The 57,671-nt window shown below is 41.7% G+C and carries 55 protein-coding genes and 4 pseudogenes (2 of these 59 cut by a window edge); 25 read left to right on the top strand and 34 right to left on the bottom strand.

Annotated elements, in window-relative coordinates; translation table 11 throughout:
• The 3 genes from H6G92_RS03590 to H6G92_RS03600 all read right to left on the bottom strand — a co-directional run.
• A protein-coding gene (locus tag H6G92_RS03590; RefSeq protein ID WP_190890853.1) for a glutathione S-transferase family protein crosses the window boundary here: on the bottom strand, positions 1–257 show its start. 799 nt of this gene lie to the left of the window's left edge; 257 of the gene's 1,056 nt are visible here — the first part of the coding sequence; its start codon is at positions 255–257; its stop codon lies off the left edge, out of view.
• Positions 258–336: 79 nt separating this feature from the next.
• Positions 337–1,257, bottom strand: a complete 921-nt coding sequence (rbsK, locus tag H6G92_RS03595; protein WP_190890856.1) for a ribokinase — start codon at positions 1,255–1,257, stop codon at positions 337–339.
• Between the two features lie 311 nt (positions 1,258–1,568).
• Positions 1,569–3,251, bottom strand: coding sequence for a SulP family inorganic anion transporter (locus H6G92_RS03600; RefSeq protein ID WP_190890858.1), 1,683 nt, complete (start codon positions 3,249–3,251; stop codon positions 1,569–1,571).
• 162 nt (positions 3,252–3,413) lie between these two features.
• On the opposite strand from H6G92_RS03600, the pseudogene H6G92_RS39175 reads away from it, so the two are divergent.
• From H6G92_RS39175 to H6G92_RS03610, 3 genes and pseudogenes are all read left to right on the top strand, one after another.
• Positions 3,414–3,668 (top strand): annotated as a pseudogene (locus tag H6G92_RS39175) (ABC transporter); the annotation flags it as partial.
• 89 nt (positions 3,669–3,757) lie between these two features.
• Complete coding sequence (gene ccmS / locus H6G92_RS03605; RefSeq protein ID WP_190890860.1) at positions 3,758–4,186, top strand: beta-carboxysome assembly chaperone CcmS; 429 nt, start codon at positions 3,758–3,760, stop codon at positions 4,184–4,186.
• Between the two features lie 133 nt (positions 4,187–4,319).
• Positions 4,320–4,913, top strand: coding sequence for an acyltransferase (locus H6G92_RS03610; protein WP_190890862.1), 594 nt, complete (start codon positions 4,320–4,322; stop codon positions 4,911–4,913).
• A gap of 90 nt (positions 4,914–5,003) precedes the next feature.
• Here the strand turns inward: H6G92_RS03610 and H6G92_RS03615 are convergent, their stop codons facing one another.
• Positions 5,004–6,386 (bottom strand): cytochrome P450, encoded by a 1,383-nt coding sequence (locus tag H6G92_RS03615; protein ID WP_190891460.1) that lies wholly within the window; start codon positions 6,384–6,386, stop codon positions 5,004–5,006.
• 203 nt (positions 6,387–6,589) lie between these two features.
• Between H6G92_RS03615 and H6G92_RS03620 the strand changes: the two genes are divergently transcribed.
• The gene (locus tag H6G92_RS03620) at positions 6,590–7,222 is read left to right on the top strand and encodes a ParA family protein (protein WP_190890864.1); all 633 of its coding nucleotides are present in this window, start codon (positions 6,590–6,592) and stop codon (positions 7,220–7,222) included.
• A gap of 2 nt (positions 7,223–7,224) precedes the next feature.
• Positions 7,225–7,848 (top strand): hypothetical protein, encoded by a 624-nt coding sequence (locus H6G92_RS03625; protein ID WP_190890866.1) that lies wholly within the window; start codon positions 7,225–7,227, stop codon positions 7,846–7,848.
• 362 nt (positions 7,849–8,210) lie between these two features.
• Here H6G92_RS03625 and H6G92_RS03630 read toward each other — a convergent pair whose 3' ends face one another.
• Positions 8,211–9,095, bottom strand: coding sequence for an alpha/beta fold hydrolase (locus H6G92_RS03630; RefSeq protein WP_190890868.1), 885 nt, complete (start codon positions 9,093–9,095; stop codon positions 8,211–8,213).
• A 184-nt stretch (positions 9,096–9,279) separates the two neighbouring features.
• Here H6G92_RS03630 and H6G92_RS03635 point away from each other — a divergent pair, with 184 nt between their 5' ends.
• The 6 genes and pseudogenes from H6G92_RS03635 (at position 9,280) to H6G92_RS03660 (ending at position 16,760) form a co-directional block, all read left to right on the top strand.
• Positions 9,280–9,591, top strand: a complete 312-nt coding sequence (locus tag H6G92_RS03635) for a BMC domain-containing protein (protein WP_100899977.1) — start codon at positions 9,280–9,282, stop codon at positions 9,589–9,591.
• Positions 9,592–9,673: 82 nt separating this feature from the next.
• Positions 9,674–10,024, top strand: a complete 351-nt coding sequence (locus H6G92_RS03640; RefSeq protein ID WP_100899978.1) for a carbon dioxide-concentrating mechanism protein CcmK — start codon at positions 9,674–9,676, stop codon at positions 10,022–10,024.
• Between the two features lie 1,108 nt (positions 10,025–11,132).
• Positions 11,133–12,320, top strand: coding sequence for a HetZ-related protein 2 (locus tag H6G92_RS03645; RefSeq protein ID WP_190890870.1), 1,188 nt, complete (start codon positions 11,133–11,135; stop codon positions 12,318–12,320).
• A gap of 1,007 nt (positions 12,321–13,327) precedes the next feature.
• Positions 13,328–13,876, top strand: a pseudogene (locus H6G92_RS41040) (pilus assembly protein PilB); the annotation flags it as partial.
• Between the two features lie 199 nt (positions 13,877–14,075).
• The gene (locus H6G92_RS03655; protein ID WP_190890875.1) at positions 14,076–14,759 is read left to right on the top strand and encodes a Crp/Fnr family transcriptional regulator; all 684 of its coding nucleotides are present in this window, start codon (positions 14,076–14,078) and stop codon (positions 14,757–14,759) included.
• Between the two features lie 219 nt (positions 14,760–14,978).
• The gene (locus H6G92_RS03660) at positions 14,979–16,760 is read left to right on the top strand and encodes a M61 family metallopeptidase (RefSeq protein WP_190890877.1); all 1,782 of its coding nucleotides are present in this window, start codon (positions 14,979–14,981) and stop codon (positions 16,758–16,760) included.
• 51 nt (positions 16,761–16,811) lie between these two features.
• On the opposite strand, the gene pyk is transcribed toward H6G92_RS03660, so the two are convergent.
• Positions 16,812–18,581: a pyruvate kinase gene (pyk, locus tag H6G92_RS03665; protein WP_190890879.1), complete on the bottom strand. Its 1,770-nt coding sequence runs from the start codon at positions 18,579–18,581 to the stop codon at positions 16,812–16,814.
• Positions 18,582–18,962: 381 nt separating this feature from the next.
• Between pyk and crtR the strand changes: the two genes are divergently transcribed.
• Complete coding sequence (crtR, locus tag H6G92_RS03670; protein ID WP_190891462.1) at positions 18,963–19,853, top strand: beta-carotene hydroxylase; 891 nt, start codon at positions 18,963–18,965, stop codon at positions 19,851–19,853.
• A 156-nt stretch (positions 19,854–20,009) separates the two neighbouring features.
• On the opposite strand, the gene H6G92_RS39180 is transcribed toward crtR, so the two are convergent.
• Positions 20,010–20,201, bottom strand: a complete 192-nt coding sequence (locus H6G92_RS39180) for a DUF5615 family PIN-like protein (RefSeq protein ID WP_242059041.1) — start codon at positions 20,199–20,201, stop codon at positions 20,010–20,012.
• A complete protein-coding gene (locus tag H6G92_RS03680) occupies positions 20,185–20,409 on the bottom strand; it encodes a DUF433 domain-containing protein (protein WP_190890881.1) in 225 nt (74 codons plus the stop codon). The genes H6G92_RS39180 and H6G92_RS03680 overlap by 17 nt, the downstream gene beginning before the upstream one ends.
• Positions 20,410–20,487: 78 nt before the next feature.
• Between H6G92_RS03680 and H6G92_RS39185 the strand changes: the two are divergent.
• Together H6G92_RS39185 and H6G92_RS03685 are read left to right on the top strand one after the other, a co-directional pair.
• A pseudogene (locus H6G92_RS39185) lies at positions 20,488–20,583 on the top strand (beta-carotene hydroxylase); the annotation flags it as partial.
• A gap of 19 nt (positions 20,584–20,602) precedes the next feature.
• The gene (locus H6G92_RS03685; RefSeq protein ID WP_190890883.1) at positions 20,603–21,070 is read left to right on the top strand and encodes a hypothetical protein; all 468 of its coding nucleotides are present in this window, start codon (positions 20,603–20,605) and stop codon (positions 21,068–21,070) included.
• Between the two features lie 167 nt (positions 21,071–21,237).
• Here H6G92_RS03685 and H6G92_RS03690 read toward each other — a convergent pair whose 3' ends face one another.
• The 4 genes from H6G92_RS03690 to H6G92_RS03705 form a co-directional block, all read right to left on the bottom strand.
• Positions 21,238–21,789 (bottom strand): opioid growth factor receptor-related protein, encoded by a 552-nt coding sequence (locus tag H6G92_RS03690; RefSeq protein WP_190890885.1) that lies wholly within the window; start codon positions 21,787–21,789, stop codon positions 21,238–21,240.
• A gap of 174 nt (positions 21,790–21,963) precedes the next feature.
• Entirely contained in the window at positions 21,964–22,377 is a 414-nt protein-coding gene (gene aroH, locus H6G92_RS03695) for a chorismate mutase (protein ID WP_190890887.1), read from the bottom strand.
• 272 nt (positions 22,378–22,649) lie between these two features.
• Positions 22,650–23,471 (bottom strand): signal peptide peptidase SppA, encoded by an 822-nt coding sequence (gene sppA, locus H6G92_RS03700; protein ID WP_190890889.1) that lies wholly within the window; start codon positions 23,469–23,471, stop codon positions 22,650–22,652.
• A gap of 545 nt (positions 23,472–24,016) precedes the next feature.
• The gene (locus tag H6G92_RS03705; RefSeq protein WP_190890891.1) at positions 24,017–24,313 is read right to left on the bottom strand and encodes a hypothetical protein; all 297 of its coding nucleotides are present in this window, start codon (positions 24,311–24,313) and stop codon (positions 24,017–24,019) included.
• Positions 24,314–24,761: 448 nt separating this feature from the next.
• On the opposite strand from H6G92_RS03705, the gene H6G92_RS03710 reads away from it, so the two are divergent.
• The 4 genes from H6G92_RS03710 to plsY all read left to right on the top strand — a co-directional run bounded on the left by H6G92_RS03710 (position 24,762) and on the right by plsY (position 28,253).
• Positions 24,762–25,556 carry an MlaE family lipid ABC transporter permease subunit gene (locus H6G92_RS03710; protein ID WP_190890893.1) on the top strand — a complete coding sequence of 265 codons (795 nt, stop codon included), beginning with the start codon at positions 24,762–24,764 and terminating at the stop codon, positions 25,554–25,556.
• 115 nt (positions 25,557–25,671) lie between these two features.
• A complete protein-coding gene (locus tag H6G92_RS03715; RefSeq protein WP_190890895.1) occupies positions 25,672–26,088 on the top strand; it encodes a DUF3119 family protein in 417 nt (138 codons plus the stop codon).
• A 137-nt stretch (positions 26,089–26,225) separates the two neighbouring features.
• Positions 26,226–27,488 (top strand): DUF3086 domain-containing protein, encoded by a 1,263-nt coding sequence (locus tag H6G92_RS03720; protein ID WP_190890897.1) that lies wholly within the window; start codon positions 26,226–26,228, stop codon positions 27,486–27,488.
• 84 nt (positions 27,489–27,572) lie between these two features.
• Complete coding sequence (gene plsY / locus H6G92_RS03725; RefSeq protein ID WP_190890899.1) at positions 27,573–28,253, top strand: glycerol-3-phosphate 1-O-acyltransferase PlsY; 681 nt, start codon at positions 27,573–27,575, stop codon at positions 28,251–28,253.
• 62 nt (positions 28,254–28,315) lie between these two features.
• Here the strand turns inward: plsY and H6G92_RS03730 are convergent, their stop codons facing one another.
• From H6G92_RS03730 to H6G92_RS03780, 11 genes are all read right to left on the bottom strand, one after another.
• Positions 28,316–28,567: a hypothetical protein gene (locus H6G92_RS03730; RefSeq protein ID WP_190890901.1), complete on the bottom strand. Its 252-nt coding sequence runs from the start codon at positions 28,565–28,567 to the stop codon at positions 28,316–28,318.
• A 63-nt stretch (positions 28,568–28,630) separates the two neighbouring features.
• Positions 28,631–28,870, bottom strand: coding sequence for a hypothetical protein (locus tag H6G92_RS03735; protein WP_190890903.1), 240 nt, complete (start codon positions 28,868–28,870; stop codon positions 28,631–28,633).
• A 452-nt stretch (positions 28,871–29,322) separates the two neighbouring features.
• Complete coding sequence (locus H6G92_RS03740) at positions 29,323–29,895, bottom strand: hypothetical protein (RefSeq protein WP_190890905.1); 573 nt, start codon at positions 29,893–29,895, stop codon at positions 29,323–29,325.
• A 118-nt stretch (positions 29,896–30,013) separates the two neighbouring features.
• Entirely contained in the window at positions 30,014–31,642 is a 1,629-nt protein-coding gene (locus H6G92_RS03745) for a TrbI/VirB10 family protein (protein ID WP_190890907.1), read from the bottom strand.
• Positions 31,639–32,343 (bottom strand): hypothetical protein, encoded by a 705-nt coding sequence (locus H6G92_RS03750; RefSeq protein WP_190890909.1) that lies wholly within the window; start codon positions 32,341–32,343, stop codon positions 31,639–31,641. The genes H6G92_RS03745 and H6G92_RS03750 overlap by 4 nt, the downstream gene beginning before the upstream one ends.
• A gap of 54 nt (positions 32,344–32,397) precedes the next feature.
• On the bottom strand, positions 32,398–33,219 hold the full coding sequence (locus tag H6G92_RS03755) for a hypothetical protein (RefSeq protein WP_190890911.1): 822 nt from the start codon (positions 33,217–33,219) through the stop codon (positions 32,398–32,400).
• Between the two features lie 112 nt (positions 33,220–33,331).
• Positions 33,332–34,393 carry a hypothetical protein gene (locus tag H6G92_RS03760; protein WP_190890913.1) on the bottom strand — a complete coding sequence of 354 codons (1,062 nt, stop codon included), beginning with the start codon at positions 34,391–34,393 and terminating at the stop codon, positions 33,332–33,334.
• A 127-nt stretch (positions 34,394–34,520) separates the two neighbouring features.
• A complete protein-coding gene (locus H6G92_RS03765; RefSeq protein ID WP_190890915.1) occupies positions 34,521–35,336 on the bottom strand; it encodes a hypothetical protein in 816 nt (271 codons plus the stop codon).
• A 111-nt stretch (positions 35,337–35,447) separates the two neighbouring features.
• Positions 35,448–38,195, bottom strand: coding sequence for a hypothetical protein (locus H6G92_RS03770; protein ID WP_190890917.1), 2,748 nt, complete (start codon positions 38,193–38,195; stop codon positions 35,448–35,450).
• Positions 38,149–38,520 (bottom strand): hypothetical protein, encoded by a 372-nt coding sequence (locus H6G92_RS03775; RefSeq protein WP_190890919.1) that lies wholly within the window; start codon positions 38,518–38,520, stop codon positions 38,149–38,151. The genes H6G92_RS03770 and H6G92_RS03775 overlap by 47 nt, the downstream gene beginning before the upstream one ends.
• 14 nt (positions 38,521–38,534) lie before the next feature.
• The gene (locus H6G92_RS03780) at positions 38,535–39,155 is read right to left on the bottom strand and encodes a hypothetical protein (protein ID WP_190890921.1); all 621 of its coding nucleotides are present in this window, start codon (positions 39,153–39,155) and stop codon (positions 38,535–38,537) included.
• 964 nt (positions 39,156–40,119) lie between these two features.
• Between H6G92_RS03780 and H6G92_RS03785 the strand changes: the two genes are divergently transcribed.
• Together H6G92_RS03785 and H6G92_RS03790 are read left to right on the top strand one after the other, a co-directional pair.
• The gene (locus H6G92_RS03785) at positions 40,120–40,548 is read left to right on the top strand and encodes a hypothetical protein (protein WP_190890924.1); all 429 of its coding nucleotides are present in this window, start codon (positions 40,120–40,122) and stop codon (positions 40,546–40,548) included.
• Positions 40,549–40,732: 184 nt separating this feature from the next.
• Complete coding sequence (locus H6G92_RS03790; RefSeq protein ID WP_190890926.1) at positions 40,733–40,966, top strand: DUF3134 domain-containing protein; 234 nt, start codon at positions 40,733–40,735, stop codon at positions 40,964–40,966.
• A gap of 130 nt (positions 40,967–41,096) precedes the next feature.
• On the opposite strand, the gene mltA is transcribed toward H6G92_RS03790, so the two are convergent.
• Both mltA and H6G92_RS03800 read right to left on the bottom strand, forming a co-directional pair.
• Positions 41,097–42,389 (bottom strand): murein transglycosylase A, encoded by a 1,293-nt coding sequence (gene mltA, locus H6G92_RS03795; RefSeq protein ID WP_190890929.1) that lies wholly within the window; start codon positions 42,387–42,389, stop codon positions 41,097–41,099.
• Positions 42,390–42,495: 106 nt separating this feature from the next.
• Positions 42,496–43,842, bottom strand: coding sequence for a proton extrusion protein PcxA (locus H6G92_RS03800; protein WP_390625401.1), 1,347 nt, complete (start codon positions 43,840–43,842; stop codon positions 42,496–42,498).
• Positions 43,843–43,929: 87 nt separating this feature from the next.
• Between H6G92_RS03800 and H6G92_RS03805 the strand changes: the two genes are divergently transcribed.
• Complete coding sequence (locus H6G92_RS03805) at positions 43,930–46,107, top strand: recombinase family protein (RefSeq protein WP_190890934.1); 2,178 nt, start codon at positions 43,930–43,932, stop codon at positions 46,105–46,107.
• 124 nt (positions 46,108–46,231) lie between these two features.
• Here H6G92_RS03805 and H6G92_RS03810 read toward each other — a convergent pair.
• Positions 46,232–46,666, bottom strand: a pseudogene (locus H6G92_RS03810) (YidH family protein); the annotation flags it as partial.
• A gap of 174 nt (positions 46,667–46,840) precedes the next feature.
• On the opposite strand from H6G92_RS03810, the gene msrA reads away from it, so the two are divergent.
• Positions 46,841–47,509: a peptide-methionine (S)-S-oxide reductase MsrA gene (gene msrA / locus H6G92_RS03815; protein ID WP_190890939.1), complete on the top strand. Its 669-nt coding sequence runs from the start codon at positions 46,841–46,843 to the stop codon at positions 47,507–47,509.
• A gap of 35 nt (positions 47,510–47,544) precedes the next feature.
• Here msrA and H6G92_RS03820 read toward each other — a convergent pair whose 3' ends face one another.
• Positions 47,545–48,738, bottom strand: a complete 1,194-nt coding sequence (locus H6G92_RS03820; protein ID WP_190890942.1) for a serine/threonine protein kinase — start codon at positions 48,736–48,738, stop codon at positions 47,545–47,547.
• Positions 48,739–49,015: 277 nt separating this feature from the next.
• Here H6G92_RS03820 and H6G92_RS03825 point away from each other — a divergent pair, with 277 nt between their 5' ends.
• On the top strand, positions 49,016–49,336 hold the full coding sequence (locus H6G92_RS03825) for an addiction module antidote protein (protein ID WP_190890945.1): 321 nt from the start codon (positions 49,016–49,018) through the stop codon (positions 49,334–49,336).
• Between the two features lie 49 nt (positions 49,337–49,385).
• On the opposite strand, the gene rfbB is transcribed toward H6G92_RS03825, so the two are convergent.
• From rfbB to pedR, 4 genes are all read right to left on the bottom strand, one after another.
• Complete coding sequence (gene rfbB, locus H6G92_RS03830; RefSeq protein ID WP_190890948.1) at positions 49,386–50,447, bottom strand: dTDP-glucose 4,6-dehydratase; 1,062 nt, start codon at positions 50,445–50,447, stop codon at positions 49,386–49,388.
• 52 nt (positions 50,448–50,499) lie between these two features.
• A complete protein-coding gene (locus H6G92_RS03835) occupies positions 50,500–51,495 on the bottom strand; it encodes a glycosyltransferase (RefSeq protein ID WP_190890950.1) in 996 nt (331 codons plus the stop codon).
• Positions 51,496–51,673: 178 nt separating this feature from the next.
• Positions 51,674–52,381 carry a DUF6391 domain-containing protein gene (locus H6G92_RS03840; RefSeq protein WP_190890952.1) on the bottom strand — a complete coding sequence of 236 codons (708 nt, stop codon included), beginning with the start codon at positions 52,379–52,381 and terminating at the stop codon, positions 51,674–51,676.
• Positions 52,382–52,773: 392 nt separating this feature from the next.
• A complete protein-coding gene (gene pedR / locus H6G92_RS03845) occupies positions 52,774–53,037 on the bottom strand; it encodes a photosynthetic electron transport-dependent transcriptional regulator PedR (protein WP_012410583.1) in 264 nt (87 codons plus the stop codon).
• A gap of 365 nt (positions 53,038–53,402) precedes the next feature.
• On the opposite strand from pedR, the gene H6G92_RS03850 reads away from it, so the two are divergent.
• Positions 53,403–54,380 carry a carbohydrate kinase family protein gene (locus H6G92_RS03850; protein ID WP_190890954.1) on the top strand — a complete coding sequence of 326 codons (978 nt, stop codon included), beginning with the start codon at positions 53,403–53,405 and terminating at the stop codon, positions 54,378–54,380.
• Here the strand turns inward: H6G92_RS03850 and H6G92_RS03855 are convergent.
• From H6G92_RS03855 to H6G92_RS03865, 3 genes are all read right to left on the bottom strand, one after another.
• Positions 54,377–55,141: an HIRAN domain-containing protein gene (locus H6G92_RS03855; RefSeq protein ID WP_190890957.1), complete on the bottom strand. Its 765-nt coding sequence runs from the start codon at positions 55,139–55,141 to the stop codon at positions 54,377–54,379. The genes H6G92_RS03850 and H6G92_RS03855 overlap by 4 nt on opposite strands.
• Positions 55,138–56,049: a HipA-like protein gene (locus H6G92_RS03860; protein ID WP_190890959.1), complete on the bottom strand. Its 912-nt coding sequence runs from the start codon at positions 56,047–56,049 to the stop codon at positions 55,138–55,140. Before H6G92_RS03860 ends, H6G92_RS03855 begins: the two co-directional genes overlap by 4 nt.
• 64 nt (positions 56,050–56,113) lie before the next feature.
• A complete protein-coding gene (locus H6G92_RS03865; RefSeq protein ID WP_190890961.1) occupies positions 56,114–56,794 on the bottom strand; it encodes a polysaccharide deacetylase family protein in 681 nt (226 codons plus the stop codon).
• A gap of 206 nt (positions 56,795–57,000) precedes the next feature.
• Between H6G92_RS03865 and H6G92_RS03870 the strand changes: the two genes are divergently transcribed.
• On the top strand, positions 57,001–57,671 hold the 5' portion of the coding sequence (locus H6G92_RS03870) for an RnfABCDGE type electron transport complex subunit D (protein WP_190890964.1). 166 nt of this gene lie beyond the right edge of the window; 671 of the gene's 837 nt are visible here — the first part of the coding sequence; it begins with the start codon at positions 57,001–57,003; its stop codon lies off the right edge, out of view.

Genomic DNA, 57,671 nt, shown 5'->3' on the forward strand with positions numbered 1-57,671 from the left:
AGCCCAACATAGAGTTTGTAGCGTCCCGCTGCTGGTGGGTGGGGATTTCCCTCTTCTTTACCGATGAACTTCCGAAACTGGCTATTAGGACGAATATACGCTCCCGACTGATTACTAGGAGCAAGCTTTGACATCATAATCTTCCACATAGTCGTCCAGACAAACTTTCCCAGCCAGATAATCAGCTTGGGAGGTAGTGTTCTGCCCTTTTTCTTGGGAAGATTTTTCTCGTCATCCATTGGAGTTGAGTTGCTCATGGTGACAATCTTGTTTTGGGAGTTCTTTAAGCTAATCGTATCAAATTTGCGTAGGCGTAGCCCGTCGTAAACATCGCAGCTAAAACCTTTCCCTCAGAAAGGCATCAAATGTAAACCTATCTGGTAGCGAAGTTTGTGCCCCTGCTTTTGTTGTCGCCAAAGCACCGGCTGCTGCACCCCAAACAACTGCTTGATGTAAAGAAAGTCCTTCAAAAAGTGCCGCCGTTAAGCCACCATTAAAAGCATCGCCAGCAGCTACAGTGTCAACTGCATGAACTGAAAACGCGGGTACAAAAAACTTCTCCTCAGCAGTGGCACAAAAAACACCTTTAGCACCCAGTTTGACGATCGCACATTTCACACCCCGTTGTAATAAAACTCCAGCTGCTTTGGCTGCAAGTTCTTCTCCATCCACAGGAAAACCCACTAACTGCGAGGCTTCAACTTCATTCGGTGTAATAATGTCCACTAACGGGTAAAGTTCATCTGGAAAATCAGATTGTGCAGGTGCAGGATCGAGAATTACCCTTGTATTGGTTTTTCTGGCGGCTTTAGCGGCTGCAACCACGGCATTAATTGGAATTTCTAATTGTAAAAGCAGTGCTGTCGCTTCTGGTAATAAATGGGACAATCGCTCGACATCTTCTTGATTGACACACCCATTTGCACCAGGAATGACAATAATTTGATTTTCCCCAGCATGATTTACGGCGATGATGGCGACTCCAGAACTAACAGTCTCATCCACGAAAATATTGTCAATCTGCACACCAGATGATTGCAAATTGTTGACAAGTTCTCCCCCAAAACCGTCTGCACCTACACGCCCCACCATGTGAGTAGGAATTCCCAATTTTGCTAATGCTACGGCTTGATTAGCTCCTTTACCTCCCGAAACTTTAAAAAATTTTTCTCCTAGTAACGTTTCTCCTGCGACTGGTAACCTGGGTGCTGTTGCTACCAAGTCTATATTTATGCTGCCGAAGACGATAATACTCATGATAGGTATTTTTGTTGATCTTAAAGTCATTCAGCCTAATACTACAGGAAGCGATCGCAACGGTTCAAACAACTAAATATCTATCATTAACAATACCTTGTCCTTTAGGAAACGCTACGCAAACGCCAATTTCCGGGTATCTATCTTTTGGCGAAATATAGGAATCATATTTGATTTCTGAAAAAATCTAAGTATTTGTAGGGTGTGTTAGGCGTAAGCCGTAACGCACCAAAGCCTTAAGAATGGTGCGTTACGCTGTCGCTAACGCACCCTACGTATCTTTTCAAAAATCAAATACTAGTCCTATATCGTCATTCATTTAATTCCATCAATTCTTTTGTTTTCAAATCAGCCGCTACAGGTAGAGAACATCCTTGAATCTGAGGAGAGATAGAGCAAATCGCATCTGTCGTTGTTTCAAAACAATTTGATAATCCAATTGTTTTTAACAATCCTGTGCGTTCTAGTAGTTGTTGGACTTCGGGTTGTAAACCTGTGAGAATTAAGCGGCAATTGTGCCGTTCCAAATCGTGGTAAATATCCTCTAAAGCTACTAACCCAGTTGTGTCCATATTTGGTACAAACCGCAACCGAAGAATTAAATACTTCACTTCCGGTTCATCGCGGAGAAAAGTAGCAAACCGTTCAGCAGCACCAAAAAACACAGGGCCATCTACCCGATAAACAGCAATTTCTTTACCTAATTCCAGAGGAGTACCAGGGGGAAATACTTCGGTTTCAGGTATTTTGACTAGGCTTAAATCGCTCATCCGTTTGATAAACAATGCTCCGGCTGCAATCAATCCCACTTCGACAGCGAGAACTAAGTCAAACAAGATTGTTACTAGCCAGGTGAGAATCATCACTGCAAAGTCAGAGTAGGTAGCACGCATCAATAAACCAATGGCTTCCCACTCAATCATCCGCACGCTAACTACCATCAGAATGCCAGCAAGTGCTGCTAAAGGAATCTGTGCAGCTAGGGGTGCTAAAGTTAAAACAATAATGGCTAAGGCAACGCCGTGAATTACTCCAGATAGTCGGGTTTTGCCGCCAGAACGGACATTGACAACAGTCCGAGCGATCGCACCTGTTGCGGGTATGCCACCAAAAAATGGGATAATAATATTTGCTAACCCTTGACCAATTAATTCGCGATCGCTATTGTGTTTTTCGCTCACCGTCATCCCATCAGCCACCACCGCCGACAGCAACGATTCAATACTTCCCAGTGCTGCTAAAGCCAAAGCTGGATTAATCAGTTCCCGAATCACGCTAAAATCATTCCAGTGGGGAATACCTTGGGGCATCGGTAAAGATTGTGGAATGCTGCCAATTGTGGGTACATTCAAATGGAAATAAGAAGCGATCGCTGTTGCCAACACCAACCCCATTAAAGAACCCGGTATTGTAGAATTAATCCTGGGCCACAAAACTGTGGTTGCAATCACCACTATTGCCAACCCAACAGCAGCCAAGTTTAAAGCTTCTACATGAGTGAGACTTTGCCAAAGTCCGGGCAGAAAATGTTCACTACGCGGTAGTTGTAAACCGAAGAAATTATTTAATTGACCACAAAATATAATCACGGCAATACCATTGGTAAAGCCTGCCGTCACTGGATAGGGAATAAACTTCACTAGTTGTCCAAGTTTGGCAACCCCCAAGGCAATTTGGATAATCCCAGCCATCACCCCAGCAATCCAAACTTTCTCAATGCCGTACTTGGCGACAATTCCCACCAAAACCACAGCCATTGCACCTGTTGGCCCTGTAATCTGTACTGACGAACCACCAAAAATTGCCGCTACAATTCCCGCCACAATAGCGGTGTAAAGTCCAGCTTTTGGTTCTACTCCACTTGCCACCGCAAAGGCTAAAGCCAAAGGCAAGGCTACCACGGCTGCTGTCAGCCCTCCCGTAAAATCGCCACGCAGTCCACTAAACAAGCGACTCAGACGCTGTGGTTCTTCGAGAATATCAGATATTGCCATATTCAGTTTTAACTCTTATACACAATTTTTTGATGCATACATAGATGTGGTATGCAGGCAATTCACCATAATACCCGGAACCTCGAAGAGCCTGCGGGCAAAAACTCCTTTATTATAGACATCTCCGAAAACAGTCAATATTATATTGTCATTAGCTTGTAGCGTCCAGTCTTGAAAAATCCGCCCTAGGTTTTAGATGAAGCTACCTCGGCGATGGATAATGAGACAGAAGTGGCAATCCAGCGATCGCGTAGCGTACCGTAGGTAATCGATCATCATCCTTCCACCATGTGCAATGCCGATTGCATTTGTGTCATGGAACATGGGAAATTAGTAGAATCGGGAACCCATGAGCAACTGTTGGAGAAAGATGGCATTTATTCAAGTCTCTGGCGTGTACAATCAGGCTTAAGATAACTTTCATGCCTTCTTTGTCTCTCAATTACGAATTACGTTAGCGTAGCGGTAGCGAGTCCTCGAGCGTCCTTACGAATTACGAATTATTTATGTTTTTTGGTAATAGTCAACCAGAATCAGGTGATACCAAGTGGCGTCGCCAGTTGGATAAGTTTGTCAAAGCAAATCAGCAAGAGTTGGCGGCGCTGTTTTGGGGATTGTGGTTAGCAAATGGTGACAGTCAGGGTACTGTTGGTATTGATTTGCAACCAACGCCGCATTTTGTTTATTGTCCGAAAGAGCAGATAGAGAATTTAAATATTAAAGTTGAAAATCGGCTGCAAGAAATTTTGGGAATTGTCGAGAATCACAAGCCAGAAATGGAAGTTGTGATGATTGGTATTGGTAAGGGCGAAATTAAGTTAATTCAGTTTGCACCGGAACCAGCACCACCGATTTGTTTTGAGCAAGTTGGTAAGGATGTGGATGGGTTATTAGATGTGCTGGAACAGCGGATGAGTGAGGAGATTGTTTTTTAACGCAGAGGAACGCTAAGGAAGAGAAAGAACTCTAATCGGGGAAACCTAGTAAATGCGAAGGGTGCTAAAGTACCCGCGTCGTTTTTCCTCACTGCTTGAAAGCCAGAGGGTTCCTAAACTTCCGTGAGGTTTTATGAAAGAGATCAAAAATAAAATTACAAATAAATTAGAGCAATTATTGGAACAATGGTTAGTGCCTCGTCTGGTAAGCTGGGGAGAATACATAGAAACCAAAATCAGGCGCTACAAGCATCAAGAACTGAAGAGTCAATTAAAATTTTGTGGCTCTGGTCTACGATTTAAACGAGATATTAAAATTGACCATCCGCAAAATGTATCTCTGGGAAACAAAGTCTACATTGGCCCTAATGTTGTATTAGATGGTCGTGGTGGAATCACAATTGGCGATAACACAACTCTTGGTTTTAATGTTGTTATTCTCTCCGCTAACCATGACTATCAAAGTAATGATTTACCCTATGAACATAATGTCTATATTCATAAACCTGTTGTCATTGGCCGCAATGTTTGGATTGGCGGAAATGTCCTAATTATTCCGGGAGTTTCCATTGGAGATGGTGCAATTGTAGCGGCTGGTACGGTTGTAAATACTAATATTGAACCTTTAGCAATTGTTGGAAATCAACCGATGAGAACAATTAAATACCGCGATAAAGAACATTATCAAAAACTCGCCGATAAGCAAGAAAGTCAGGATAATTCGTAATGACGCTCCTACGTCGCTACCGCTACGCTAACGTAATTCGTAATTATTGCGCGATAGTAGGGTGGGTATTTTAACCCCCACCCTACTTGCCTAAACTAGGGCTGGTGTATTTGCACGCTTAACTTGAGGTGTTGCAATCATTCGCATTCCGGGCGGTGCGGCTATAGTTAACCCACGGCGTACAGGGCGCACAGGACGTTTATTCACTAGCGATACTTGAAAATCCGACAAAACAGTTGCCAAGACAATTTTCATTTCATACTGGGCAAATGCCATCCCAATACAGCGACGATTACCGCCACCAAAGGGTAAATATTCGTATGGTGAATATTGTCTTTCTAAAAAGCGTTCTGGTTTGAACTGCTTGGATTGTGGGTAAACTTCTTCCCGATGATGCGCTAAATAAATACTGGGGACTATTGCCGTTCCCTCTCGCAGTTCGTAGCCCATAATTTTAATTGGGGTCTTCACAATCCGCACGAAAGCAGTCATGGCAATTGGGTAAATTCGCAATGTTTCTTGGCACACTGCTGTCAAATAGGGCAATTTAGCTACACTACTCAAATCGGAGTTAACTCCAAGGGTGTTGAGTTCTTGTAGCAATTTCTCCCGCACCTCTGGTAAATGGTCAATCCAGTAAAAAGCCCATGTCAATGCTGAAGCAGTAGTTTCATGTCCCGCAACTAACAACGTCATCAACTCGTCGTGTAATTCTTCATCTGACATCCCTTGACCATCATCATAACGAGCAGCCATCATCAAACTCAGGATATCTTGGCGATTTTGCTCAGATTCTGCCCGACGTTCTCGAAGCAAAGCATAAATAAGTTGATCAATTTTTTGCCGTTGTTGCAAAATCCAACCCCACGGACTCCATGCACCGAAATCTTTTTGCATGAATCTGAGAAAGAAGGCGCTAGACATTACAGGTGAACTGATGAAGTCTAGTAAATCACTTAGCGATCGCCTCAGTTCGTCAAACAGCTCTCCTTCATTTAAACCAAATACAATCCGCAGAATAACACGCAAGGTGATTTCTTGCATCGACTCACGGATATTAAAAGGCTTGCCAATTTGCCATTCATTACTGACCTGTCGGGTTATTTTTTGGATATCCTGACCATAAGCCCGCATCCTTTCGCCATGAAACGGAGGAGCTAGTAGTTGCCGTTGGCGTTGGTGGCGATCGCCATCTGATAACATAAAGGAGCGATCGCCAAGCAAAAATTTTAGTCCTATGTTCCCCCTGCCAGCCTCAAAATGGCTGGAATCAGCAGTAAAAATCTGCTCAAGGGCTTGGGGTTGACTAAAATACACAATATGGTTATCAGACCGACTACTCCTGATCGTGAAAGTGTCACCATAGATTTTGGCAAAATCATCCACATATTTTACAGGCTGACCAATAAACTTGATCATCCGCAACCAGCGCGGCATTTGAGGCCCATCAGGCAGATTGTAAGTTGGTGTCATAGGAGTTTGTGGAGTTGATAGCTTCTGAATTTTATTGTTACGAGTTTTCATGTTATTTAGGGGTACACAAAGCGGTATATTCTTGTAATAGCAATTTAAAAAATGATTTCGACAAATGGAGCGCCCAAACCGATAACCACTAGCTCTTTCATAATCCAAAATCCAAAATCTAAAATGGTATAAGGCCGCATCGGAACCAAGCAGTGCCAAAAATCATCGCTATTCTCAACGGTAAAGGAGGAGTCGGTAAAACGACTACCGCAGTCAATCTGGCTGCAAATTTTGCGAAGAAAAAGAAGGTACTGCTGATTGACGCAGATATTCAAGGTTCTGCCAGTTGGTGGTTTGGGCGCAGTCAGCAGGGAATGGGATTTGATTTATCTCAAGAAACAGATCCCGCACTTTTAGGTGATTTAGGAAAGATAACAGGTTACGATTTAGTAGTGGTGGATACGCCTCCCGCGCTGCGCTCTGAAGCATTAGTGGCGGTAGTTGCGATCGCAGATTATCTAGTTTTGCCTACACCCCCAGCCGCAATGGATTTAGCTATCCTCGTGGAAACAGTCAAGGAAGCCGTCATCCCCGTGGGAACCCTCCATCGGGTACTGCTTACCAAAGTCGATACGCGCAGTATTGGGGAAGCAGTAGAAGCAAAAAACACTCTGACTCGATTAGGTATTCCTACTTGTAATACCTTTATCCGTGCCTATAAGGCTCATGAACGAGCAGCACTTGAGGGTGTAGCGATTAGTCAATGGCGAGGAAGTAATGCACGGGAGGCGGAGTTAGACTACCGCCGTGCAGCTGATGAATTACAGCGTGATTGGAGAAAATAATAATGGCTAGGAAACAAAGTCTCTCTGACTTACTACAAGAAGAGGCGCAAAAATTTACACCCCAAGAAGGTGAATCTGCAATTGAAGTTACAGCAGAAAAAATTGTTGAAGAACAGGCTTCATCTGATGAGGAATCCTCAACACAAACACCTGAGCCAAATTCTACTAAGCGCACAAGCCCAACTAAAGCTGATTTAGAAGCAACTGTTAAAGAGTTGACAACTAATCTAGAAACAAGCCACAAAAAAGAAGCATCTCTTGGACAAGAAATTGCTGATTTGCAATCAAAATTAACTAAACAAAAAACATTAACATCGGAACAAAAAACCCTAGCAGAACAGCTAACAAAAGAACTTGACGCAACCAAAAAAACAGCACTGCAACTAGCAGAAGCGAATTCCAAGCTTATAGAAGAAATTAATGCTTTAAAACAAACGGCAGAAGATAATTCTAAACTTGCTGTAGCTGTAAAAGGAACTAGTGCTATAAAACCCGTAAAAGAACACTACAATCCACTTAACTACAAAAAATCACATCGCTCTTCAGAAACACTAGCTCAAAATCAACCACAAAATCAACCAAATGTGTATCCTGAGAGTTCTAATGAGATGTGGTTACTTGACTAGTACAGCTTGGTCAAAATCCAGTTAACTACGATTAACCAGACTTAACAAGGGGATTTTTCCCCTTGTTAAAGGTAGGCGAACTTCCGCCACAGTATACTAGAGTCAGTCAATCAGATAAAGCCTACTTACTAAGTGATAAACTGCGTTCCCTAAAATTCTGTGAAAGTAACAGTATTAAAGAGAAAAATAGTGGCTCTGACAAAAGCCATTAGCAATATGTCAAAAACTTTACAGATAAGCGTTACAGAAAACTTGTTGAGAGTTGCGCTACCTTGATACTCAACTATACTGTTGTAGCGCGTTCCCGTTTACATCCAACAAATTGCAATAGCTACATCAGATTTCTTGGGTTTCAACTACAATTATCGAAAGCCTAAAATATGCTGCGCAGTAATTTGTGGTTGTTCCAGGTGTGGGAGATGACCACAATCTTGAATCCAAACGAGAGTACTGTGTGGAATTCCTCTTTTAAACCTCATGGCATCCTTAGTACCTAAAATTTTATCGGAATCACCCCATAAAATTAGCGTCTGTTGCAAAATTTCTGATAATTTTTTAAATCTAAAAGCACTGTAACCACCACTTTTAGTGAAAGTAATCAAAGCTTGATGCCAACTGGGCATTTGTAGGTGTAATGCGCCACAACATAGCGCATCGACAGAGGCAAGACTTTGATTTTTATATCCAATGCGGGAAACGCGATCGCGCACTTTCAGATTACTCAAAAATTGAGTTGCTAAATAATCCAATGGGGGAAACATTAATTTACTTAATGGTGAACCACCCGCCAACCCCGCACTGTCAATTAACACCAGCTTTTTTACCACTTCCGGGTAAGTCAACGTAAAATCAATTGCAGTCGCACCCCCCATCGAAGCGCCCACCAAAATTACAGGTTGGTTAATCAGGCTTTTCCAGAAATAATAAAGATGGGTTTTAATCGCAGTTGGGCTATAAGCAATTCCTGAGAGTCTATCTGTAAAACCAAAACCCAACAAATCGACTGCCCATGTTTCATTATCTCCAGAGAGTAGTGGCAAAAGCCGCCGAAATTCTAATACAGAACTATCAAAGCCATGAATTAATAAAATAGGAGTTCCACCACTCCCTTGCTTGACATAGGTCGTAGTAACTGGTTGATTAATTAAAGTAGTAGCGATCGCAGTTGTTTGAATACTTTGAGCTAGTGCGATCGAGGCAGATTCTGTCAGTTGCCCAACTGCTTGAGGAAGAAAATTCGGAAACATACATCAATATTTTAGTCCATAGACTACAGACTACCTCTAGAACAGCGAGTTGTGAGTGGTGAATCGGCAAATACCCACTCTTTTAGAATTTTTAGCATCAAAGAAAGTTTTCCAAAATGTCAAAATTGGGACTAAAGCCACGTACAATTAATATCGCCTATCCCTTAATCCAGGAGCTAATGCCATGCCAATGGCCGTTGGCGTAATTGAAACTTTAGGTTTTCCTAGTGTCTTAGCAGCAGCTGATGCAATGGTCAAAGCTGCCGCAGTTACAATTGTGTATTATGGTCAAGCCGAAAGCGCTCGCTTGTTAGTCGCTGTTCGGGGACACGTTTCTGAAGTAAATAGAGCTGTTGAAGCCGGAATCGCCGCTGGAGAGCAAGTAAAAGTTGGTACAGTAATCACCCACTACATAGTTCCCAATCCACCGGAAAATGTGGAAACTATATTACCAATCCATTTCACTGAAAAATCAGAACCTTTCCGCATGTTCTAAGCAATTTTGCTATCAAAATCTGTAGCGAAGCTTCGTACAATTAATTTGTAGCCTCGGTGTTTATTCATACAGGAGATTAATTATGTCATTACAGGCAATTGGAGCACTTGAAACAAAAGGTTTCCCTGCGGTGCTAGCAGCAGCAGATGCTATGGTAAAAGCTGGTCGAGTCACCCTCGTTGGTTATATCAGAGTGGGTAGCGCCCGCTTTACAGTTAATATTCGTGGTGATGTTTCTGAAGTAAAAGCCGCTATGGCTGCTGGTGTTGAAGCCGCAGAAAATGTCTATGGCGGTACACTAGAATCCTGGGTAATTATTGCTCGTCCCCATGAAAACGTTGAAGCTATTCTGCCAATTGCTTACACAGAACAAGTCCAACAGTATCGAGAATCTGTAGAAAATCCCATTGTGAGATCATCGAATGGTCTATAGAGTCAACCCTCTGCGGGAGAATTCAAAATTAAAAACGAAGAATCCCCATAAATGAATTTAAAGAGAAGTCTCTTGTAAGGCTTCTTACATTAAAGCTTTTGAAGGTTGCATTCTTTCTGTTTTTATATTTTGCATAAGTTGAATTTTGAAGCAGAGGGAAAGCAACAGTCAAAGTCAATAGTCAAAATCAATATTGACTGTTGACTATTCATTTTTGGAAAGATAAAACTTTTAAGAATAACTTGCCAATCTTAGAGACACAGTTGTGGATAAAAGCTTCTTTAGAAAGGATAAATTTGCCATCAATCCCTATTATTGAAAATAGTGAACGCCATGTGGAATACTGAGGTTGATTCCACGCCATAGCTATAGTATTTATCCAAAAGTTTCTTTCTTTAATATGTATGCTTAAATTACGTATATACACTTAAATAAAATAATAAAAAATTAAGAAGTTTAACTTAATACAATACAGTTAATGCTTGATCTTACCTAACCCTCCTTAAAAAGTAGGGAATTAAACCCATTTTAAGGGGAGCCAGCGCGGTCTTCTCCCTTTGAGAACAGGGGAAACGCTCTAGCGCATAGTCTTGTCTACAACACGCTACGTAACCGAGTGTCTGGAGGTTTACTCCATAAGTAAGTGGATTGGGTTGGGGGATCTTTCGGGTAAAAAAGATCACTAATACTAAGCGTATTGAGATTTAATTAAGTATCCTACTACGTAAGGGATTGTATAGCGTTGAAACTTATACGGCTGAAATAACGTCTCAATATTGAGTTAAATTAGATTCGTTCCTCGGCTCGGTTACACAATATTAGGTTTCCCCAACCCATCTCCTGCAAAGGTGTATGGTCACCACTCTAGGTAGATTTCTGTTCTCAGTTCAAAAACATAACTTTACAAAAAGATTAAATTAACAGAATTGGCTCAAACGCCTCATAGGTATGGTTTTGGGGAATTTTGAAATTGAAAATAAAACATCAATGTAGAAATTTCTGCATAATTTTAGTGAATTAAGACGTAATAAAAGTGGAATCACTGGGATATTTTCATGATTTTCATGAAATCCGGGGCAGCTGCCAGTTAAACAATTAGGTGGGACAAATGGGGGTTGTGATGCAAACTTCAAAATTGAGTTTCGAGGAGCGCAATCTCGCTATGACAAAGGATGTGGAAAAACTAGCTCTAGATTGGCAGAAACGCTTGGCTGAGGAATGTCCAGATCAAAATGAAGCTGCTAGGCAAAGTATTATTCTCTGGCTGTTGGGATCTGACTCAAAACGATTTGATCTGTTGAACCCTAAAGAACTAGATATCGCCAAGCAAGCGATGGAATATCGCTGGAGGATTTTACGTCAACGCTATTTGGGACTAGGGCGAGAACGTGCTTATCGCAACTTGATAACGCGATTGGGGAGTTTAGTGACATTACGGAATAAAATTCAGACTTGGGTTGCCCTTAGCCGCGATCGCCAGCGTAGTGTCATAGATGTATTGCAAGAAGTACTTCAAGAGTTACTGCAAACTGATGCCTATATGCAACAACAAATGGCTGATATTGCCAAATATACAACCGATAGACGATTAGGGGATGCTCTGCTATTTGCCTGTGTGGAAGAATATTGTTTGCGACCAGTCCGCAATCAACCCCTATTAGCTTATCGGTTTGTAAATTACTTGCGTCGCACTCAGCGCGGTGGCTTAACCCAAGTGCCAGGCCGTGACTTAATTAGGCTAGTGTCAGAAGAAGTTCTCACAGACGACAGTGACAATCGAGTTAACTTAGTAGATAGTCAGGCGATCGCAGAATATCAAGAAGCACAACAGCTAGAAGAACAACAAGCGCTGCGTCAGTCAGTACAAAAAGAATTTGAAAATTATTTACAAGAAAATTTGGGGACAGACGCAGTAGAGTGGCTACGACTGTATTTGCAAGGTAAGTCCCAGGAAGAGATCGCTCACAGATTAAATAAACAGACTAAAGAAGTATACCGTCTGCGAGAAAAAATTAGTTACCACGCCGTGCGTGTCTTTGCCCTCAAAGGGAAACCAGAACTCGTAGACAGCTGGCTCTCAATTTCCTTGCAAGAACATAACTTGGGATTAACACAAAATCAATGGCAGCAACTTTATGAAAAATTGACTCCTCTGGGGCGGCAGATTCTAGATTTGCGGAGAGCGGGTAACTCAATAGAAGTAATAGCCCAACAGTTAAAACTTAAAACTCATCAAGTGCTAGGCGAATGGACAAAAGTCTATCTTGCTGCCCAAGCGTTAAGAACCCAGGAGTAGGCTGTGAGACATATAGTTGATCAATTCAGATGGTGTGCGAAAGTAGGAGATGGGGAGCAGGGGAGAATTCATAACAAGTTTCTCCCCTCTCCCCCTTTGCCTTTTTATCCCCTCATGTCTGAGTTACTAAAGTAGAAGGTAACTCAGTATTATACTTAATCTACATCTGAAATTAATCTTCTACTTACGTCTACTTAGGTATATATAATTTAAATTTTAACAATCCAACAAAGTATCTTTATTAACTACCTACTATATTAAAGGCAAAATATTATATAAGTAAACACCAAGCAATCAAACCTATGTTGTCTTCAGAGGGCGAACTAAATGATACCGCAGCAAATAGACAGCAAATGCTAACTGCCGCTCAAATAAAGTGGGAGGAAGAAAGCGATCGCGAGCAAATATTCCAACTGATTGATAGTCTTTTGTCTTTTGAAGCTTGCCTCTACCACCAGATTTTGCCCTTAGGATTAGAAGACAAAAACCTCTTGCTAGGTATGGTTCATCCACAAGAAGGCGAGGCACTAGATTATGCTGGTCGCATTTTGTCTTATATCAATTGCACAATGGTGATTGAAGCGATCGCAGCCGACGCTCACCGCAGAATACTATCAGCCTACCTCAACCATAAGAATACATCCCAGCTAGATGCCCAACAAGTGCATCAGCCAACAGCGGACTCTCCTCCAAATAGCCCAGCTAGCATTGCTGACAAACCTTTTGCCTCCATAGATGCCGGCTCAGAATCAAATCAGCAACCAATATTGATGGTGTTTCAGACACAAAAACGTCAACATTCTGGGCAGCGGGTAGACTTGCCTCCTATCCCAGAGCTAGATCAGTCATCTCAAAGTACGACATTCTTGACCCCTATTTCCAGAGGTCAAGAGGGAGACACTTCCGAAGCCCCACCACCAAAAAATTTACCTATTTTGCCCACGCAAGTTCCCGAACTATTTAGTCCTATTGAGGTGCTGCCAACGCTACCACCCAAAAAATTACTAGAAGAATTACTAGGGCGAATCCTGGCTGGGGGAATTGGTAGGCTGTACTTAGAAAGACAAGCTTACGAAGGCAGAATATTGTGGAGTGACAATGGAGTTTTACAGTCTGTATTAGACAAACTACCGCTCTCAGTTTTCCAAGGAGTACTGAATGAATTAAAGCGGTTTGCTTCCCTGCCCGTCACCACGATTGCAGAACCAAAACAGGTAGAAAAAGAATACATATATCAAAAAAACCGCTTATTATTACGCTTGCGAGTCATGCCGGGAATCTACGGCGAAGAGGCAACACTCCAAGTCTTGCGGGGAGCAGCATTAAAGTTCTATCAGCAACAACAGTTAGCGCGTCTGGGCCGCGATGCCTTAGGAATTTCTCAGCAACTTAGCTTCAAATTACATGAACTACAAGAACGGCTTTTCCTGAATCCCAGCCTTGACTCTCAGCAATTAGAGGCTTTAGTTACCCTGAATCAACTAGTGAAAAATTTAGACCAACAGGTCAAAATACTGGTACTAGATAGCAATCCACCAACAAACAGCAAATCATAGGTCTGTCAGTGAAACCGCTGATTTCGATCACATACATAATTGTTATGTTGTAATGGAACTCTAGACTGATAAACCTTAGAGCTTCATCTCAAATCAATACAAATTTTGCGATCGTATTCTGAGTAAGATTACGGTTTAAACAAACTTATAGTAGCAAAGTTACTTTCCCGCTCTTGAATCCATTTCTTGCAAATATTTCATGCTAACTGAGGTTTTTAGTGAACTTTTCCCCTTGATGAGTACAGCCAATCCACAGACTTTGGAATGGCTGCTCAACGTTGCAATTGAACATGAATACCCATCTGGGCGAGCTGTTGTGATGGAAGATGCCTGGGGTAACGCCGTTTACTTCGTGGTTTCTGGTTGGGTCAAAGTCCGGCGTACTGTCGGGGAAGATTCAGTAGCTCTGGCAATTTTTGGCCGTGGCGATTTTTTTGGAGAAATGGCAATTTTGGATGAATCTCCCCGCTCAACTGATGTCATCGCCCTTTCACCTGTGAAATTACTTAGTATCTCCAGGGAACGTTTTATTCAAATATTGTTTAAAGACCCGCAGTTACATCACCGCATGTTGCAACTGATGGTGCGGCGATTGCGGCAAATTAACCTGCGTTTACAAATGCGGTCTTCACCACCGGCGGTTAAACTCGCCCATACCTTAGTGACTTTAGGCGAAAGTTATGGGCAGGAATCAGACTTAGGAAGAGAAATTTTTAACATTCCCTTTAAAGATTTAGCAGAGGTGACAGAAATCGGGGTTGAAGAAACCACCAAAATCATGGAAAAGCTGCATGAAAAAGGGTGGATAAACATTGATAGCGCCAACAACATCATTTACCTTGTGAACTTCAAACAGTTGATGAACTTGGCTGGCAAAGTCTGATTGCTTTATCTGATATAAATTTACATCCAAAATTGGTATTACTTCAAAGAGCCTTGCGGGGATAACTCTGAGCCGAGGAACTAAGATGAGAATTTATGGAAGCAAACAGCCATAAACTTGGTTCTTACTACCAGCCGCAGCAAATAAAAGTCAAAAGTTAAAAGGCAAATTTGTCATGATGGGAGAAATTACCTATAGACTATTAACTCAGCACACAAGATGACTGAAGCAACAGCAACTCGTCCCAATACCTACGTCCAGGAAACTGAGCCAACGATTCATTACCTAGTGGCAATGCCCCAACCAGAAACCCATCTGTTTGAGGTGACTTTACGCGTTGTGAATTACCACTCGCCGATTCTCGATTTAAAACTACCGGTGTGGACACCCGGTTCTTACTTAGTTCGGGAATACGCTAAGAATTTACAGGATTTTGGGGCTTTTGCAGAGGATAAGCCTTTACTGTGGCGGAAGAACAGTAAAAATCACTGGCAGGTAGACAAAACGGGTGTTTCAGAATTAACTGTACGTTACCGCATTTTTGCGAATGAGCTATCGGTACGGACAAATCACTTGGATACTACCCACGGTTATTTCAATGGTGCGGCACTATTTTTTAGAATACCGGGCTGGGAGAAGCAACCCATTCGCGTCACTATCGTACCACCACGCCCGGAATGGCAGGTAACTACTGCCCTACCGCCCGTTAATGAGGAAACGAATACTTTCTTGGCTGGCGATTTTGATACTCTGGTGGATACTCCGTTTGAGATTGGTCGCCACCAATTGTATAAATTTGAGGTTTTGGGAAAACCTCATGAACTAGCAATTTGGGGACAGGGAAATTTCCAAGCCCAGCAGATGATTGCTGATATCCAGAAAATTATCCAGGTAGAAGCGCAGATGTTCGGCGGTTTGCCCTACGAACGATACGTATTTCTGCTACATTTATTTAGCCAAGCTTTTGGCGGTTTGGAGCATAAAAACTCTTGCTCCTTAATTTACCAACGTTTTGGATTTCGCGCGCAGGAAAAATACGATCGCTTTCTGCAATTAGTTGCACACGAGTTCTTTCACTTGTGGAATGTCAAGCGAATTCGCCCAAAAGCATTAGAGGTTTTTGATTACGACCAAGAAAATTACACACCATCATTGTGGTTTTGCGAAGGCACTACTAGTTACTATGACTTGTTAATTCCTTTGCGGGCGGGAATTTATGATGTTCAATCGTATTTGAATAATTTGGGCAAAGAAATTACCAGATATGAAATGACACCGGGGCGCAAGGTACAACCCGTTTCTGAGTCAAGTTTTGATGCCTGGATTAAACTATATCGCCCGGATGCCAATAGCGGTAATTCCCAAATTTCCTACTATTTAAAGGGAGAAATGGTATCGTTATTACTGGATTTACTGATTCGCTCTACTCACAACAATCAGCGCTCCCTCGATGACGTGATGCTGAAAATGTGGCAGCAATTTGGGCAAGCTGAAATTGGTTATACCCCAGAACAGTTACAGGAAGTTATAGAATCTGTCGTAGAAATCGATTTGACTGATTTCTTTAAACGCTACATTGATGGCACTGATGATTTGCCCTTGAATCAGTACTTACAACCCTTTGGCTTAAATTTGGTAGCTGAACAGCAGGAAGAACCCTACTTGGGCGTGAGAATAAATACAGAGTATGGGCGGGAGATAATTAAATTTGTGGAGACTGGTTCACCTGCACAAGTAGGGGGAATTGATGCAGGTGATGAGTTGTTAGCAATTGATGGGATTAAGGTAACGGGGAATAGTTTAAGCGATCGCCTTAAAGATTATCAACCAAACGATACAATCAAATTCGTAGTTTTCCACCAAGACGAACTGCGTACCTATTCCATCACCCTCGCGTCACCACGTCCCACTCGGTATCAGGTAAAACCTGTTGAGCATCCTGACTCCACACAGCAGAAAAACTTTGCTGGATGGCTTGGGGTAGCGATCGCAACTGTTTAATAAAGGGATTGGGAGTGGGCATGGGGAAAACTCTTCCCCGTGTCTACAATCCTAAGATGTTCTCACCGCCCCAGAGTAAATCAAACCCCGTTGCAGATCCAGCGTTATAATCGCCCCATCCCGAATCACCTGCGTTGCCTGCTTCACGCCGACAATCACTGGCACACCGAGACGCAAGCCAATCACTGCTGCGTGACTTGTAAGACTTTCTTCTTCCGTAATAATCCCGGCAGATTTGCGAATTGCCTCAACAAAATCGGCACTAGTGCGAGGTGCAACTAATATGTCTCCAGGATTAAAGTTACTAACATCCATGCCAGTATTAGCCACCCTAGCGCGACCACTCACTGAACCTTGTCCCAGTCCAATTCCGTGCCCTAGTATCGCCGTTACCACCTCTACCTTAATCAAATCTGTGGAGCCGGAAATTCCCTGGAGTGTACCAGCGGTCATTACTACTAAATCTCCCTCAGACAGTAATTTCAACTCTTGAGCCACGTTGATCGCAGCTTGAAATGTCTGACCAGTAGAAGGTAATCCTAGCACCAACAGGGGTTTTACTCCCCACACCATTTGTAGCTGCCGCGCCACATTCACATGGGGTGTCACTGCCAAAATTGGTGTCTGGGGACGGAACTTAGAGACATTGCGAGCTGTGGCCCCAGTTTGCGTTAGGGTCATGATTGCCGCTGCGCCTAGTTGTTCGGCAATTTGACCGACAGCTTGACTAATCGCATTGGGAATTGAGCGTCGGGAATCTCTCAAAGAACGTAAATTTAAGTGTTGAGCTTCTTCCTGCTCCATACGCTCGGCAATTCGTGCCATCGTCGCCACTGCTTCTACAGGGTAGCTACCGACAGCGGTTTCATTGGAAAGCATCACCGCGTCTGTGCCGTCTAAAATCGCATTTGCCACATCCGACACTTCAGCGCGAGTGGGACGGGGATTGCTCACCATACTGTCTAACATCTGAGTAGCAGTGATGATGGGAATCCCCAAGCGATTTGCTGTGGCAATTAGCCGCTTTTGGAGTACCGGAACATCTTCTGCTGGCAATTCCACCCCTAAGTCGCCTCTGGCAACCATCACGCCATCACACAAAGCCAGAACTGCCTCCATTTGTTCGATGGCTTCGTGCTTTTCAATTTTGGCAACCACTGGCACTTGCTTGCCTGTACTGGAAATTAGCTCTTTAATTTCGATCAAATCCTGCGGATTGCGAACAAAGGAAAGTGCCACCCAATCGACACCTTGATCTAGACCAAACATCAGATCCTCTCGGTCTTTGTCGGTCATTGCCTTAATTGATAGGTAAACGCCGGGAAAGTTTACGCCTTTGTTGTTAGAAAGTTTACCCGGTACAGTAATGCGACAATGCAAATCACCTTTGTCCCGGTTAATCTCCTCCACAACCATTTCTACTCGTCCATCATCGAGGAGGATTTTTGCACCAACTGGCACTTCTTCGGCTAAATAATCGTAGGTGACACAGCTAATTTCCTGAGTACCGACCACCGGACGATTTGTCAAGGTGAAGCGATCACCTTTTGCCACAACTATAGACCCGTTGTCAAACTTCCCCAAGCGAATTTTTGGGCCCTGCAAGTCTTGGAGAATAGCCACTGGCTGATTTAATTCAAAAGCGGTTTGCCGAATTAAGCGAATACTACGCTGATGGTCGGCATGAGTTCCGTGGGAGAAGTTTAGCCGCAGCGTCGTGGCTCCCGCTTCAATAATCGCCTTGAGCATTTCAGGACTGCTAGTGGCGGGGCCAATAGTAGCGACAATTTTTGTCCGGCGCAGAGAATCTCTTAATTGCATAGGGGCTGAAGTTAGGGAGCTATCTGGGAAGTCATCGTAACTTAAGTGGCATCTCCTTTTCAGTCACTGCTATATCAATCAAAGATATAAGCAGTTAGAGAGGGTTTATGGGAGAGTGGGGGCTGTGGGATAGACTAGATATAGTACATCAATCTTGTATCCATCCTCCCCACGAAGGAGTTTATCCCATCACTTCTTGCCAATTGTCATATCCCACTTATCAGTAAAGACTAGGCTACGTCTGGAATCATAGCGTTATTCATCTACTGATATGCAAAGCTGTGGATAAATCTTGCTATACAAAAGTTTGCAAAACTTTATTCTTCCCTAATCTTTATCGTATATTCGTAATGTTTGATTAAGAAGGAGTCAATGTTAGAGATGATCACATCGGAGGCACAAAAGCCACTGACAATCCCGCCTAAGGAATTTTTAGCGCCTCCTGGTGATTTTAATCCCACGCTGCTGCTATTTTCTGTAGCTGTGGCAATGCTGGTGTTATCCAACTTTGGTTACTGGCTTTGGGAATGGCCGCACTGGCTGTGTTTTTGCGTTAATACTATTGCCTTACATTGTGCTGGGACGGTAATTCATGACGCTTGTCACCAATCAGCCCATCGCAACCGGGTAATGAATGCGATGTTAGGGCATGGTAGTGCGTTGATGCTAGCTTTTGCTTTTCCTGTATTTACGCGGGTGCATTTACAGCATCATGGACATGTCAATCATCCCAAGGACGACCCAGATCATTATGTCTCTACGGGTGGCCCGCTGTGGCTGATTGCGGTACGGTTTTTGTACCATGAGGTGTTTTTCTTTCAACGGCGGTTGTGGCGGAAATATGAGCTATTAGAATGGTTCATTAGCCGCTTAATTGTCGGTGTAATTGTTTATATATCAGTGCAGTACCACTTTTTGGGTTACATTCTGAATTTTTGGTTTATACCTGCTTTTGTGGTGGGGATAGCACTGGGATTATTTTTTGACTATTTGCCCCATCGTCCTTTTGCGGAGCGCGATCGCTGGAAAAATGCTCGCGTTTATCCTAACCCGATTCTCAATATTCTAATTATGGGACAGAATTACCACTTAATTCATCATTTATGGCCTTCTATTCCTTGGTATAATTATCAGCCTGCATACTATGTCATGAAGCCCCTGTTAGATGAAAAAGGCTGTTACCAAACTTCAGGATTATTGCAGAAAAAGGACTTTTTTGAGTTTGTTTATGACATTTTTTTAGGAATTCGCTTTCATCATCAAAAAGAATAGAGTTGTTGTATTAAGCTCGCGTCAAAAATCTCTGATTTCAACAACCACACCCAGAGCGATCGTTGCTAGGACACTACGAACACTGGGTATCAATGGAAGCAAATCAGGTAGGCGATTACTAGATGCTACTAGTACAACGACCGCAACTTCAGTCTGTTACAAGTTTTGCTGATATCGTAAGTTTTGGTCTGTTGTGAGGAGAATCGTGAAACTCTCCTGTGCCATCAATTGCAACAGTTCGCCATTCTTTTTGCCTGACCATCCCATTTCAACAACTGTGCGTACCTCATAATCAGTGAGTTCACGCCTTAAGGGTCGTGGAACACACTCATCAAGCAGAATTCGCATAAGCGGTTAGCATTTCCTTCGCTAATTCGAGAGTGGCGATCGCTTGCTCACGCCTGACACTGGGAAAGTGATCTAAAAACTCATCCAGTGAGTCACCCGCTTCTAGATAATCGAGCAAGGTTTTTATCGGTACACGAGTACCAAAAAAAACAGGAGTTCCCCCTAATATATCAGGGTCGCTATGAACAACACGCGATATGGATGTCATATAGTTAGCATGTGTTCGACAGACTACCTTCCGATCCTAACTCTCGTCGTCTCGGAAATCTCAGCATATATTTTATTCCCCTTTGCAAAGGGCGATCGCTGGAAAAATGCTCGTGTCTACCCAAACCAAGTTTTTAATATTCTGATTATGGGACAGAATTACTACTTAATTCATCAGCCGTCACTATCCAGAGTTGTTTTGGCAATCACAAGTTCCAATTGAAGATACACCCTTGCTATTTGGCAACGGAGTTATTAGCGCTCAAAGTAAAATTCTCACAGGTCTTTCTAGAGGTGGTGTTTACCGCCGCTATTATAAATTTGAAAGCCTATTTGTTACCAAATCAATATCGCTAAAAAACTTAAGTGATACACAGGCAAGAGCAAAAGTTGAGGAAGTAGTCAATGAATTAATGGAAATTAAACCTGAAATAGTTTTGGCGTTTTTGCCCCAGAGCGATCGTAACGCTGATGAGAAAGAGGGTGGTAGTCTTTATCACAAAGTATATGATCTATTGCTTAGTCGCCAGATAGCTAGCCAGATGATTTATGAAGATACATTGAAAAATCCTGATTATTATAAAAATATTCTCAATCAGGTGGTTCCAGGAATCCTCACCAAGCTAGGTAATTTACCTTTTGTTCTGGCTGAACCTGTTTGACGTTTTCACAACTTGACTTGAAGTATTTTATCTTTTACTTCATTGGCTAATTGGAGAGTGGCGTAGACGTAGGCCGTCATAGACATCGCTGCTTGACAAAATTACATCATGGTCAAGGCTAACCTTCAGAGTCAACTGAGTGCGATCGCTGAACAGTATCACTATTGTTACATTGTCGCATTGGGTTCTACTGCAATTGTCCAATACTGAAATGTTTCACTTCCAATCCGATCACTATTTTCACAGTATATTTGCCGCAAGCATTCATAAAAAGCTTGGGCTTCATTCTCCAATCCAAATGTCATTAAGCATTTTAATATACGGGTGATGCGAAGATAATTGTGGTCAAATATACAGACCCATTCGCGTTTCCGATTTGGATAGTCTTCTGACTCGCTGACAAATATTTTTCCGTCATTATTCTTGTGGCGTTGCAATCCATAAAACTGAAGCATGACAGTGAAGGAGTGCAGCAAATTTTGACGTAGGTGTGGGTTACTTTGAAATGCTTGAATTACTTCCTTGTCAACAATGGGTGCATCACGATTGAATGCACTTTGCTCAGGTAAAGGGAACAACCACTGAATGTAATTGTGGACGCACTCTAATTCTTCAAAATTCCAAGTCCAAATATCTTGAATCATGCGACCTTCTGAATCTCTTTGCTCCCCTAAGTAGAACGGAACAAGCATTGCAGTGAGTTGTTTTTGATGATTCATTGCAAACTACCTTCACAATTCAACATCTTGATTTTGGGTGCGATCGCCTCACCAATGACCTCAATTCACTATGACAAACTAGTAATATTCTCCCACCAGCAACAGGTTGAGCAGCCGCATCAGCACACAATGATATTTTTATGCTGTTTATTACATATATTGTATTTAAGTAATTTACACTTTTGACTTAACAGCTTGCTGTGATGCTTGTAACGGCTGGGGCAAACTCCAGTCGGGACGCAAGCTAGCGGCGTTGCGTAAATAGATATGATGAATTGAGGCGGAGGCTGGCAAATAGGCGTGGATTAGGAACCGAATGCAGCGCTGTAAGCTGCCTTCGACATGCATTTGCTGCACATCCAACATGGCCACATTATCCCAACCAGGACGCGCTCTAGCGATCGCAGCTGGAAAAATAGCATCCAAATCGCGTGTAACTGAGAAAGTCACACTAATCATGTCCGTCGGCTGGAATTGATTCCGGTTTTCTAGTTCATCTAGTAGTTCTGTCACTACCTCTCGCATTGCCTCAACAGTGTTTTCTGAAACGGTTGTTGCCCCGCGAATAGCCCGCATTTGCCACTCCACGCCCAAATCCTCCTTAAAACATAAAAGTTAGGAATTAGGAGTTAAGAGTAAGAAATTGAGAGTTTTAACTCCTAACTCCTCACTCCTAAACGCCAGTTGCTCCACTTGGGGAAACCCCAGACGCTCTCTACGAGACGCTGCGCGTAGCTTGCTTCCCTGTAAGGGTACGCGGACTCGCTAACGCTGCGCTATCGCTTTTAGCGTCTCCCCTTCTCCCAAAGGGAGAGGCTAGCGCCAAGGGAAAAGACCGCACTGGCTCCTCCTAACTCATATTAAGGTCGATATAACCACAACGGTAAACCACTAGTAGACATTTCAAATTCGAGCCAATCAATACCAGCCCCAATTCCTGATGAAAACTGACGACTCCCTGGTAGAAGGCGACTCAATAAGGGTTTACGTTCTTCTAGGGTATAGCAGAGAGTTTTTTCTGGATCAAGTCCGACCAATTCTGCTGTCCAACGGCGGGCATCTTCTTCTGTGCCCAGGCGGTCTACAACACCTAACTCTAGGGCTTGCTGTCCAGTAAAAATCCGACCATCGGCGAAACTTTTCACAGCTTCTACTGTTAAAGAACGGCCATCAGCTACTGTTTGGACAAACTGCTGATAACTTGTGTCAATCAACTCTTGCAGGATGTTCTCTTCTGGTTGAGTCAGTTGCCGATCGAAAGACAATATGTCTTTGTAAGGGCCAGACTTAATTACCTGGAAGGAAACACCAATTTTTTCTAGCAAGCGTTCCAAGTTATTCCCACGCAGAATCACACCAATACTACCCGTAATTGTTCCTGGGTTAGCTACGATGTGTTCGGCTCCCATGCCGATGTAGACTCCTCCAGAAGCCGAAATATTGCCAAAGCTAGCGACGATTTTAATTTTTTCGCGCAAACGCTTCAGGGCGCTGTAGATTTCTTGGGAATCTCCGACTGTACCGCCAGGGCTATCGATCCGTAGCAATAATGCCGGAAACTTTTTTTCTTCTACAGTTTTCAGGGCTTCTAGGACGCGTTTGCGAGTAGCACCCGCGATCGCACCAGTAATTTCAATCCGCGCAATTTGTTTTCTAAACTTGGGCTTAAACGGCCAAACCATGATCTGTCAACATACCTCGTAATAAACTTAATATAAGATGCCCAGCGGTCAGACGACCTGCTTTGCTCTGTTAAGAAACATGAGCAGGCATGGTGCTAATCAGGATTTTAAGGAAATTTTTATATTTTGCAGAGAGTTTTTTTTGATATTCTCAATGGATACTAATCAATCCCTTGAATATTGCACCCAACACAAAATGCCAAACTCTAGTCTAGCGCTCAACGTGATGATTTAGCACAGATTATTTTAGCTGTTTTGGATAATTCAAAATTCTAAAAGCCTTGGTATTTAACCTTTTTTGATTTTTTAGGATTGCTTTATTACAGTAATACACCTGCGCTAGTTGTCAGTCATTAATAACTAATAACTAATTTATAATTAAGTATTCAATCGATAACTTCGGTCATCAATTTAATTAATAAAAATCCATTCCGAAATACTAATCTTTATTTAGGTTAAGACCAGTAGTACTTTCGCTTTTGGAAATATTACTTTTTCTTCTCTTGTGCAGCCTATATAAAACCTGAGGAAGCTATTTCCACTAGTTATGAATCTATTCGTAAAATTTGACACCGATAATAAGCGTACATATCAAACAGTGCCCCTACGAAACTACAGGTCAAGCTAATCACAAATAATCCACGCAGGGGAGTCCCACTGCCAAAGGTGGCGAGAAAATGGATAATCTGAGTAGCGATCGCCTCAGGTAACTCTTGTAAGCCAGGGAAGTGACCGATGAGGGATAGAAGGAGCAGTCCGCCACCAACTAGGAATATGGGAGCGACAAAACTAAAAATGATTGTAAGTAGTAAAGAGCGGAGAAAGTTAGTAAAAATAGTCATTTAGGACAAACTCCGTGAGTAGAGATGACAATAGCTGGATAGCAGTTTGTCAATTTCTACAATACGTGCGATCGCTCCTGACCAACCAATCTGTCAAAAATCTTAAGTTTTCATTAAAATAAACGGCTACCAGTTACAGCACATGCTGGTGATATTAGAAAGAACTTTCATCTACAAAACCCTTGCAAAATAAAGGTTATAGCCTAGATTAGCACCTCCTTATTGGTTTACAGCACGTTTAATAACAGCTTCATTTTCTGAGAGCATCTTTAATCTAAGTTAATATTCAGCGTCATTGGGAGTGGGCGAGATGAGGGGCAAAGTAGCAGGGGAGAAAGGTTACAGCAAATCTTTCTCCCCTGCTACTTTGCCCTATTCCCCATTCCCCATTCCCTATCCCAATGACTTCCGCTATTCTTAAGGCAGTTACCGAGTTAGCTACAGAACATTGAACCAGACTACATCCAAATCCAGTTTAGGAGAATGGAGTCAGCGGTTGCTGGCGGCGATTTTTCTGGGTGGGCAAGTACTAGTTCACCTATTGAGGGGCAAAATCCATCGGCGCAACACCTTAGAACAAATGGCAGCAGTTGGGCCAGATTCCCTATTTATTGCCCTACTGACGGCTATTTTCGTCGGCGCGGTGTTTACCATTCAGGTGGCGCGGGAATTTATCAACTTTGGCGCAGGAAACATTATCGGCGGAGTGCTTTCTGTAGCGTTGACACGAGAACTCTCTCCCGTGTTGACAGCAGTGATTTTGGCGGGGCGAGTCGGTTCTGCCTTTGCAGCCGAAATCGGTACCATGAGGGTCACAGAACAAATCGATGCCATGTTGATGTTAAGAACAGATCCAATCGATTACTTAGTTATCCCGCGCGTCCTTGCTTGCTGTTTAATGCTACCAATTTTAACCCTCCTGTCTTTGGTAACAGGGATGTTCGGGGGATTAATAATTGCGACAAATATCTACAACCTGTCTGATACGGTATTTCTAGACTCAGCCCGTAACTTTCTTGGTATCTGGGATATTGTTAGCGCCATGATTAAGGCGTGTTGCTTTGGCATTTTAATTGCCGTAATTGGTTGCAGTTGGGGGTTAACGACAACAGGAGGAGCCAAAGGGGTAGGACAGTCAACCACAACTGCTGTTGTGACTGCCTTGCTGATTATATTTGTTAGCAACTTCTTCCTTTCTTGGTTAATGTTTCAGGGGACTGGCAATGCCTTCTTAGGCTTCTAAAACTGATGATTTAGGAGTAAAGAGCAGAGGCAAAGCGTCTCCGGTTCCGGTTATAAGTGAGGAGTTTTAACTTATAACTCATAACTCATAACTCCTGACTCCTAAAATAGGAGAGATGCCTACTAATAAAGCAGGATTTAAGACTGTGACCAGTTCATTTGCTCCTAACTCCACATCAACTGTGGAACTCAAGCCTAGTTACAATATACCTATAGTGTTGGTGATTGCCGCTATTCCACTACTGTTGGTACAACCGTGGGTAGGCTCCGTTTTCACACTGTTTGGTTTGTTTCTTATGTTTCAGGCGTTAACGCTGCGCTTGCAATTTACCGCCACCGACTTAGATATTTACAGAGGCGAAAAATTGATTCGGCGCTTTCCCTACCAGGAATGGCAAAACTGGCGGATATTCTGGAATGGAGTCCCCATACTGTTTTACTTTAAAGAAATTAAAAGTATTCACTTTTTGCCAATTTTATTTGACCCCAACACCTTGAAAAGTTGCTTGGAACAACGTTGTCCGCGTATTTAGTGCTGAGTTCCATCTGTGCTGAGTCATTTTGATCTAAACTCATAACTCAGCACTCGTAACTCAAGAATTTTATGGCAGGTCAATTGTAATATTTCTGAAAGCTATTTATTCGCGTCATAGGAATTACACTATTGTTTATGAACCCAGAGGCATCTCAAACCCCAGAACCAATTGATGAGCGGTTGGCAGAAAAACAAGAACAGAACAATGCAGTTGAACATCCAGTCAATCCATCTGTTGAGTCAGTGGTAGAAACAGGAGCCATTAGCTCATCAGAAGACTACACAACTATTGAGCCACTCATTTCCAATGCAAAAGTGGTAGATTCTACAGTAGAGCTAACAGAAAATTCAAATGGCGAGTTTGTAGCGCAGTCGGAAGCGGAAAATACCGCACTGGGATCAGAAAACCATTTATTATATGCAGAAGCAAAGCAACGAGTAGCAGAGTTGCAGAGCGCTGAAGCTGCTCTCAAGGAAGAAATAGCCAAGCTGCAAGCTTCATACAAAAACCTTCAGGCACAAGTGAGTGAAACTCAAACCTCACTGGGACGACTTGTGCAAGAGTCGCTAGTGCAGTTAGAACAACGCAAACAAACCCTGCAAATTTCTGTAGAACAACTAGAACGCCGTCAAGAACGTATCCGCAACGAGATGCGAACCACTTTTGCTGGTACATCCCAAGACTTGGCAATTCGGGTGCAGGGTTTTAAAGACTATCTCACGGGTAGCTTACAGGATTTGGCCGTTGCCGCTGAACAGTTGCAACTGACGCCAACTGTGGTGGAACGAGAAAAACCATCTGTAAAAGAGGTTAAACCAGTTGAAACCCAACCTGGAATACCGCAATTTGCTCAACAGCAGTTTCAAGATACTACAAAGCAAATTCGCCGCCTAATTGACCAATACCGGAATAAACCAGATTATTACGGGCCAGCGTGGCAACTACGCCGTACCTTTGAACCAATCCACGCGGAACGAGTCTCTAACTGGTTTTTTACCCAAGGGGGACGGGGTGGTTTGCGGACAATGGGTAGCCGCTTACAGAATATTTTGATTGCCTCAGCTGCAATTTCGATATTACACAAGCTGTATGGCGATCGCGTCCGTACTTTAGTCTTAGCTAATACACCGGAGCGATTGGGTGAATGGCGGCGCGGCTTGCAAGACTGTCTGGGAATCGGTCGCCCAGATTTCGGACCAGACCGAGGCGTGGTATTATTTGAGGCGTCTGATGCTCTGGCTCAGAAAGCAGAGCGATTGACCAAAGCCAATCAACTACCCTTAATTATCATTGACGATTCAGAGGAGCAAATCAGTCTGTCGCTGCTGCAATTTCCCTTATGGTTAGCCTTTGCTCCTGACCCCAAAACCGTGAGAAACTATGATGATGACTTTTAAATGAGTCATTGGTCATTAGTCATTGGTCATTGGTCAAGAGGTATTACTCTTGACTTTTTTAAATTTTGAATTTTGAATTGTATTATGGCTATTTGGTTAACTCTGTGCGGCGTAATTGTGGTTATAGCTTACCTGCTGGGTTCTTTTCCCACTGGGTACATCGCTGTAAAGCAGTTAAAAGGTATTGATATTCGGGAAGTTGGTTCAGGTTCCACTGGAGCAACTAATGTACTAAGAACCTTGGGGAAAGGGCCAGGAGCATTCGTTTTAGTACTTGATTCTTTAAAGGGAGTATTAGCGATCGCTCTAGTTTACTGGTTATTCAATTTTGACCCAATTCAAAATTATATCCCACCAAGGGTAGATGCACAACTTTGGCAACCGTGGGTAGTAACAATATCTGGGTTAGCCGCCATTCTGGGACACAGTAAATCGATCTTTTTGGGCTTTACCGGTGGGAAATCTGTTGCTATCAGCTTAGGGATTTTGTTGGCCATGAGTTGGCAGGTAGGTTTAGCAACAGTCGGTGTGTTTGCCGTAGTCGTGGCAATATCGCGGATTGTCTCTTTGAGTTCAATTGCAGGTGCGATCGCTGTTCCCATTTTCATGGTACTTTTACATCAACCGTTACCCTATATTCTGTTTGGTATTGCTGGTGGACTATATGTGATTTTGCGTCATCGCACTAATATTGAACGGCTGTTTGCTGGTACTGAGCCAAAAATTGGGCAAAATGTAGCGACGGAACCAGAACAAACGGCATAGTTGACTAACTGCAAATAGATATTTTTTTGCCCCTCTGCTTCAGCGGGGGTTAAGCTTACGAACTAATCTTTGCCTTTCATTAAACGGTGGAAAAGGCGGCAAGGCCATAAAAAAGCTCCACAAATACTTACTGAGGCGATGGCGGCCACAACTCGCCAAGTCGAACTAGTCTCGCTAGCAGACTCTGAAGGATGAGCTTCTGTGCTTTTAGCTAATTCTGGCACTGAATGAGATAGCTGACTGGCTGTACTCACCCCTTCAATCGCTGCTCCAATTAGATAAGCTACTAGGGCAATTACTAGCCAGTTATTCATAATATTCAACTGTTTGAACTCTGAGCGTATACTTGGCAATGAGCAATCATTTTATTTATCGTGCTAATGATTGCCGCCTTGCCCGAAGGATAACCTACCTTCGGCCGTATCACGAATGAGGGGTAGTTTAGATTTTATATAAGTATTAAGCGTGCTATCTGCCTGGGCATCAATCCCCTGCTTCGCTTTTAACTGCTGGAGGAGCAATTGTACTAAAGCAGCATCGTCAAATTGGAGCAGGGTGTTGACTTGGGTAGACTCGATTACAGCCCAAAGCTGTTGCATCATTTTAGCAGTGACCATGAGCCTGTAACCTCTTAAGCTTTTCTTTATATTTACACAGATTTTGAATTTGTGGTTAGTTTTTATCTGAAGATTTATAAAGATGTAAGCTAAAAATGCCTGAGTAAGCCAATACAGTTAAGTTATGGCGGTTTTTCAATTGATTGAAATACAACACTCCCCATTCCTTGCCTGTGGTCTATAAAGAAAGAAAATTGCTGTCAGACATTATCATCCTCTCCAACTCTCCTTCACAAGGAGGGAATTAGAACAAGGCTTTTGAAAAGCCACAATGCAGACATACGTCAATCAGCGCTTTTTGTGGAATCAACTTCAGTCGTTTTTACTATTGAGTACTTTTACTATAGCAATCCTAAATCATTCGTGAGAGACAAAATCGCTGTAATGCTTAATAAATACGTAATTTTTCTCTCCGTATTTTCTCAAGTTTCAATTCGGATTGCTATAGAAGTTTATTTTGAACGTATTACACAAGACGCTTCTTGTCCAGAAGGATCGGGAAAAATTGCTAAAGTGTGATATCCGGGGTTATCTGTTCCATATATCACTCGAAAAGTATACAACTTGTTTTTACCTTGCCCTTCGGTAACAACTGTTAAAAGTGTATTACTAGTGTTAGGAAGTCCAGGAATATTCAGTTTTTGAATTCGTCTGAGTTGAATTACATTGGCTGCTGAGTTTTTGCAATCTCCTGTACTAGTATTAGGTTTTGGGCCAAACTGCATACATACTGGTCCATCAAAATCCATAGTTACTTGTGATGGATCGTTTAACCAAACTTTTTTAATTACTTCTCCAGCCTGAATAAAGCTTAAGTTTGTTCCTTGCTGATAGGAAACATTGATCGTAGGTATTAGCCCCCCTAAGCCTTGCGCTTGGCAGGAAAACATGGAACGCAGAACGGCGTTATTAGCTACAGCGCGACCTGCCAAAAACAACATAGCAACCGAGAAAACAAAGGAAGCTATCGGTAGGAAATAATAATTATCTGGGGTATTTCCTGACAAGTTAGTATTCTTTTTCATGGTTGCAAATGGGGAGATTGGTAGAGAAAACAAGGGGAGATGCAAAAAATGGCGAGAAAACTAGTTACCAATTACCATTACTAAATTAAAAATCCAAAATTGGTGTAAATACTACCTCCTAAAATTGCATTGCTTGATTAACGTATATTTCAATATTTGTGCCTGCTGGCAAAAACCAAACATTAGTTTGTTGTGACATTTGGGCGATCGCCTGTTGATTACGTTGGGCAATTTGGGGTACTACAGAGTTCAAACCACCTTCTACAATCCCGGCTGCAAGGTTGCGTCTGTTCTTGGTGACAGTAGTAAGAGTTGTGCTGCTACTGGTATTGCCGTCAACGGTAGTTTGTGAAGTAAGTGGTTGGAGTTCAGTATCACTACGATTTATTAACTCTGCGGCTTTACTAATACCTCCCAAAACAAATAGTCCTGCATCCATTGATGCTATGGAGGAACTTTGACTAGGAAATCTATTTGCTATTAAAGGTTTACCTTGGGAAGCACGAACAAGAATTGTATTGTTGGGTAAGCTTCGTTCTGTAAGGTTGCCATCATTTTGCGAGATAACTTTAACTACGCTCATCTGCAAAAGACCTTGTTCGGAAAGTGAACGAATTTCAGTGAGAAATTCGGTGTTCGCAGGTACAGCGATCTCACCATCCGTAGATTTTAGCGGTTCTTTCAACCGGATAACAAATATGTTTTTCTCTTCGTCTCCTTCGCCATTCTTTCCTCTAGAAGTTTCTCCAAATATCGCTGTTGCCAACACAGCTTTGGCACTAGTTCCTACTGCTACGGATTTCTCTCCCTGCTGTTGCACTTGATTGACCGCAGGGGCAGGAGTTTCAGGTTGCGGGGTTTGTTCAGGATTGGGGTTTGGTGTTTGTTCAGGATTGGGGTTTGGTGCTTGTTGTTGTACCTGGGTATCGCTTGGAGGTGGATAACTACCTGCAACGGTATTAGCTTTACCATCGACATTTACTTGACCGTAGCTACCTAGCTTTGCTAACCTTGCCCACTCTTCAAGTGGACTTGGTGGAGGTGGCGGAGTTGTACTGACTACGGGTTGAGTGTCTGGCTTCACAACTGGTAGCTGGGCTATTGGCAAAGGTTGAGAAGCAGGAACTTTAACGATGCGCTCAACTGTAACTGTTCGAGGCACGTAAGCTGTTGGTGGGGGTGTTGGTATCACTCTCTGTCTACCTCTAGAAGAAACTGACGGTTCTGGTTGTACGGCTACTGTCGGTGTTGATTTTGCAATTCTGAGCTTTTGTTGGGCGGCTTTCACCAACTCTGCTTGTTCAGTTAGGGCTAACTTCGTTTTCAGAGCATCTATTTCACTTTCTAGCTGTTGAGAGCTAGATTGATTAATTGGCTGCGATCGCACTTGTTCAGAAACAATATTTTTTGGCTTTTGACTGCTGGTGTTCATCAACTGGGACAAAAACACACCACCAACCAAAACTATGGCTAAGGTAGCAGCCCCTACCAAGCCTAATTTTGCAAAGGGGTTAGATGATAGGGGTTGCTTAGTCTGAACTTCTTGTGGAAGAGATAGCGACTCTTGCGGTGTTGCAGAGTCTTCTGATGCTTGGGTATCGGTAGAAGAAGATTCTTCTTCAAAGCCGACCAACCTTGCCATCCGCGATTCCCAATCAAAAGATTCTACATCTTGTTGGCGATCGTCGGTAGTTAGAGTCAATAGATTTTGTGGAGGAGTTTCTGTGGGAATTGAATATCGAGTCATGGTAGACCTTGGTTTGGATTTCCAGAACAATTTTTATCTTGGATTTCACAGACATTATAAATTTCTAACCTGGCTTCACCAAGGCGGTAAGCTGCGAAGTGCGATGGAAGTGCTGCATTTGGTAGTGAAGTTGCTGGTTCATCTATTGTTCTAACTAAAATTTGTTTATTAAACGAAATTGATTTTCCCAACTTATCATAACCGCTAAAAACTAATTGATTGGCAAGCATCTCCACTTTCCACTTTCCATCGCCTACTTTTGTAGGTTGTGAAACTTTTTGTATGACTAATATATTTTCAGTTCCTCTATTAACATTTTCAAATTGACTATCTGGATTTAAGTTAATCAGTTGTGACTTAAGTTTTGGCTGAAAATCCTCAGCTACCAGTTGGGAACTAATTTCCCAGACTGTTGTTGGCGGTTGCTGCGGTGACCATGTAAGCATTAAGCTCATACTTTCACCAACAAAGCGCCGAATAGTCTCTGGTTGTCGCTCTAAATTTTGCTGGGGGTCTACGGTTATAACACGACCATCAACAAGTTGTACTAAACTTTGAGGTGTGAGTTGCCGACCTAACTGTTGTAGCATAGACCCGTGAAATATCAATAACAGTAAGGTAAACACATTTAAACCAAATGTTCCTACTGCCAACAGTGGTAAGGGGTTATTTTTCTTATTTTCTGGTTTAAGTAACTGCATTAATATTTTATTAATTATATAGATTGAACTATCATCAAATGAATTAGAAATCGTTTATCTTATGAAGTTATCAGATGTTCTACTTCCGCATTCTTTTAATTTATCTTCGTTCAGATTGTTGTAGTCATCTAGCAAACATAGATTACGAATTTCATAAATTTCTAATTTGTCAGCACGGATACTATAAATTGCTTTTTGCAGGGTAGTACCATTGCCTGCTTGTGAATTAGCAAAATAATCTGTTGCGCGAACAAGTAAATCTTTATTAAAAGGAGTTATGAGTTCTGCACCACCAACTCGGTTTTTTTGAATTAAGTCAGCTACCATACCCACTCGCCACTTACCTGGGGCAATTTGTTTTGGTGGATAAACTCGCTTAATAACTAATTGTGATGTCATAACTTGGTTGGCATTTTCAGAGAAAACTTCTGGCGGTGTCATTTCTGCAACTGTGCTTAAGAAACCTTTGCGAAAGTCTTCTGATAAGGCAAAACTAGCTATCCAACTGCTGGTACTAATTTTTTGGCTATTACCTTGAGGTGTTCTAATAAGAATTCCTAAATCTGATTTGGGGTTTGCAACTTCTTCAATAGTTTGTGCTGGCAAGGTTCCAGACCAACTAAACATTGATATCATCGTTTTGCTGATGAATCGGCGAATTGCTTCTGGTTCTCTTTCTAAATCATCAATATCAGCTACTGGTTTCCCATCTATTAATTGCACAAAGTTGGGAGGTTTTCTCAGACTGAGTTGGCGAATATTTATCCCTTGGAATATGAATAAAAGTAAAACTAAGATATGTAAACTAAAGGTAGCGATCGCAAAAATTGTCAAAACACTTCCTGTTCTTTGTCTTTTTTCTAGTAAACGCACCATTTACTCATCTCCTCCTGCAAAAAATTTCAGCTATTATATATGATGATTTGCATATACTCAGCAGTCAGGAAACTAGCCAATACTAGATTCTTTTTAGGGAATTTTGAATTACTTATATCCTTTCCTTTACTAAAGAAGCCGTATTGCTGATAGCACTGAAGACCGCAAAACCGCCAGCAGCAGCCACAAGTAAGGATAAAATCGGTGCTAAAATTCCCAGAAAAATTATGAACCACATTAAGTCTGGATCAACATTAGCATCTTGACCTGGCCCATTTACAATAACTGCGGCAGTCAGTACAGCAATAATATTAAATGAAATCTTGGCGATTCCAATAGATAAAAATCCGGTCAGCCATGCAAAAATTGGTTTACCAGCTACAGGTAGTAAAGATCCACCTACAGCTATTGGCCCTAAAGCTGCTATCAGCAACATAGTAGCTTCTATCAAATTCTGGAAGGCATATTGTAAGGAAACTAAGAAGTTTTTGATGCTCGTTTGGACTGTAGAACCTAACAAAGAATTAAATGAGGTTTCTGATACAACGCCAGTGCCATATCTGATACTATCTACCTTCGTTTGTAGTCTAATTATCCAGCTTTTATTTCCGTATGTATCTCTATATTTCTGCCAGAGAGTGTTAACTTTTTCGGCAGCTTTGGCAAAACATTGATTTTGTTGTTCACCAGTAAGTGATTGACAAGGACGCAGTAAAGAACCAGCTACTTCTTCAGCAACACTCATATTCAGTGCTTGCTGGTACATTTTATCTGCATCTGCTGATACCACTACTTGCTGATTCACACTGTTTAAAAAATTCCGCATTCCCAATGTCAGATTAGAAAGTATACTTCCATTACCTGAATTACTTAACAGGATTACCACTAGGAAAGGCCAAATTAAAGCTGATATGGGACGGGTATATTCGTAGGATATTAAGTCTTTGAGGAATTGTACCATAAAAAATAACAGGGTACCTACCGCAAAAAAAATACCCAGATTTGTCAGTGCTCCATACAAGTTATCACTAGTGTTGTTTTGTAATAAATCCAGCCATTGTTTGTCCCAACCTTCAGCAATACTTTGGGAAGTTGCAGTACCATTATCGAGAATCTCATCAATGCCTACTTGAATGCCTACTTGGGCAAAAATTAGTCGAATAGCAAGTTGCATTTTGCGTTTTTGAATATTTTTTAGATTTTTTTGCTTTCACAAAGAGACAAAATTGTTCAACTTCAGGTGAAAGTCAGTAAGCAAAAAAGCTTTCTCTCGTTCCAAGCCTCTGGCTAATCATGAAATCTTATTTATCAACTTTTCTGCCAAACAAATCTAGTTGAGAAGTAGCGCGTAAAAGTCCCGCAGCTTCTGTAGATGTTTCTACTCTCCGAGCGCGATTCGCCTCTTCTGCCTGTTGAGAAATGTTTGCCAAGTTTAAGTTAGAATATTGCAAAGACTGCTCTAATTGCGTAGATTTTGCGTATGATTCTCCGACAATTTTTATCTGCTCTTTTTGGATTTTAAGTGATTCTTGGTTCGTAATTAACAATGGTGCTAAACCCTGAGAAAGGACTGTTGCTACAGTGTCAACAATACCATTTTTATCCTTAACACCACCTAGAACACTTTGCCTAAATTTCTCAATTTCGTTCATTAATTCATTGTCCTGATTTACATCTGTAACACTCTCAAGAGCTTGTTGAATATTTTCTAGTTTTACTTTTGTCCGAACTTGTCCATTCTCACCGAGTACGCCTTCGGCTGCTCCACGGGTGATTACACGATTGAGTTCATTACTAACTAAATTTCCATGCACAGCGGAATTGTTTTCAAAGCGGTCTGATTTAGAATAGAGAATCAAATTATCACGAACCTTTTGTCCAGCATCAACAGGGTTAGGTATATTTAATTCTCCCCTGGAATTACTCAGAGCATTTTGACTCTGTACTTCTACAGGCTTTAAGTTGTCGCTCAGATTATATTGAAGGTAGTTTTGTAAATCTGTGGAATATGATTGAAAATCAGTCCAAACCTGGCCTAATCCCGTCTGAACTTGTGCCATTGCTGGTAGGATTGCCAGGGATAGCAGCGTAAAAGTAAAAATGGTTGTTTTTCTCATACATCTATGCCTGAAAAAGGTAGACTAAATTAAGTTATTGAGTCGTAAATTTAGCTTTTTAACTATGATTTATAACTTTTTTACCCATTGTTAACTGCTTACAATACACGATTAACTACTACGTAGTGTAGCCACTAACTGACGTGCAAATGCAGAAATTGCTTCATATTTATCGCTGTGAAGTTCCATCATTTTGCTGCGTGCAGTTTGTTCATAAGGGTTATTAGCAACTGCTGCCAATTGTTCGTAACCTGGGTAGTAACGGCAGAATGTATAAATACCGTTATCATCTAATAGCCATTGGCTATAAACACTTTCTTTCCGGGGAAAAAAGCTTTCTGAGGCATTACGAGCAATAATGTTGCGGGGATACTTTAAGATATCTGCAAAACTATCCACTGCAACTGGCTGAATGCGTCCAATCAACCGTGTTGTCAGGTTTTGCAAAATTTTAGATGCAGCTTTAGATTTGGCAATAGTATCAGGATCTTGCCCTGATAAAATGACTCTGATGCCGGCTTTAGCACCGTTCGCACAAATTCTCCCAACTAAGTCGGAAATTTGCTCGAATTCAAATAGAATTGGTGCTTCGTCAATGAAGAATATAGAAGCTGGACTACTTAATGCGCGTCGTAGTGCTGCTGAATAGGCACTCAAAGATAGTACGGCTGCATCTTCACTATCTGATAGGTTTCTGAGAGCAAAAACTAAAAGTTGTGCATCGGTAGGAAAGCTAGATGGTGCAGAAATAGCTTGTCCCACACGGCTAGAAAGCCAAAACCGCAACCGGAGTTGAATTTGACTGAGAGCGTCTTCTACTCTGCCAGTTAAAGTACTTAGCTGCAAGTGTTCTGGGGAACAAAAATAGAGAAAATCTTTTAAAGTAGGGGTTTTTTGCCAAGCCTGAGTACCAAATCCTCCCGCCATCGCCTGTCGATATCGCTCTTTTATGCCCTCATCAGCAAAGAAGGCTTCTAATGCTAAGTTGAGCAGCGATCGCACGGTTTGCGATAAAATTTGACTTTCAGTCGATGATCCTAAAACCATTGTCATCAATGCTGATTCTAGGAAGGCGGTATAGTCGTTAAAGCGATCGCGCTGTTGTTCTGGATCTAGCGATCGTAAATCTGGCTGTTCAAATAAGTTATTCGATTGTTTGGAGATATCGAAATAAGCTCCATTCCCCTCCATAAACTCTGTATAGTCTGTGAATGTAGATGTACCATCAGGTTTAGGGAAATCTAACGCCACTACAGGAATACCATGCGCCAACGCCTGAGTCAAAATCCCTGATACCAACACCGATTTACCAGCACGAGTTGTGGCAAACAAAGCTAAATTTTTGTGTTGATTAAACAAATCTAAATGTATGGGTGTTCCACCTTCTTCAGCAATCAACTCAAAGCCTTGTTTATCACCCCGTTTAGTTAAGACTAAAGGCATCAATCCGGGAACTTCACTTGTTAAATATAGCTGGCGACGATTAAAGGGTGTTGCTAACAAACCTTCCCAAACTATCGGTAGAGTTTGTAGCCAGATTTTCCACGCATACTCAGTTTCCCTAATTACCCTTGCTGGACGTTGAAAACAGTTTTCAATATATCTTGTTGCCTCATCTAATTTATCGACAGTTGGACGATGTACCAAAATAGCGATACTCGTATAAATCGGTACTGCACCTTCAAATAATTGTTCTTGTGCTGCTACCGATTTCTTCAACTTTAATTGAGCGTTGACATCAATAGTTTTGCTTTTTTCTTGAGCCATGATTGTTGTCATGTTTGACTGTTTCAGCACTCGTTGCAAAGTAGTTTTCACCAGTGCTGGATTTGCCGCAGTCAACTCACAAAAAATTTCTGTATCTACTACTGTTTCTCTAGCCAACAGTTCCCATAAATAGCGCAGTTGAGCAGATTTATTTGGCCAACCTCCGGGTTTTTCGAGAAATGAGAGTGCGCCAATATAACGATTGTTAACATTAACCCAGCGGCGATCGGCACAAGGTACGCTAGACTCCATCAGCAAAGTTGTGCCGTGGATATTGTCTATCAGCAATTTACTACTAGCTAAATCTGAATTAACTTGCTCGTGCAGTCCTTGTTCATCCAAAGTCATTAACTGGGGAATCTCTATTGGCTGTGTATCATTAAACCTTTTCCAGATGTCCTCCCAGAGTTCATCAGCTGTCAAAGGCTTTACATCCAATCCCATTTGGTTAGATAAAATTTGTTCCCAGCGGAGGAAACCCTGTTTGTAAGCATTTGTAATCAGGGTTTCGATGCGTTGGTTTTCTACTTCTGAGAGTTCACCTTTAAATTTCAACCACCATGATTCAGCTTTGACTAAAAGCTTCTCTATCCAATCATCTGCATTTGCGGAGTTAGATTCAACGGTGTAAGTGACATAAATCCGCAAAAATTTTGGCTTCCGAACACCAGAAATAGTCAGTTCTTTGATTCTGGCTCTCTCTGCCATCAACAAATATTTGATATCTCGTGATGGCGCATTCCTGATTAGCGATGCTAATTCTTTTTGGCGCTCTTTGTCGGAACTAAAAGATCCCAAATGCAGTGTCATTCTTTCACCGCTAGGGATGTCTTTCAATCCGGCTTCAATGTTATTAAAGAGTGTATCGATTTGTTCGGGTCTTAAAGTGGTATGAATTCCCTTACAGTCAAAACCAAAAACAAAGCAGAACCGATCTTTTTGAGTGCCTTTTGCCAAAAGGTAAGCACCAATATCACGTCCATTCATTGCTACACGTAGCATTGTCGCCAAGTGTAAGGCATCTTCAAATGGCGTTAATCTACTTTCATTTCCGGCGACGCCGACGCTTTGTTTTCCGATTTTTTGCTTCATGGTTAACTTCCAGTAAGCTTTGATAACGAGCAAAGCCTCTTGTCCAAGCGGGAACACCAATAAATTTACTTAAAAAACTCCAACTCCTACCACCAGTTAAAATCCACCAAGTTCCTATTCCCCAACCAGTCATTAGTACTGTCCACAACCATTTTTGAAACTCTTCTTCAAAAAGACCCCCAAAAATTCCATTGATAATAAAGTAGGAGGCTAAGGCAATTACTGTCCAAGGAAGAATTTGATCGGCCGGAATTGGGCCTAGTGAGGGTTGGCTTCCCAGAACCTGGTTGACTGGACGAAATTCTTGTTCCCGCTCTTGAGACATTTGAAATATCTGAATTATTTACTGCTATCGCCAATTACAAAGCGTGTGAGTACATCAGCAATGGTAACAGCAACAACCACCAATAAGGGTGTTCTGGCAATGCTTTGCCAATCTTCATCTTTACGCACTGCGTTAATCACACCAACCAAAGAAATTGCAATATAGAGTAAGTAAATTGCCCGCAACACATTAAATATCAAACTTACTGCTGTGTCGCTACCACCAGCATTTGTTGACGAGCCATCTTGTAAGGTTTTTTTGAAAAACTTTTCAGCTTCCCCAAAAAACTGTGCTTGTGCAGGGGCTGCAAAACAGTCTAACCAATATAAACTCAGAATGATGGCTGCTGCTAAAATTTGTAATAATATTAGCGATCGCCTTGGTAAATTCACCTGCTGCCCAATTTGCTGGGTGATGACTGTAATTAAACTACCAACTAGTAAACAAAAAAGTAGGATAGGACTTTTTAGGCTGATAACGCTTACAAGTACAGCACAAGCAATTAAAAAGGGTATAGATTCAACCAGAATCATCAAGCTGGATTTCAGCCCCAGTCTTAACTTATGAGATCCTTTGACTGTGCTACCAGTTAAAGCTTTGAAAAAGTTTCTCCCATGAGAACTTTGTCTAGACATTTGCTAATTTTCCTATGATGTACTTGAGTGTTGGTTGTCTAAAAATTTACAATGCTTAAATCAATTTAACATGATTTAACATTTATTTTTAACCAAATTTCTGAACTTGCAGTAAAGTCTTACATTATATACAACTATTATTAAGTTAAATAAATATTAATATTTATTTAAAAGCAAGTATGCGTCATTTGAGAAGCTAGGTTGTGAGCCTCAAACCAGAACTCGCTCCCACAGTCCTCCTCAAGTTTTGCCCTGCTAGCGATTTAGCCTCATTTAGAGGTTAGGGAATGCAGTAAAAAAGGGAGATAATATTTGGGAGCATATTAAAGTGTGAGTTTTATATTTAACCTTCAGAAGACCATGTAAGTAAGTCCTACCAAGGTTAGCAGCATTATTCATACAGAATTAATACAGAAATTTGCGCCAAGATAGTTATATCTCATACTGACATATCTTAAGTTATATGAACACTACTACATAATGCTATCAAATTAAGTATTTATTCTCTTCTTTTACCTAGAATTGGTAAAAATTAAAACTAGTTAATAAGCGTATTTAGTTGTCTAAAAGTAGGAATTCAATACAACCTTGCTGTTGTTGCTGGTCTAATATCCCTAATATCTATGGGTCAGAATAGTTAAAAAAAGTTCACTCGTCAACTATGTTATAATTAGATAGTTGAGAAATATTTTCGGTCATGTAACTGACTATTATAGACACCTCTCCGAATCTAAATCTCTACACCCTTTGATTCTGGGGGTGTTTTATGTCAGTTTATATTGCCAATCTATCCTTTAGAGATGAGAGTCTTCAGCATTGCAAAAATTGAAATTTTTAGTTAGCCAAACTGTATTGGAATATTTAGTGTAAAACTGATACATCTAACTGTCCCAAGATGTGCTATTGGAACGGACAAGTTTAGTGTGTCACAAGCCCAGATAATATACGGTTACTACTTGAACTTATGCCAACGGATATAATTACCCGTCCTGAGTCACTTACAGAAGATTGCTTCTTTACTTATGCCCTTGGGACTGATTTGCACGATACTAATTCGACAGCCCAATATTTACGCAGAATCAGGAAAGAAGATAAACCCTATATCGACATAGCTGTTTCTCCCAGACCTGGCTATCGGTTTGAGGTTTGCCTGATCCCAGTTGAAGGGTTCGCTAAAGAAACAATATTGACAAAAGATGGCTTCGCCAAAGCTTTAGCGATTATTTGTGCTGTATCTAACAAAGCTAGGAAGCGATTCCCCTCAGGAAACGGACAAGAGATTGTCCGGTGTCAATTTAGCAACTTAGCTGATGCAGTCGCTGTAGCAAATAGATTGTCTGCATTACCCTCTAATATGTATGAAACTCTCGCCAAGCTACCAAATGCCTTATAATATTGCGTCCGCTTGAATATTTATTATTTAGGACTGACACAAAGAGATTTTAATGGTAAGTAACTAGACGGACTTGAGATTAAAAACTCAATGCTTCATACTTCATCTGTTGAAAAAAGTCTTGTTATACAAGACTTTTAACCATTTTTGCACAGTGATCCATAATTCAAAGTGAGTTTTTTTTATGCCTACAAGTCCTTTACGTGAAGAACCTCGTAACCAGCGAGCGCCTGTAATTCGTACAAGTAATGAATTTATTCTTTTAGAATGGTTAAAGTCAACTGGTCGTCTGATAGAGCGGGAACATCAAGAATCTGAGTATCTAAATGAAGTAGAAGAAATTTCAGAAATGATAGACCTTGACGATATCCCTTACGATCATGACGATGACGATTCTGACATGGATATAGAAGCCTAGTAGCGTAATTCGTAATTACTTACCTGAAGGGTTTCATTGATTTGGAATCTGTACTTCATTTATGCTGAAAGGCTAAGAATCCCGACTTATCTAAAAAGTCGGGATTCTTAGTATTAAAAGGTGAGTGTGTTTAATTGTTGGACTTGAGTAATAGATAAAATAATTGTCCATTGCTGACTGTGACACCAGCGCGATCGCCTGCTAATTTCCCAGTACCCAAAAAATAATCTACCCTACCTGCACCTTTAATTGCGCCTCCAGCATCTTGGTCAAGAACATAGCGACTAACGATGCGCTCCTCCATTTTTCCGGTAGGATTAGGAAAGGGAATAGAAGTGCGAATCAACGCCAAAGCACCAGGAGGCATGAGAGATTTATCTGTAGCGATCGAACGCTCTGCCGTTAATGATACGTTGATAGAACCTTGGGCTGGATCACCGTGGTTTTCTTGAAAAAAAACGAAACTGCGATCGCGCGGAATATAAATATTTAATTCTTGGGGATGCTTTTGAAAATAGTCGAGAATAATTGGCATAGTTACACCTTCTAGCGGTAATTTGCCATCATTCGCTAATTCTCGGCCAATGCTTTTGTAGTTATAAGCGATATTACCCGCATAGCCGATTGTTGTCTGAGTCCCATCACGAAGCTGAAGTCGCGCTGAACCTTGAATTTGAGCTAAATATGGTTCGAGGCGATCGCGAAACCAAAACAACTCTAATCCTCGTAATTTCCCTTTTGCGCCTTGTAAACCATCTGCTCCTTCTAATTCTTCGCGTGTAGGATGAGGCTTACTCCAGGAGTTTAAATCAGGAGGTAATCGATAAACAGGATAACGATATTCTGCTGTGGGAACACGACTGGCTGCGTAAAGCGGTTCATAATAGGCGGTGAATAAAACAGAACCTTTGGTATCGTTACCAACTGACTGGTAAAGAACAAATTCCCGCTCGATGGCTTGATGTAATTCTGTTGCAGAATTAGTTTTTAATAAAAGTTCGCGAAATCTTTTCAAGCTTTTGATGACGCGATCGCGCGTAATCCCAGCCACCTGATAGTTTTGATAAGTAGCCGCAGCATTAGCCGTTTGCAGATATTGGAGACTGCGAGCGATCGCACTCATCAGCGCCTTTTTGTCTGGTATTTCTCCATATAAAACCTCATCTAAACAAGATGGATCATCCTGACAACAAGTAACTGGTAGCCTCTGAATCAATGGTGTTTTTTGCTTTTGTGTAAATGCATCTTGATTTTCAGCAGTCAAGGAAACTGGTATATTCCACTTTTTTACGCGACATTCTGGCGGACTAAGTTCCTGATGCGTCAAAGATTGCATCCGCACTAGCAAAATCGACAAAACCACAGGTAAGCTAATAGCGATAACTTTGTTAAACTTTGCTAACCTAGCAAGTGTCTTGTTCATCAAAATTTAAAATCTTTGAGATTATCCCATTTCCCGCAAATTCAAAAAACAAAAATAATTTAATTTCTCAACACAAAAATGTTTACTACTACCCAGCCCCCAATGCTTATTCATTCATATTACGATAAGTAGCAACTGCTGAAGGTGATATTCGGTTCAAATATCGGAATATCCAGTATTTGAAAATGGTATCTAAAATCACTGGAAATGTAGCAATAAATAAGAAGATAAAATCTCGATTTGCTGGTAATCCCCAATGGCGGGATACTCCTTCTAGGAGAACTTCCCAACCATGAGGAGAGTGGAAACCTACAAATATATCGGTAAACAAAATGATGATAAATGCTTTGGCACTATCACTAAGTCCATAGACAATATGATCAAAGAAATCTTTAATCACAGCAATAGAAGTCTTGCTAACCACTAAAAGCCATATAAAAGCAGCGACTGAAAAAATATCTGCAAAAACATTTTTGATGGCATTAGAACTTTCGTTACGAAATTCTTCAGCAAGTTCAATAGCTCTCTTTTTCATTTCAATTTCCATCCGCTCAGGCAAGAGTGGAGGAGCATTTCTAAGGAGATTTTCAAACTTGAGCTTTTCTTCAAATCTTTGTAATTCTACAAGGGCTTCTTCTTCCATTTCTGAATTGAGGAATATCTGCATTTGCTGATTGTCTCTAAAGTTCTCAACAAGCGGCCCTACTACGAAAGCTTTTGCTATCTGATGCGTTAGTAATGGTACGATAATTAATAGTAAAATAAACCTGATAGATATTATTGTTCTTCTTTGAGCTTGACGAAAACTATGAATTACCTCTTGTTCAGAATTAGGGTCTAATTCAACTTGCAAACGATTGATAGTACTTAAAATAGAGCGGGGTAAAACGCCCATCGTATCAGCTTTACGTTTTAGTTTTGGTTTTTTATCCGAGTCTTGAGTTGGTATTTTTGGTGGTACTGTTGGAGTATTTACAAGCAGCGACTTCTCATCAGATATCGCAGAGTTAATTGGCGGATTTTGAGGTTTTACTACTAAAGCTTTAGAAGTTATTTGATCAGGAATTGTTGTGTATTTGGATATAACTTGATCTATAAAGTTTAGCTTTTCCAAAACCAAAGAAGGACTGGGATGCTCTATACCTGCTTTCTGAGCAGCTTTTTGATTCTCTTCATTTAGAAACCAACGGCTTGCTCTAAACTCTGTCAGCCGCATTTTGGCAGTTTTTAATAGCTTATTTAGGTCTGACTCAAAATAATCCATCACGCTGTTACTGTATATGGCTGAGTCAATGTCTATTTTATTACCATTGAAATGCTTATTTTCTATTTCCTTAATCTTTAATGCTGCATCGTAAGCTTGATGTAAAGAACGTTCAGGAGTCTGTAAGTACCATCGGTAAGTATCAAGTAAGAAAGAATAGATTTTTTGGCTAAAAACAGAGTTTTTCATTGGAGACAATCATCCAGCATTATTTGGTGATTCTTAACCTTAAGTTAACGCACGAAGTATACTAGCAAATCTATAAGGAGAAAGTTTGTGATTTCTCATTCGGTTTGGATTGTTGGCACTAGCCGCACTGGTAAAACGGCTCGCTTGGTAGAGCAATTTTGTAGTTGGGTACAACCTGAGAAGCAGTATACTGAATCATTTTATACTAAAACACCAGGACGTAAAAAAGGCAGTCATATACCCGAATTTTTATATCTTAAACAAACAGAGCCAGGAGTTTTAGTCTTAGCTGCCAATGATGATAATCGGCGAGAATTGGGAGATATAATTGTTACATCTACATTAGGAAAATATCCCGTGCGTGCCAAGACGCCGCTAGGTTTTTTCCAGGATGAAGTTATTTTATTTTGGCCGTTGCTAATTAACTCGTTGAACTTGAAGGCACAGTTTCCGGTAAGATTGCGACCAGAAACCGAACAAGAGTTAGCAAGCAAACTCTGGCATCCCCAATTAGACGAAGAAATTTTACGGATTGCGGGAGTGAATGAGTCTCGCTTGGTGCGTCGCATCCTAGATTTATTGCAATTAGCAGCTTACAGTGGTGTACCTTGCGAAGATATTGCCCCGGTTTTGGCAAGGGGTCTGGGGGAAAATACTACAACTTTAGAGCCGGAATTTTTGGCATCTTTGTTGCTAGATTGGCGTAACTGGTGTTTAGAAAGGGGGTTACTAACTTATGGCATTATTACTGAACTTTATAGTCAGCACTTGTTAAGCGATCGCAATTACCAACAGCACCTAACTAAACGCTATCAAGCGGTACTGGCGGATGATGTCGATGATTATCCTAGCGTAGCGCGTCTTTTGTTTGACTTGCTATTAGATCAAGGCGCGGTCGGGGCCTTTAGTTATAATCCCGATGGTGCAGTGCGATTGGGATTGGGAGCAGACCCCAACTATCTAGAAGGGTTAGCAGAACGTTGTAGAGTAGAAATATTGACCGGGCCACCTCCAGAATCCCTTGGAGAGCAAGCTAAACAGATGGTGGAATTAGTCACAGAACCAATGGTGCTGTTGAGCTTACCTGAGATTGTGCATTCAATTCAAACCACCTCCCGCGCTCAACTATTGCGACAAACAGCAGAGGTAATTGCTAATGCTATCCAATCACAGCAAGTACAACCAGAACAAGTGGCGATTATTGCACCAGGTTTAGATGCGATCGCTCGTTATACTCTAGTAGAAATCCTCGTTAAGCAAAATATCCAAGTAGAATCGCTGAATGACCAACGTCCCTTAGTTAGTTCACCCGTCATTCGCGCATTACTCACCATGCTGGCACTAGTTTATCCCGGCTTGGGACGACTCGTAGACCGGGATGCCGTCGCAGAAATGCTGGTTGTATTGAGTAGTAAACAACAAGCACCAGAAAACTATACAGACGCGATTAATCGCGTCTCTACTGATATTGACCCGGTACGTGCTGGTTTGATTGCAGATTACTGCTTTGTACCTCATCCCGATCGCCCCAACTTGCTACCAGTATCAGCCTTCGAGCGTTGGGATAGAATCGGCTATGCGGCTACTACAGCCTATAATGACATATTACAGTGGTTAGAAAAGCAGCGATCGCAACAAGAACTGCGGTTAATTCCTAGTCCCATTTCCCTCTTAGACAGGGCAATTCAGCGCTTTTTGTGGAATGGTAGCAATCTTCCCTACGAACAACTAGCCGCACTGCGAGAATTATTAGAAACCGCCCAACACTACTGGGAAATTGACACCAGATTACGACAAATTGCCCCAGTGGAGACAACGCCTCACACAACTATTATCGAATTCATTCAACTACTGCGACGTGGTACGATTACCGCCAACCCTTACCCTGTGCGCCCCATCGGTGGAGCGAGAAAGGCCGTCACACTAGCAACTATATTTCAATACCGATCTAGTCGGCGATCGCACCGCTGGCATTTTTGGCTAGATGCTGGTTCACCTCTATGGGCAAAAGGTGGTGCGGCGACTTTGTTCGGTGCGCCGTTTTTCCTGCAAGACAGGTTAGGTGAACCTTGGACAGCAGAAGATGAGAAATTGGCAGAAGAACAAAGACTGCGAAGGATTTTGACAGATTTACTGTCTCGCGTATCCGAGAGAGTTTATTTGTGTCACAGCGATTTAGCCGTAAATGGACAAGAGCAACTAGGGCCGCTGTTACCCTTAGTAAATGCTTGTGTGACGGTTATTTCTGAGACTACTGTTAATTGAGTCTCTTCTACTTTCGCAAAGCTCAGATCCGCGACTTCTTTAAGAAGTCGGGGATCTTATAAAATATTTGTTTGTATAAAGTAGTGATTGTCCCCTTTTTTGCATTGGGTTTTGGGATTAATTTTTGCAAATTTCGGGACTGTGGTTGAGTTGGAACAGGAGAACCAAAAGGGACTTTATCACGCGTTAAGAGCAAAGGAATACTGAGAAGTCCCAAAATAATTACTACTCCGGTCATTATCCAAACCATTAACCTATTTGGTTTATAATCTGCTTGTTCAATTTGCCAGAAAACTTGGTTGTATCGCCACGCAGCTAACGCAACAGCCAAAATTCCAAAAATCACCAAAGCAAGACCCAAATTTTCAGAGTTGGATAATGGATTTACCGGAGTTTCTTGTTGAGTAATAGCAATATTAAGCTGGCGCAGAAATATACCAAACCGCGCAATAGCAAAACCAAAGCCAATCAATGAAATAGAAGTGCGTAGCCAAGCCAGAAAGGTACGTTCGTTCGCTTGATGCTCCCTTTGACGATCAATTTTTGGTATTTTATCCATGAGTATCTTCTGACGGCAATTTACCCTTGAAAAGTATTCATAACATTGATGAATAGCATGGACTACCGCCATAAGGTCAACACAGTCGAGTAAGGACTCTGAGAAAACCCCAAGCGATCGCTAGAATCTTTACAATAGTAAATAAGGTAAAGATATATATCAGAGTCAAAATCAATGGGACTATTCGGATTTGGCAAAAAGGCAGTTATGCCTACGCCTGAGGAAGCTTTGTCAGGAAGGGCACAATCTATGTCAGTACCCGCTGCTCATTATGTCAACAAGAATCCTTTAAAACCTCCTTATCCCGATGGATTAGAAAAGGCAATCTTTGGCTTGGGCTGTTTTTGGGGTGCAGAACGCAAATTTTGGCAACTTAAAGGAGTTTACACCACCGCAGTTGGTTACGCTGCTGGGTTCACACCTAACCCAACCTATGAAGAGGTATGTAGTGGGCGAACTGGTCACAATGAAGTGGTATTGGTTGTGTTTGATCCCAAAGTAATTAGTTATTCTGAACTGCTCAAAGTCTTCTGGGAAAGCCACAATCCTACCCAAGGGATGCGCCAAGGTAATGATGCTGGCACTCAGTATCGTTCGGGAATTTATGTATATTCCGAAAGTCAAAAGCAGCTAGCAGAAGCATCGCGGGAAGCTTATCAGCAAGCTCTCAACGATGCAGGTTATGGCAAGATTACTACAGAAATCTTGGATGCGCCGGAATTCTACTACGCTGAAGCTTACCATCAGCAATACCTGGCTAAAAATCCTAACGGGTATTGTGGTTTAGGAGGGACAAATGTTTCTTGTCCCGTCGGTGTAGTTGAATCGCAAATTAGTAGTTAGAAATAAAGTAGGGGCGCACATCTGTGCGCTTCTACTTAAAATACAGATTTGAGTACAGCGATCGCGCGAATCCACAACATAATACTAATAGGCGCTCCAAGTAGAATACCAGCGATCGCCCAACCTCTTTGATGCGCTCTGAATTGTTCAATACTGCGCCACGGCCTACTTTTCCAAGCCCATTCATTGCCTTTAGCACCAAGTGCGATCGCCATTAACCACCAACCGTGGGGTATAAAACAGAATAGCCCATACCACACTTGATTAGGCCACATCCACAGCCAAGGCATCAAAAATGCGCCCCAATTCCAACCGAGAATTTCTTCTGGAACTGTTTCATTGTAATTATTTATTCCGCATCCAGAATTGTTAATTATTTCTTTTAGCGGTAAAAGTTGATTCCTGTTTGCAGATTTAACAGCCAGACCAGATTTGAGAACATTCAGCGCTTCGCGGGCACTAGTAAATCGTTGTTCTGGAGCGGGTTCTATCAACTTTTGTAGCCAACTTACAAAACTGGGACTCAGGTTAACTCGGTCTGTAAATTGCAGTCGTAAATCCTGCTGGGGTAAATCAGAAGGGGAAGTTCCAGTTAACAAATGAATCAAAGTTGCACCCAGTGCATAGAGGTCTGAAGCCGCAACCGCTCGACCACCGAATTGTTCCATTGGGGCATAACCATAAGTACCCACAACCGTAAAAGTAACGCCTTCTTTTGCCGCTTTATCTTGAACTGCCCCAAAATCAACTAAATAAATCCGGTTATCTTCGCCCCAGATTAAATTACTCGGTTTAATATCTCTATGCAACACCCCTGGATTCAACTCATGTAGATACGTGAGAATATTTAAAACCTCAACAGCAATTTTTCTAGCTCGCTTTTCACTAAATCTTTTGCCAACAGCAAGTTTATCCTTGAGTGATTCACCAGGGATATATTCTTGTATTAAGGCAAACCAGAGTGTGCGATCGTCGATACAAAAATAATCAATATATTGAGGGATGCGGGGATGATTTAGCTGTTTAAGTATTTGTGCTTCCCTCTCAAAAAGTTTCAAGTCATCCCACTGCACAGTACCGCCAAAGGCTAAAAGCTTGACCACAACGGTCGAATTTTCGCCATTAGAGGCTTGTAAATCCAATGCTTGCCAAGTTTGACGAATTCCATTGTTGCCTAGTTGGCGTTGGATTTGATAACGATCTTGTAATATCTGTTCTGGTTGCAGCATCTTACACCTGCTGGCAATTTACTCTGATTCCCTTACTATTCAAGGATAGTCATTATCTAGAGAAACTGTGGGAGCTAGATAATTTTTTGAAAGCAGTTGAGAATTTCAACTTTGAGGTTCCCTAGGAGATTGGTGCGAATTTTCTTTGGTTCCGGTTATCGTGTCTATTTCGGCGAAGATGCTGAAAATGTTGTTGTCATACTGTGTGGAGGCGACAAAAGCACACAGGTTGAGGACATTTAGGACGCAAAAGCTTACTGGAAGGAGTATCTAAGCCGTGAGAAAATTTAGAACACTCGATGAATTTGAAGAAGAATACTTCCGTAACAACCCGGAAGAAATCGACGATTATTTGACCCAGATATTTCAAGAATATTCAGAAGACAACCATTCCGGCGCATTATTGGCATCCTTGCGCGTTGTTGCTCGTGTACGCGGAATTAGTGAGATAGCCGAGCAAACAGGCATTACACGCCGGAGATTGCAAAAAGCCTTATCCAGCAATGGCAACCCGCGCCTTGAAAACGTCAATTCCATCATGAAGGCGCTGGGATATTGTCTTACGCCGCAAAAAATCATGTCTCCAGCGACAGAGTGAATCACAACAGTAATTATCGATTGTGACATTATTGGGTGCAGAATGTGGGTTACAAATAATTTTTGCGATAGTAAGCTTGATATTCCGCAGACAGCAGAGGTTCCCACCAATCACGATGATTGAGATACCATTCAACTGTTAAACGTAAACCCTCAGCAATCGTTACTGAAGGTGTCCAACCAAGCTGAGTTTTAATCTTGTTCGCATTAATTGCATATCTCCGATCATGTCCCTGTCTATCCTTGACAAAAGTAATCAATTCTTTTGCCGGACGCACTGGTAAATCAGACGCTAATTCGTCCATCATTTGACACAAAAGTTGCACCAGATTGAGATTTTCTACCTCATTGTTACCACCAATATTGTATGTTTCTCCTGGTTGACCATGATTAATTACCACATCTAAAGCACGACAATGATCGCCTACATAAAGCCAATCGCGGACATTTTTACCATCACCATAAACAGGTAATGGCTTACCTATCAAAGTGTTGATGCACATCAAAGGAATTAGCTTTTCGGGGAACTGATAAGGGCCGTAATTATTAGAACAATTTGTGATAATTGTCGGGAGGTTGTAAGTATGGTAATAAGCACGCACTAAGTGATCACTACCGGCTTTTGAGGCTGAATAGGGACTATTGGGAGCGTAAGGTGTAGTTTCACAAAAAGCTGCATCATCTGGGCCCAAACTACCGTAGACTTCATCAGTAGAAACGTGTAGAAAACGATAATCAGATGGCTGTGCTTTTGTCTCCCAATGTTGCCGAAAAGCTTCTAGCAGGGTGAAAGTTCCTACCACATTAGTTTGGACAAAAGCCGCTGGCCCAAGAATCGAACGATCAACATGAGATTCAGCAGCAAAATGGGCGATGGTATCTATATTTTCGGTTGATAATAACTCGTCTATGATGGTGCGATCGCAAATATCCCCCTGTACAAACCGGAAATTCTCTCTTCCCTCAACCAGCGCCAAATTCAGACGATTTCCCGCGTAGGTAAGCGCATCCAACACCACCACCCGGTCATCTGGATAAACCTGACACCAGTGATGGACAAAATTCGCCCCAATAAACCCCGCACCCCCAGTAACTAATAACCGCCGACTCATTAAATTTCCTCTCTTCTCTCTGTGTTCTCTGCGCCTCTGCGGTGCGTTTCTATTACTTAAAATATTTCTTCCTCAGCTTCCCATATATTCTCTGAGCGAGTAATTTCGCCACACGTAATTTCGTCAAACTCTTAATATTAGATGGTTGCTGGATCTTGTGATCAAAAAACTCATTTAACTCATCCAAAATTACTTGGAAACGCTTAATAATATTTTCAGTTCGATATTCAGCCAGAAACTCTTCAGACAAACTAAAAGCTACTGAAGAATCAATCACCTTCAGAATCCGTTGGACATCATATTCTTGCGAATATCCAGCAATTTTATAGCAATTAAATCCAGGGTCTAAGTAATCAGCCAGTCCACCGTTGACACTAGAAAATACTTGGCAACCACAGGCAAGAGCTTCCATTGGTTGTAGACCGAATCCTTCGCTAACACGCTGTTGCGCCCAGTACTCAGCCGAATCATAAAGATAAACCTTCGCTCGGTTGAATAGTCCAGGTAAATCCTCTATATATGAATCAACAACCAATACTTTACAACGTTTTTGCAACGCTGGAATCAATTCTTGAATTAAATACTCAGAAGACTTCCGAGCCTGAACTAAAACATCAATATCTCGTTCAAGACCTAAATTTTCAAACTCATCAGAAATTTGATTCGGCAAATAATAAATCAGGGAATTAGGTGATTTTTCTCCCCAATATCCCATTGTATAGCGGCTAACAGTGATGATCGGAATACTCGCAGGTAGCTTAAATGGATAACCTGCACTATGTGCATGGTAGACGACATTGTATTGCTTAAGTTTAACCACGAGTTGAGCTATATCAAATCCCCAACTGATGACAAAAATTACATCATTTAAATTTTCCTCTTTTAGCAAATCATCGATAAAAAGCTTACCTTTTTCGCGTTGGCGGTAAGTTACAACATCAGCACTACAGAACTGCTGCACCAGATTAAGTGCTTTTAACTCAGCCCAAAGACCACCACAGGCAAATTTGCCATCTGTACCGGGGAGTAAAAAGTAAAGCTTTCTCATAATTTTTTTAAGGGAGTACCGCAAGGCGGAAGTCAAAAATCAAAAGTCAAAAGTCAAAAGTAACTCATGCTTTAATTTTGGGCTTTCTGGCTGTAATCAAATGGTAGGTTTATTTCCGCCGACCTGTACTAGATGGAGAAAAACTATGGAGAAAAATTTTTTGTCTCCCTCATCCCCGTCATCCGTACTCTTGCCAGCCCACTTTAACAAAATGTGCCTCACGCCCCCAAACATCGCTTCTACGGGTAATATTTTCAATTGTTAGGTTAAAAGGAATGGCAGTTGTTAAGTAACGCTGTGCCATAGAACCTAAATCGGGTGCGAGTTCAGCGGCTGTCGTCGCTGCTAACCCCAAACCTATAAGTTGCTCGATTGGTCGAAATGGTAGTAGCAGATGCACACCGACAGCTAGTCCAGCGGTTAAGAGCATTGCTACTGATAAATTGGTGCCACAACGGGGATGTACAGCCAAATCCCATTCTCCACTCGTGAGGCGATGTCGAGCCAGTATGACTGCACGCCGCAAATCACTAATATTCACCTCACCATAAAGGTAAAATCCCTGCTCAGTAGACAAACCGCCTAATAGTTCGTTATCTAGTTGAACGTTAGTAGGTTCTCCTTTAGGAGAATAAGAACTTTTTGATTCGCTAAGAACCCAAACAGTAGCGTGTTCTAAGGCGTGAACCTGCCGTATCATTAAAATTTCTTGCAACCCTGGAATAAACGATAGCTGTCTGAGTAAGTCGGCATCTTGTGTGGGTTGCACAAAGTCTGAAAATCGGTCTTCAAGACTCGGAATTTTTTCAGATACAGGTGTCGTAAAATCAAAGTTAAAAAATTTAAAGGGAGACGAGCTACCCTGAAAAGAAGCGGAAGTATTCATTGGAACACTACTCCCAAAGCCGATGGGGCAACATAGATTTCTTTCAAATGTAACGCTTGTACCACTGAATTGTTGCTAATTTTTGTGGATGATTGTTGAGTTTGAGCATTGGGCATTGGTTATTAATTATTCTCCTCTGCCCTTCTGCTGCTGTGCGTAAGTTTTAAATCTGTTCTGCTGAATTTGGAAAGGAATTCTGATCTTTATAGTTTCCGAGTCCGAGGGTCAGCTGGCTCCATTAACATAAACTCCGGCTGAGTGAAGGACTCGGAACTTTTGGTAGAGTGTTCACACTGAAAACTTAGGCGTGAGGAGGGAAACAATCACTAAACCTCAAAATTGGCTTGTGAATATACCAGACCAAAGCAATTACCTTGCTACTAGTAAATTGTTTATTCGATCTGGTTAGGCAGAAGACAGCAATTGACATCATTCAAACAGACTTTGCCCCACTGTAAAGCCCAGCGGACAAGAGCTACTCGATTTTCTGTCTCGGTCTTTGTAAGAATATTACTGATATGGTTATCAACTGTACGCTTGCTAATCTCCAGTTTTCCTGCAATCTCTTGGTTAGTTAAGCCAGCGGCTACTAAGTCGATAATTTGCAGTTCTCTGTCTGACAGACTAACGGGGGTCTCAGACTTGCCACCAGCCATGACTATTTCTATCCTCCCTTGGTATATGTACTTAATCACTCTTTCTAATTCTAGAAGATTCTTTTGTTGGGAGGGGTTTCAAGTGTTAGCAGTAATACGATTGTCAATATTTTCTTTGGATTTCAAGTTGCTAAGAATATAAAGCATAAATTTACGCCAGTCTTATATAATACAATTTTTTATAAAAATATTAAGAATAAATGCTTAGAAAATTTTAGTAATAATCAGAAGCATATAGATGTTACGGGAGTAGTAAAAATTGCTATTTAATTCTATGAAGGACTGGCGACAGATTAGCAAGAATTGTTGTAGATTTTATACTGTAAATTCCTAATCCAAAATCGAAATCTAAAATCTAAAATGAAATGAGCAATCCCCGTGTTTTGTGCCTCGGTGAAGTTTTGTTTGATTGTTTAGCCGATCAATTAGGGCTAAAGCTGGAAGAAGTGAAATCTTGGATTCCCTATCCAGGAGGGGCACCAGCTAACGTAGCCTGTGCTTTAGTCAAGCTGGGAACGCCAGCAGGATTTATCGGAGCCGTTGGTGAAGATGAACCAGGGAATGCACTGGTCAAGCTATTACAAGATGTAGGTGTAGATACAACGGGGATACAACGCCATCCCACGGCACCAACGCGGCAAGTTTATGTTACACGGGATCTGGCTGGCGATCGCACTTTCGCTGGATTTGGTCAGTATGACACCGCAGAATTTGCCGATACTCGCCTGCAAGCCAAACAATTGCCAAATTCGCTGTTTCAAGAGGCAGATTTTCTAGTTTTGGGTACTTTGGAATTAGCCTATCCTGAAAGTGAACAGGCAATTCACCGCGCCCTAGAGTTAGCAGAACATTATGACCTGAAGATTGTGCTGGATGTAAACTGGCGTCCTGTATTTTGGGACGAACCAAATATTGCTCATCAAAAAATTCCAGAATTATTTAAGCGAGTCGATTTCCTCAAACTCTCCAAAGAAGAAGCTGAATGGCTATTTGAAACCGCAGATCCCGGAGCCATCACTTACCGCCTGGCTTCCATTGAAGGAGTACTAGTAACAGATGGAGAAAACGGTTGCAGCTACTGTCTGGGTGAGAACGAAGGCAAATTACCTTCCTTTTCTATCCCTGTAGTTGATACAACTGGTGCAGGGGATAGCTTTTTGGCAGGATTCATCCACCAGTTGAGTCAGCATGGCATCCACAGCTTGCGGGATGCAGAAACAGCAAAACGCATCGTCACCTATGCCAGTGCTGTTGGGGCACTGACTACCATTAAACCAGGTGCGATCGCTTCTCAACCTACTGCTGCTGAAGTCGAAACTTTTCTAGCCTCACATCAACTTTAGGAACTAGCATAAGTAACTGGGATATCAGCCACTAAAGGCTGATACTCCTGGCTAGAAAATGGACGAAAATCTTCATCCCATTCTGCGGTCATATTGCACAATAAACGTAACTGGAGAGGTGTCGGTGCTGGGTTAACGCGCTCAACTTTCACTTTTAGAAGTTCTGAATTTTTGTTCTTGAGTTTAAAAACATCATCTACAATATATCGGGGGCAATAACCTACGATGTAATGATCCTCAGTACATAAAAGCAATGCACGCGGGTCATAGGGATTTTGAAATTCATTCGCTAAATATAATAGTTCACCCGTTTGTAATTGATTAATCCGTTCAGTTGCACAAGTAGGAAGGTGTCGCAGTCCATGTGCAAAAAAATGGATATGGTATAAACCATTCTCATCTGGTTCTGGACAGGGGAAAACTTCAAAATAATCTGTTACCTTGCGTCCACCACTCCGAGAAAGAATGCTAACTGGATCGTCTTGTCCTTCTGGAATATTTAGCGATTCAATATAATCTTTGTAGTCAGGGCGAGAGCGTCGCATTAATCGATTAGAAAACAAGGGGAAAAGTTCAACTGATGTGTATTCTTTGTTCAAGTCTGGGAAGGAATATAATAGCTGAAAATTATGTTCAGTTTTAGCTTTAACAGCACCTTGCGTATATACAAACTGATATTTTTTCCCGTCAAATGTTAAGCGACCAATGGGAAGCCAAGCGCGACTTTTAGGATCTTGCCAAGCTAAAAAAAGTGTTTTCATAGTAGGGTGTCTAGCAGCTTAGTTTGATTTAACTCCAATATCTTTTGTGCAAATTCAATTGCTGTTTGCGATATGCGATTAGATGGAATACACTCAAAAAGCTCTAACGTATCATTGCTTGACACCCTTGCTAGATTATTTAACCATACCCTGGCTGCATCTGGATACCGTTGTTGCGCTTCACAAAATGCATTAAAAGTCTTGAGAGTTTTTTGATCGCCAACTCTAGCATACAACGCAGAATTACATTTTTCTACATACGCTTGGATAGAAAAGCCAGCGTCTTTTGTGGTTAGTCTGTTTTTTCTTTTAGAATCAGACTCGTTTCGACCAAGACATGAGGCGTGGTCATAGGTTGGTGCTAGATAGATATTCTCTTCCAAACTGATGAATGCCCAATTTTCATGGTGTCGATCACTATTCCCGATCCAAGCATCTAAAAGTAAATACCCAACAAAAGTTTCTGTCGCATAACTAATTCTCTCTGGTGGTGTCCAGTTTATAGGTAAATTAACTAAAGCATCTCCGATAGCATTGAATACATTATCAATTGTGTGTTGGGACAGGTCTTTAGAATCTTGTGGATAATTAGATACTATGCGAGCCAGAATTTCATTACCAAGGGTCAAGCTTCCACCTTTTTGAGACGGTAAAAATGAGGGTGAAATGATGCCATTTTCGTCATTGTATACCGCCAGTTCATAATAAGCATGAGGTAGCCCAAGCAACTCGCACAACTCGGCTGCAATCTTCTCTGCCCAATCTTCTCCTGTGTTTGGTCTAGCTTTCTTAAATAGACAACGACCTAGATCGTGATGACGAAACCAAAACTTTTCTTTTGTTCCCAAATCTTCATCAGCCTCTGGGGCATCTAGGGGAACCTCAATAAGAGGAAACTGCTCTGGCATAATTTATGAGAAAGCCTGATTTAGAGCGAATTATTAACTTTATCTATGCTTAAATGTGTAACAATCAATGGTTTGCTTTAGCTTGCTGCCATATAGTATCAACAGTCACAAACTCATAACCTTGTTGTAGCAGTTGCGGAATCAGAATTTGGATTGTGGCAGCAACATCTTGTCCACCACAAGCACCATCATGCAAGACAATTATTGAACCATTTTTGACCTGCTCCATAATTCGCTCTACTACAGTGGTTACACCTGGTCGCACCCAGTCTTCTGGTACAACACTCCACATAACTGGGCGGTAATTCCACTGGAAAAATAATTTTAAAGTAGCAGGTGTAAAAAAACCATTGGGGGGGCGGACATCTCGCACTTGTTCAGGTTGCAGGTTGCAGGCATTGTAGATAGCAACTTGGGTTTTTTCTAAACTGTCCTTCAGGTCATTTGGCGAAAGCATAGGAAAAGAGCGATGATCGTAACCATGCAATCCGATCCAGTGTCCGCGATCGCTAACGGCTTTAGCAATGGCTGGTGAACGGTTGACGCAAACACCTAACCAAAAAAAACTCGCTGTAATATTGTAACGGTCTAACACTGCCAAGACTTCGGGGGTGTATTGAGGATGGGGCCCATCATCAAAGGTAAGTGCGATCGCTTTAGCATGGAGATTTCCATTCCAAAGGCAATTGGGAAAACTCGGCTGGAGAATGCGGTAGAAAATTGGGAATAGAGGTGCAAATTGCATTTTGAGCCTTTCCGTAGCTTTCAAGAAATTTTATACATTCATTTCTCAAAACCGTCTAATTTAAAATCTATATCTGACCTCATACTTGGGGGCTTTTAGACTTAACTATCCTATTTTGTAACAAAATCTGTAACAGCAATGTTATGGCAGGTAACTCTCGACTAAATTGGGGAGAAATCTACGAGTAATCCCTGACTAAAAGGGTAATGTTGCTAAAAGATATACGTGATTATCAAATTCTCTTTCTGGGCTTATTTCTAGTCTTGGGAATCGGCACACGAGATTGGACGCTGCGACCAGAATTAATTGGGGTAGCGATCGCAACCAGTTTGGCAACCCAATGGATATTGTCATTAGTTACTGGCAAAGAACAAATGGCAAATCTTCGGAGTGCTTTAATTACATCTCTGGGACTGGGCCTACTTTTGCGGGCTGATCACTGGACAACAATGGCAATAGCCGCAGTAATTGCGATCGCCAGCAAATTTATCTTTCAAGTTGGTGATAAGCATTTCTTTAATCCTACCAATTTTGGCATCATATCTGCCTTGATTCTGACCCCTGATGCTTGGGTTTCGCCGGGACAATGGGGTGAAGAGTGGTGGTATGGGCTATTATTTGCCGGCACTGGCGGCATGATTTTGCAGCGTGTTGGTCGCTGGGACACTACAGCAGCTTTTTTGGGTTCCTACTCCTTGCTAGAGGCGATTCGCAATCTCTGGCTAGGTTGGACTTGGGATGTTTACTGGCATCGATTGATGAGCGGGTCTTTGCTGCTGTTTGCCCTATTTATGATTACAGATCCGCGATCTATTCCTAATTCCCGAATTGGGCGTGTAGTTTGGGCAATCTGCATCGCCGGATTAACTTTTATCCT

Origin of the sequence: Nostoc foliaceum FACHB-393 (genome assembly GCF_014698505.1) — a bacterium.
Lineage (GTDB): Bacteria > Cyanobacteriota > Cyanobacteriia > Cyanobacteriales > Nostocaceae > Nostoc > Nostoc foliaceum_A.

Bases quoted from the DNA above. Each gene is read 5' to 3' on its own strand.
- H6G92_RS03640 (WP_100899978.1), top strand. From the start codon at position 9,674: ATGTCATTACAGGCAATTGGAGCACTTGAAACAAAAGGTTTCCCTGCG.
- H6G92_RS03855 (WP_190890957.1), bottom strand. From the start codon at position 55,141: ATGAAAACACTTTTTTTAGCTTGGCAAGATCCTAAAAGTCGCGCTTGG.
- H6G92_RS03690 (WP_190890885.1), bottom strand. From the start codon at position 21,789: ATGAATCATCAAAAACAACTCACTGCAATGCTTGTTCCGTTCTACTTA.
- H6G92_RS03635 (WP_100899977.1), top strand. From the start codon at position 9,280: ATGCCAATGGCCGTTGGCGTAATTGAAACTTTAGGTTTTCCTAGTGTC.
- H6G92_RS03645 (WP_190890870.1), top strand. From the start codon at position 11,133: ATGGGGGTTGTGATGCAAACTTCAAAATTGAGTTTCGAGGAGCGCAAT.
- H6G92_RS03625 (WP_190890866.1), top strand. From the start codon at position 7,225: ATGGCTAGGAAACAAAGTCTCTCTGACTTACTACAAGAAGAGGCGCAA.
- H6G92_RS03745 (WP_190890907.1), bottom strand. From the start codon at position 31,642: ATGACTCGATATTCAATTCCCACAGAAACTCCTCCACAAAATCTATTG.
- H6G92_RS03610 (WP_190890862.1), top strand. From the start codon at position 4,320: ATGAAAGAGATCAAAAATAAAATTACAAATAAATTAGAGCAATTATTG.
- H6G92_RS03600 (WP_190890858.1), bottom strand. From the start codon at position 3,251: ATGGCAATATCTGATATTCTCGAAGAACCACAGCGTCTGAGTCGCTTG.
- H6G92_RS03630 (WP_190890868.1), bottom strand. From the start codon at position 9,095: ATGTTTCCGAATTTTCTTCCTCAAGCAGTTGGGCAACTGACAGAATCT.
- rbsK (WP_190890856.1), bottom strand. From the start codon at position 1,257: ATGAGTATTATCGTCTTCGGCAGCATAAATATAGACTTGGTAGCAACA.
- H6G92_RS03775 (WP_190890919.1), bottom strand. From the start codon at position 38,520: ATGTCTCAAGAGCGGGAACAAGAATTTCGTCCAGTCAACCAGGTTCTG.
- H6G92_RS03660 (WP_190890877.1), top strand. From the start codon at position 14,979: ATGACTGAAGCAACAGCAACTCGTCCCAATACCTACGTCCAGGAAACT.
- H6G92_RS03760 (WP_190890913.1), bottom strand. From the start codon at position 34,393: ATGCAACTTGCTATTCGACTAATTTTTGCCCAAGTAGGCATTCAAGTA.
- H6G92_RS03730 (WP_190890901.1), bottom strand. From the start codon at position 28,567: ATGAATAACTGGCTAGTAATTGCCCTAGTAGCTTATCTAATTGGAGCA.
- H6G92_RS03850 (WP_190890954.1), top strand. From the start codon at position 53,403: ATGAGCAATCCCCGTGTTTTGTGCCTCGGTGAAGTTTTGTTTGATTGT.
- H6G92_RS03800 (WP_390625401.1), bottom strand. From the start codon at position 43,842: ATGAAAAACTCTGTTTTTAGCCAAAAAATCTATTCTTTCTTACTTGAT.
- H6G92_RS03835 (WP_190890950.1), bottom strand. From the start codon at position 51,495: ATGAGAAAGCTTTACTTTTTACTCCCCGGTACAGATGGCAAATTTGCC.
- H6G92_RS03865 (WP_190890961.1), bottom strand. From the start codon at position 56,794: ATGCAATTTGCACCTCTATTCCCAATTTTCTACCGCATTCTCCAGCCG.
- H6G92_RS03720 (WP_190890897.1), top strand. From the start codon at position 26,226: ATGAACCCAGAGGCATCTCAAACCCCAGAACCAATTGATGAGCGGTTG.
- sppA (WP_190890889.1), bottom strand. From the start codon at position 23,471: ATGGTTTGGCCGTTTAAGCCCAAGTTTAGAAAACAAATTGCGCGGATT.
- H6G92_RS39180 (WP_242059041.1), bottom strand. From the start codon at position 20,201: ATGCGAATTCTGCTTGATGAGTGTGTTCCACGACCCTTAAGGCGTGAA.
- pyk (WP_190890879.1), bottom strand. From the start codon at position 18,581: ATGCAATTAAGAGATTCTCTGCGCCGGACAAAAATTGTCGCTACTATT.
- H6G92_RS03680 (WP_190890881.1), bottom strand. From the start codon at position 20,409: ATGACATCCATATCGCGTGTTGTTCATAGCGACCCTGATATATTAGGG.
- H6G92_RS03715 (WP_190890895.1), top strand. From the start codon at position 25,672: ATGCCTACTAATAAAGCAGGATTTAAGACTGTGACCAGTTCATTTGCT.
- H6G92_RS03615 (WP_190891460.1), bottom strand. From the start codon at position 6,386: ATGACACCAACTTACAATCTGCCTGATGGGCCTCAAATGCCGCGCTGG.
- ccmS (WP_190890860.1), top strand. From the start codon at position 3,758: ATGTTTTTTGGTAATAGTCAACCAGAATCAGGTGATACCAAGTGGCGT.
- H6G92_RS03790 (WP_190890926.1), top strand. From the start codon at position 40,733: ATGCCTACAAGTCCTTTACGTGAAGAACCTCGTAACCAGCGAGCGCCT.
- mltA (WP_190890929.1), bottom strand. From the start codon at position 42,389: ATGAACAAGACACTTGCTAGGTTAGCAAAGTTTAACAAAGTTATCGCT.
- H6G92_RS03735 (WP_190890903.1), bottom strand. From the start codon at position 28,870: ATGGTCACTGCTAAAATGATGCAACAGCTTTGGGCTGTAATCGAGTCT.
- H6G92_RS03770 (WP_190890917.1), bottom strand. From the start codon at position 38,195: ATGAAGCAAAAAATCGGAAAACAAAGCGTCGGCGTCGCCGGAAATGAA.
- H6G92_RS03785 (WP_190890924.1), top strand. From the start codon at position 40,120: ATGCCAACGGATATAATTACCCGTCCTGAGTCACTTACAGAAGATTGC.
- H6G92_RS03705 (WP_190890891.1), bottom strand. From the start codon at position 24,313: ATGACTATTTTTACTAACTTTCTCCGCTCTTTACTACTTACAATCATT.
- pedR (WP_012410583.1), bottom strand. From the start codon at position 53,037: ATGGCTGGTGGCAAGTCTGAGACCCCCGTTAGTCTGTCAGACAGAGAA.
- crtR (WP_190891462.1), top strand. From the start codon at position 18,963: ATGATCACATCGGAGGCACAAAAGCCACTGACAATCCCGCCTAAGGAA.
- plsY (WP_190890899.1), top strand. From the start codon at position 27,573: ATGGCTATTTGGTTAACTCTGTGCGGCGTAATTGTGGTTATAGCTTAC.
- H6G92_RS03750 (WP_190890909.1), bottom strand. From the start codon at position 32,343: ATGCAGTTACTTAAACCAGAAAATAAGAAAAATAACCCCTTACCACTG.
- H6G92_RS03820 (WP_190890942.1), bottom strand. From the start codon at position 48,738: ATGCTGCAACCAGAACAGATATTACAAGATCGTTATCAAATCCAACGC.
- rfbB (WP_190890948.1), bottom strand. From the start codon at position 50,447: ATGAGTCGGCGGTTATTAGTTACTGGGGGTGCGGGGTTTATTGGGGCG.
- H6G92_RS03655 (WP_190890875.1), top strand. From the start codon at position 14,076: ATGCTAACTGAGGTTTTTAGTGAACTTTTCCCCTTGATGAGTACAGCC.
- msrA (WP_190890939.1), top strand. From the start codon at position 46,841: ATGGGACTATTCGGATTTGGCAAAAAGGCAGTTATGCCTACGCCTGAG.
- H6G92_RS03780 (WP_190890921.1), bottom strand. From the start codon at position 39,155: ATGTCTAGACAAAGTTCTCATGGGAGAAACTTTTTCAAAGCTTTAACT.
- H6G92_RS03755 (WP_190890911.1), bottom strand. From the start codon at position 33,219: ATGGTGCGTTTACTAGAAAAAAGACAAAGAACAGGAAGTGTTTTGACA.
- H6G92_RS03860 (WP_190890959.1), bottom strand. From the start codon at position 56,049: ATGCCAGAGCAGTTTCCTCTTATTGAGGTTCCCCTAGATGCCCCAGAG.
- H6G92_RS03740 (WP_190890905.1), bottom strand. From the start codon at position 29,895: ATGAAAAAGAATACTAACTTGTCAGGAAATACCCCAGATAATTATTAT.
- H6G92_RS03840 (WP_190890952.1), bottom strand. From the start codon at position 52,381: ATGAATACTTCCGCTTCTTTTCAGGGTAGCTCGTCTCCCTTTAAATTT.
- H6G92_RS03765 (WP_190890915.1), bottom strand. From the start codon at position 35,336: ATGAGAAAAACAACCATTTTTACTTTTACGCTGCTATCCCTGGCAATC.